The organism is Labrys sp. F242 (assembly GCF_057813875.1).
Genome location: NZ_JBVASG010000001.1, coordinates 2,822,385 through 2,877,515, shown reverse-complemented (window position 1 = coordinate 2,877,515; position 55,131 = coordinate 2,822,385). Strand labels below are relative to the sequence as shown.

Below are 55,131 nucleotides of genomic sequence, written 5' to 3'. Positions count from 1 at the left end.
TCAGCGACCCCTTCGGCAAGGACCAGACCCACTGGCGCGAGACGGTGCGCGATGTCTGCACCGACGCCTCCTGCATCGAGCGCGCCTATGTGGCGCGCATCGGCCAGGTCAAGAAGGACTGGGCCTCGGCCCTGGGCGAGGGGCAGTAGGGGAGTTCAGAAGTAGGCCCCTCGTCATCCCCGGCCGAGCGCCTCGCGAGCGCAGCGAGAGAGCTAGGGTATCGTCACAAGCTTCGCTTGTGACTGGGATCCAGGGGCCATGGATCCACGCCTATCGACCCCTGGATCCCCTTCCCTCGGCCTACGGCCTCGCCGGGGATGACAGAGCAGCTATTCTTGAAGGGTACCCGTGCTCTCGTCTTTCCGGCAGTGGTCAGTTGCCGCCTCAGCTGACATGAAAGTCTGTGGCGACCAAAGGCAGGCCAAGGCTGGCGGCGACGGCGCGCGAGGCCAGGTTGTCCCAGGACGTGCTGTAGAAGGGCACGGCCCCCAGCGCCCGCACGGCCTGCGCCCAGCCGGCGACGACCGCGACGGCATGGCCATGGCGGCGGTGGTCGGAGTGGGTCTCGACCCCGGCGCAATGCACGGCATCGGAGATGCGCACGCTGGCGCAGATCGCCACGGCGCGATCGCCCTCGACCACAGCCAGGAAGGGCCGCCTGTGCGGTACGTCCGGCAGCCAGTCGGGGAAGAGCGGCCGCAGCAAGTCCGTATTGCCCTCATCGATGGCGATGGGTTGCCGTTGCGGCGGCGGGACGGCATCCGCTCGGTAGACCGGCCCGGCCCAGATCTGCGTCACCGGAGCCTGGTGGCCGAGCAGGTCGAGATAGGCTTCCTCCCGGGCCGGACGCTCCCTCGGCACCTCGCCCAGCGCCTCGTCGCGACAGAGCTCGCCGAGGCGAGCGACCAGGCCGTCCGGCATGTCGACGCGGCAGCGAAACAGCGGCCCGGCCGGCGTGCGCATCAGATGGAAGCGGGGCGCCGGGTGGGAGTCCCACTCATTGCTGTGCAGCAGGCGCCCGCGGCCATCGGTGGCATAGAGCGTGTCGAGACGGCGGCTCAGCAAGGCCCGCTGGGAATCTGTGTCGAGAGGCATGGACCGAGCCTATCGATGCGGTGCCGGGCAGGCAATCGCAGGGAGCGAACGTCCTGTATCCGCCGAAACTGAGGTCGCCGATCAAACGGTGCAACAGATTGCCGCTGCTCTAGATTGTCCCGGCTCCGGCTCGTGCTAGATGTCGGATCGTCCCTCCGGAATTGGAATCACCCGACATGAAGCTTCAGCTCGCCCTCGGTGCCGCTGCCCTGGCCCTGATGCTGCCCACCCAGGCCCTGGCCGAATGCGACATCACCGATGCCCTGCTCAAGCAGGCCTATCCCGACGCGCAGCAAGGCGACAACGGCCTGCTGGTGAAGGGCGGTGGCAATGATCGTTCGATCAACCCGGACGACGTGGTCTGCAAGGCCTGGCCCTATCGCCCCGAACTGATGCTGGCGGCGGTGCCGCTGATCGAGGCCAAGCCGCCGGTCGAGGGCGAGAACAAGGGCGATGTCGAGATCATCATCGCCGATGTCGCCACCGGCAATCCCGTGGCGCGGCGGCTGGAGAAGGGCATGGCGTTCTCGGATGCCATCCAGTTCGGCTCGATGAGCCTCGACACGGCCCGCTACGATGTCGGCGACGGGCTGCGTGCCTTCGGCCTGCGCACCTCGCAATCAGGCAGTTCGCGCGTCAATCCCTATAACGAGCAGGCGCTCTGGATGTACACCTTCGACAAGGGACGCATCGAGCGCGTGCTGGACGGGCTGATCGTCGAGCGCAGCAATGGCGAGAACAATGGCGATTGCGAGGGCGAGTCGACCTTGGTGACGCGCACCGTCAAGCTCGGTCCCAAGGTCGAGCTGGGCTATCGCGACCTCACGGTCGAGCAGAGCGTCACCCATGAAACCTCCAAGAAGGTCGGTGGCGAATGCAGTTTCGACAAGCAGCCCGGCAAGGCGGCGCGGTTTGAGCTGATCTACGACAATGGCCATTACCGCCCGGCCGCCGGCGTCAAGCCGCGCAGCGAGGGCGGCGATATCGAGAAGGACCTGTTCTCCACCATCGAGATCGGGGCACAGCCGTGATCGCACGCCGTCTTGCCTGGCTGCCATCGCCTGTCTCCTGCCGGCCGTCGTCATGCCCGTCGATGACGCTGGGCTGAGGCAAAGAACGCGACGCCAGTCATCCCTTCGCCCCGCTTGCGGGGAGAAGGTAAGGATGAGGGGCAGCGTGAGCTCGCAAATTGTTCGCGGAGCTGAGAACGGGGCGAGGGGCGCTTATGTTGGCCTTATCGGCATCCAATCATCTCGCCCAGCCCTTGTCCTAGAGCAAAGCGCGTTCGAGACCGAACGCTTGTTTGCTCTAACTCCTTGTTTCGACGCGTCTTTGCGATTCTTGACGATTCCATCAAATCACAAAACGCTTTAGCAGCTATGCCGCCTGCCTGGCATTTGTCTCAGGAACCGCTCTCGGCCATGAAGCGGCGGTAGCCGCTGGACCGCAGTTCGCAGGCCGGGCAAGTGCCGCAGCCATAGCCCCAATCGTGCCGATGGCTGCGATCGCCATTGTAGCAGGTGTGGGTCTGTTCGCGGACGAGGTCCACCAGCCGGTCGCCGCCGAGCTCCCGCGCCAGCGCCCAGGTCTGCGCCTTGTCGATCCACATCAGGGGCGTGTGGATGATGAAACGGCTTTCCATGCCGAGATTGAGCGCCAACTGCATGGCCTTCATGGTGTCGTCGCGGCAGTCCGGATAGCCGGAGAAATCGGTCTCGCACACGCCGGTGACGAGATGGCGGGCGCCGCGCCGATAGGCGAGGGTGGCGGCGAAGGTCAGGAAGAGCAGATTGCGCCCGGGCACGAAGCTGTTGGGCAGGCCGTTCTCCTGCATGGCGATCTCGACGTCGCGCGTCAGGGAGGTTTCGCTGATGCGGCCGAGTATGCCGAGGTCGACCAGATGGTCTTCGTCCAGCCGCGCGGCCCAGGCGGGGAAGGCTTCGCGAAAGGCGGCAAGAACCACCGGGCGCATCGCCAGCTCGATGCTATGGCGCTGGCCATAATCGAAGCCGACCGTCTCCACGCTGTCGAAACGCTCGAGCGCCCAGGCCAGGCAGGTGGTGGAATCCTGGCCGGCCGAGAACAGGACCAGGGCTTTGTCAGACATGGTTTTCTCCATCCCGAACCTCTTCACGACAGCCATTCATGCCCTTGGAATGGCGGGGTTTTTCAGCCTTCTTCAACCGCGGTGGCGAGGCGCGGGCCGAGATGGGCGTGGCCGCGCCGGCGGGCGAGCGTCTCCTGGCGATGGCGTTCGCGCGAGGAGGCTTTCTGTGTCTCGGTGAGGGTTGCGGCGCAATAGGGGCAGCTCACCCCTTCCTCGTAGTCGGGCGATTGCCGGTTCGCTGCCGAGAGGGGCGACAGGCAGCCATGGCAGAGGGTGAAATCTTCTTGCCTGAGGCCATGGCCGACGGCGACGCGCTTGTCGAAGACGAAGCAGGCGCCCTCCCACAGGCTCTGCGCAGGCGGGATCTCCTCCAGATAGCGCAGCACGCCGCCCTTGAGATGATAGACCTCCTCGAAGCCCTCGCGCAGCATCAGGCTGGTCGCCTTCTCGCAGCGTATGCCGCCGGTGCAGAACATCGCCACTTTCTTGTGCCTGGCGGGGTCGAGATTGTCCCTGACAAAAGCAGGGAAGTCGCCGAAGCTCTCCGTCCGGGGATCGATGGCGCCCTTGAAGCTGCCGATACGCACCTCGAAATCGTTGCGCGTGTCGATGACCAGTACCTCGGGATCGGAAATCAGGGCGTTCCAGTCCCCGGGCTCGACATAGGTGCCGACACGCTCCAGCGGGTCGACGCTCTTGTCACCGATGGTGACGATCTCCTCCTTAAGCCGCACCTTCATGCGCAGGAAGGGCATGTCCTCGGCGAAGGAGGTCTTGTGCTCGATGGCGGGTAGGCCGGTGATCGCGCGCAGGCGCGGATGGAAGGCCGCCATCGCCTCGGGCGTGCCGGCCACCGTGCCGTTGATGCCCTCATGCGCCAGCAGGATGATGCCCTTGATGCCGAGCGAGCAGGCGAGCTTGGCCAGCGGCTCGCGCAGATCGGCGAACCCCGGCAGACGGGCGAAATGATAGAAGGCGGCAATTTCGATGGTCGGCATCGCCGCTCTTTAGCGCCAATGGAGGCGGGGGTAAACCTTGCCGGCACCGCCGGCTGGGCGCCGGGGGTGCCGGAGGTCTATTGCGCCGCCTGCCGCGAAGCGACGATGGTGTCGGCCTGCCGCCCCGAGAGCTCGGCCAGATGGTCGAATCTGGATCGGAAAGTGCCGACGCCCGCGGTTGCCGAACGCAGTTCGATGATCAGGTCGGTGATCTCGGCTTCCGGGATCAGCGCCTGTACCACGTCCCAGCCTTCCCAGCCGTCGCGGGCATCGAAGCCGAGGATCTGGCCGCGCCGGGAGGAGACGATGGCGTTGGCCTTGGCCGTGGCATCCGAGGGCACCGAGATCTCCACCGCCAGCACCGGTTCCAGCAGCACGGGGCTGCATTGCGGCATCGCCTCGCTCATGCCGATGCGCGCCGCGGTCTGGAAGGCCATGTCGGAGGAATCCACCGTGTGGTAGGAGCCGTCGGTGAGGGCCACGCCGACATCGACGACCAGGAAGCCGAGCGGGCCGCGCTTGAGATAGTGCTTCACGCCTTCCTCGACCGAAGGGATGTAATTGCGTGGCACCACGCCGCCGGTGATCTTGTCGATGAAGGCAAAACCTTCGCCTCGCGGCAGCGGCATCACGTCGAGCACCACGTCGCCGAACTGGCCATGCCCGCCCGATTGCTTCTTGTGGCGTCCGCGCACGCCCGTCACCGATTTGCGAATGGTCTCGCGATAGCCGATCTGCGGCTGGTTCGAGTCGACGGCGACGCCGAATTTCGAGGCGAGCTTCTCCACCGCCACGCGCAGATGCATCTCGCCCTGACCGCGCAGTATGGTGTCGCCGAGTTCGGCATTCTGCTCCATGGCGAGCGCCTGGTCCTCGTCGGTGAGGCGTTGCAGGGCGGCCGAGAGCTTGACGTCATCCTTGCGGTCGCGAGCCCGGACGGCGAGCGACATCACCGGTTGGGGGGCCTCGATCTCGGCCGGCCGGGGCACGGCCTTGCCGACAGCCAGCATGTCGCCGGTATGGGCGGCATCGACCTTGCCGAGCGCCACGGTATCCCCGATCTGCGCCTGCGTCGTCTTCTGGGTGGTCTGGCCCAGCAGCCGGGCACAGCCGGCGATACGGCCGGTCTCGCCGGAGGATGTCGTCACCGTCATGCCTTCCTGGAAGGCGCCGCTGAGCACGCGCGTCAATGAGAGCTTGCCGGCATGGGCGGTATGGAAGGTTTTCATGACATAGCCGAGAGGCTCCGATCCCGGCGTTATGCCGAGCCGTGCGGCGGTCTCATGAATGCAGGGCGCCTCATGGCGCAGCGCCTTCATCAGCCGCAGCATGCCGTTGCCATTGACCGCCGAGCCCATCAGAACCGGCACGGCCAGGCCGTCGCGCAACTCGTGGGCGAGATCGTCGAAGACCCGGTCGCGGGGGGGCTCGACCTCTTCGAGAAGCTGCTCCATCAGGGCATCGTCATGATCAGACAGTCGCTCCAGCATGGAATAGCGCGCATCCTTGCTTTCGTCGCGTTCGTCGGGCGGGATCTCCACCACCTGGGAGGCCGCGTGTTCCTGGTAGATGAAGGCCCGTTCGAGCGCGAGGTCGACATAGCCGACTGCAACGCCGTTCTTCCAGATCGGGATCTGGCGCAGCAGCAGCGGCAGACGGGAAGCCGGCTGCAGCAAAGGCAGGGCGTCGCGCACGCTCTGATGCGAATTGTCGATCTTGTTGAGGAAGAGAAAGCGCGGGATCTTCTGGTCTTCGAGTTCGCGCAGGATCAATTGGAGGGCCGGGACCTTCTTCTCATCGGCCTCGCAGACCACAACCGCCGCGTCGATCGCCGGCAGCACGGGCCGCATCTCGGCCAGGAACTCGATCGAGCCGGGGCAGTCGATGAAGGTATAGGTCTCGCCCATGAAGTCCACGGAGGCGATATTGGCCTCGACGCTCATGGTGTGGGCGCGCGCCTCGGCGCTGGCATCACCGATGGTGGAGCCGGCCGCCACGGTGCCCTGGCGCTGCAGGGCGCCCATGCGTGCGAGGATGGCTTCCAGAAGGGTCGTCTTGCCGCTTTGGAACGGGCCGACCAGGGCGATACAGCGCGGCCCGCTGGATCGTCTGCCGTTTGGAGTGTTCTGCGTCATTGTCGCGTCCCTCCTGTTCTGGCCGCCGCTCTTTTGGGCGGCTGACCAAAGCGTCGCGCCGATTGGAGGTCGTGGCAAGGGAAAAGTGACATGCGCTGCCGAAGGCGGCGGTGCCTATGCCGCCCGGCGGACCATTCTCTGTTTTTCATTTGAGCGAGATTGGGAGTGTCGGCCTCCCGGCTGACATCTTGGAACGAGGGCTTGTCGGCCAGTAAGATGTCAGCCGGGAGGCTCACACTCCGCATATCGGGCGGCGCTCCCTCATGAACAGACGACCGTCATCCCGGAAGGCGGAAATCGGCTCGCCAGCCAAGCTCGTCGGAAGCCTTGACGGTCGACAGTTCAGCGCTTGCTTCTGCGACATTATAGGCGCCGGGCCGGCCACGATCGATCGCGAGCAGCGCCGCCTGCGCCGCGGCGTCGACATGCACGGACATCGCCCGGCTGGGGATGTCGCTGCCGGTGCCGGGCCCATAGAGATAACCGTAGCGCAGAACCACGCCTTCGATCGGCGCCTGGAGCACGGCATCCTCCAGGGCGATCACCCCATGCACGCTGACCGCGCCCGGGCCCTCGGCCCCGTGATTGAGGGGATCGGTTTCGATGTGCGGCAGCGGGCCGGGTGCATAGACCCAGGCAATGCTCTGGGCGATGATCCGCCGGGCTCCGGCCGCGAGAGCGGCAGCAACCAGATTGGCGCTGCCTTCGCGGCGAATGCGGGCATTGCGCGGCACGAATTCCGCCATGCGGGCCGGATCGAGGGCCGGGGGGAGATCGGTAAGCTGGTGGATGACGATTTCGGGTCTGGCGGCTGTCACGGCGGCGATCAGGGCGTCGCGGTCGAAGACGTCGACCACGACCGGTTCGGCGCCGAGTTTCCGCAAAATATCGGCTTTGGCAGGCGTGCGCGTCGTGCCGACGACCCGGTGACCGGCACGAAGGAGCAGGCGCGTGAGCGGCGCCCCGACGGCACCGGTGGCACCGGCCAGGAAAATGGTTCGAGGCAAAACGGTTGGGTGCGAAGCGGTTCGGGACATGGCTAACCTCGTTTCAGAGCGACTGGCTTCTGAAATAGCCTTGGCATGAGGTCAGCGAAAAGTGCCAAGAATTGCGTGAATGGCTGTACCAAAATGAAAATGCGCCGGATGGCGGGGGGACCATCCGGCGCGTTAGGCGACCAGTTCAATTCGCTTGCGGGGGGACTAGGCGAAGAACCCAATGGTCGCTGTTACTACTGTTGCAGTCGCGAGAAGTCCGACGAGCCAGAGCGCCAAGGTCAGTTGACGTTCTGCTTCAGCCGCCGAAACGCGCATGGCGCGGGTGTCGGCCTTGAGCATATGTGCGGTTGCCTGATTGACGGCCATCGTGATCTCCTCGAAACGCTCGACTGGAAAACATCTAACGTCCTGTCGTCTAAAACTTCGTCCGGCGAAACGAAGTGCGAAAACGCACGCGGCACTCAACTCGGTTACTTCCAACCACGCATCACGCCACCAAGAACTCGGGTGGCCATGAAGCGCATCGGCTACAGTCAAAGCATCGCTGCCGATCACGGCAGGCTTTTGCGCGTTCTCGGGCGGCGGTGAGGAAGTTTCACGGCTTTGTTGTGTCGATGTTGCCCGGAGCCGGGCGCGTTCATGGCTGAGCGCGCCTGCTCCATAGCTCTTTGGTTTGACACGCCTTTGCGGTTCTCGCCGTCACCGTCAAATCCCAGGATGGTTTAGGAATGAACCCGCGCAGCCTCTCCGGCAAGTTGTGCATTGGACGTAATCTTTGCGCTTGAACGGAGGCTGGCCCGCGCCTAAGCAGAAGCGCGCCCTTCGGGGCGGGCAGGGGGCCGCCCGTGAGGCCGCCTCGCGTTCCCTACACCCGCTTCATCCACGGCTTACAGGAGTTTCCAGCCATGGCTTTTCTCGCCGACGCCCTCTCGCGCATCAAGCCTTCCGCGACCATCGCGGTGAGCCAGAAAGCGCGCGAACTGAAAGCGGCGGGACGCGACATCATCGGCCTTGGCGCCGGCGAGCCCGACATGGACACGCCCGACAACATCAAGAAGGCCGCGGTCGACGCCATGATGCGTGGGGAAACGAAATATCCGCCCGTCTCCGGCATTCCGCAGTTGCGCGAAGCTATCGCCGCCAAATTCAAGCGTGAGAACGGCCTCGACTACAAGCCCTCGCAGACCATCGTCGGCACCGGCGGCAAGCAGATCCTGTTCAACGGCCTGATGGCCACGCTGAACACAGGCGACGAGGTCGTCATTCCCACGCCCTATTGGGTCTCCTATCCGGAGATGGTGGCCCTGTGCGGCGGTACGCCGGTCTTCGCCGAAACCACGCTGGCCACCAATTTCAAGCTGTCGCCCGAGGCGCTGGAAAAGGCGATCACGCCGAAGACGAAATGGTTCATCTTCAACTCGCCCTCCAATCCGTCAGGCGCCGCCTATAGCCGTGACGAATTGAAGGCGTTGACCGACGTGCTACTGCGCCATCCCCATGTCTGGGTGATGACCGACGACATGTATGAGCATCTCGTCTATGGCGACTTCGCCTATTACACGCCGGCCCAGGTCGAGCCCAAGCTCTATGACCGCACCCTCACCATCAACGGCGTCTCCAAGGCCTATTCGATGACCGGCTGGCGCATCGGCTATGCCGCCGGCCCCGAGGCGCTGATCAAGGCGATGGACATGATCCAGGGCCAGCAGACTTCGGGCGCCTGCACCATCGCGCAATGGGCGGCGGTGGAAGCGCTCAACGGCACGCAGGACTTCATCCCCGAGCGCCGCAAGATCTTCGAGGGCCGCCGCGACCTGATCGTAGGCATGCTCAACCAGGCCAAGGGTATCCAGTGCCCAACGCCGGAAGGCGCCTTCTACGTCTACCCCTCCTGCGCCGGCACCATTGGCAAGAAGGCGCCCAGCGGCAAGGTGATCGAGACGGATGAGGACTTCGTTTCGGAACTGCTGCAGGCCGAAGGGGTTGCGGTAGTGCATGGCTCGGCTTTCGGCCTCGGCCCGAATTTCCGCATCTCCTACGCAACCTCGACCGAGGCGCTGGAAGAGGCCGGCCGCCGCATCCAGCGCTTCTGCAACACGCTGGTCTGATCTTCCGGCATCAAGATATAATCAGGCCTGCCTCCTCAGGGGGCGGGCTTTTTTATTGGGCGGAGGGCATGACGACGCTGCGATAGTAGCTCACTGCTCGCTCTTCTCCGTAATCCGGGTCAGGCAGCAGCCCTCCTTTCCCGGGGACCAAAGCTCGATCTCATAGTCGAAGCCCGCTGCTTCCAGGGTCGCCTCGGTCCTTGATGGCGTCATACATTAATTTGTTGGTCGGTCTGTTGATCACTACCCTTTCCTCCCAGCTTTCGGCCGGCGCAGGCTTCTCCTATTCCGTGACGGTTTCTGCATCTGCCTTCCGCCACGATTGTGAGCCGCGCTTCCTGGTTTGGCACGATCGCACTTTCGGGTCCGGATTTTCCGTATGCCCGTCTACGGCAATGATCATGCTTGGCGAACAGGAAGGTGCCCTCGAGATTGACCATCAGGCAATGCCGCCAATCCGCGACCTCGATATCCTCGATTGGAGCCGTGGGGCCGGCGATGCCGGCATTGGCGCACAAGACATCGAGCCCATCCCAGGAGGCGCGGATCCGCGCGAACAAGGCTGTGCGGCGGCCTCATCGCAGACGTCGAGCTGCTCGCGTTCCCAGACAGGCAGGCAGGAGGCCAGGGCGTCTGCGTCGATGTCGACGGCCCAGACATGCGTGCCCGCCTTATGAAACGTCTCGGCCATGGTCCGGCCGCTGCCGCTGTCTCCCGCCGTGATCAGAACGCGCTTGTCCATGGTGCTGCCCCCTTGGTTCGCCCGCCGGGCTAAGAGGAGGCTACGCTTGCGGGTGCCCGGCGCAGGGGCGGGAAGCGACGGAAAGCGTGCCTGCTACGACCTGAATCCGGGCTCCGACTGTCTCAGGGGCTATCGCCGCCTACGACCGCTGCTCAATGGTACAGGTCCCTTCAGCGCTGCCGAATTCCGGCCGCGAGCCACAGGCCGAACACCAGGACCGCCACCAGCACGGCGTGGAACATCTTGTCGCCGCTCGTCTGCGGTCCGATGCCGATGGCGATCATCACGGCGCCGACCAGCGTACCGAGAAGGGCAATGCCTTGGGCTGCGAGGGCGGTGAGGCGCACGAGGGACGGACGAGCCAAGGCGGTGACGAGACCCAACGCCAGCACCACGGCGATGATCCCCTCCGCAGTGGCGGCCCTCGAATGGAGCTCTCCAATGGGCAGGAGGCCGCCGTGTACCATGGAAGCGCCGGCAAAAAGTGCGATGTCGAGGGCGAGCAGGGTTGCGATCCGCACCGTCACGCCACTCGTTCCCCGTCTGCGGCCGCTCCCAGACCGAGGAGGCGCACAGCGGCGGACAGGGCTTCGGCGGGTTCGGTTTTCCCCTGAGGCGAACGCCAGGCGACGAAGCCGTCCGGCCGCACCAGCACCGCTCCATCGGGATCGAGGCCATAGGCGGTCGGCCAGCGGCCGTCGATGTCGACGATATCACTGTCCGGGCCGATGATCTCACAAGCGAGCGGCAGGGCGAACTGCTGGCGAGCCTCCTCCACGGCCTGGCGCCAGACAGCCTTGCTGGCCAGCAGCACGAAATCGCCGCCGAAGAGATCGAGGCTGGACAGGCGCCGCCCGTCGCATTCGAGCCAAAGATGCGGGGCGCGGGTGCCGGGCCGCCCCGCCAGCATCGTATGCGCCTCGAAGGGACCATCCGATGCAGGACCTGCGGGCAGAAAGGCACCGGCGTCGAAGCGCTGGCCGAATACGACGTCATAATCCGGCACGAGCGGTGCCGCCGGTGGCAAGCGCTTGGAGGGATCCTTGAACCAGCTTTGCAGGCGCGCGAGGGCCTGGGCCAGCGTCGCCTGCACAACAGGTCGGCGCTCGACGTCATAGCTGTCGAGCAGGCTCGGCCCCGCCTCGCCCTTCAGCACCATGGCCAGCTTCCAGGCAAGGTTGTGGGCGTCGTGAATGCCGGTATTGCCGCCGAAGGCACCGGTCGGCGGCATCAGATGGGCGGCGTCTCCGATGAGGAAGGTTCGGCCCTGGCGAAAGCGATCAGCAATGGACGCGGCAACGTCCCATGCCCTGACGTCGATCGGCTCTGCCTTGATGTCGGAGCGGCCGGCGGCGCGGATCGCGAGGTCGCGGCAGCGGACCGCGTCGAAGTCCTCCAAGCGCTCGCCCTTCTGCGGATAATATTGCAACGCCAGCAGCCAGCGACCGCCGGCCCGCGGCGTGACAGCGCCGTTGAGATCGGTGATGAAACAGGAAGTGAAGCGCCGCTCCTGCAGGATCGGCGGCAGGTCGGTATCGAAGATGATGCTGATCCAATGCTGCAGCGAGCCGGGGCCGCTGCAGCCGATGCCGAGCCGCTCGCGCATGCCACCATTGGCGCCGTCGGCCGCAATCGCATAGTCGGCGTACACGGCCTCCTCTTCCCCGCTGGCGAGGTTGCGGATGCGGGCGCGCACCCCTCGGGCGTCCTCGTCGAAACCTTCGAGTTGGCTGTTGAAGCGGATGTCTGCACCATGGTGTTCCGCATGGCGGCGCAGGATCGGTTCCAGCACGTGCTGGTCGCAGGTGGCAGGCTGGGTGGGGCTGAACGGATGGGCGTCCGGCCAGCCAAGTTCGCTCCAATGGATATCGGGGTCGGCGAGGTTTTTCGCCCGCGCAATGCCGCCACCTTGCTGATCGCCGGTCCGCTCGGCGCGAATTTCGGCCTCCAGGCCGATACTGCGAAAGATTTCCATGCTGCGCGGCGAGATGCCGGTGAATTTGTACTGGATCGAGGTGCCGGGGTGCCGCTCCACCACGAGGCAGCGTACGCCCCGACAGGCCAGCAGCGCGGCCGCGGTCAGACCGGTGAGGCCGCCGCCGACGATGAGCACCGACGTTCTGATTTCCGGTGTGGTTCCCATGGCTATCGTCTCCTTTTGATGTTATTTTGATTGACTAAAATATTTTAATAGTCAAATATTTTTATCGAACGAATTTTCGTGCCTTGGAGAATGCCCGCATGACGCCGTCGGATCGCAACCCTGAATCCGCGTCCGCGGCCTGGCGGCTGATGTTCGATTTTCTGATGCGCTCTTCGCCACAGCGGCTGGAGAGCCTGCACAGCCGCGGCCTGACCCCCAACGACTCACGGGTTTTATTCACGCTGGACCAGGAAGAGGCGCGTCCGATCGGCACGCTGGCGCGGCAATGGGGTTCCGATCCCTCGACGGCAACCTGGCTGGTTGATCGGTTGGAGCGGGCAGGCCTTGCCGAGCGCTCGCCGGCGCCTGGTGACCGCCGGGTGAAGCTGGTGCGGCTCACCGAAAAGGGAGAGGCGACCCGCAAGGCACTGATGGAGGAATATTATCGCACGCCGCTCGAGGTCGCGGCTCTTTCCGCCGGCGATCTGGAGGACCTGATCCGGATCTTCTCCAAATTGAACCAAAGCGGGGAATGATCAGGCCTCATTGCGGCGCTTGAAGTCCGGGCAACAGTAAAAAACAGCAACGACAAAAGAAAAAGGGCAGCCCGAAGGCCGCCCCAATTCGCTCGTCTTCTCTTTATTGCTCGCTTAGCGGGATGCGAGACGCTCCATCTTCACCTTGGCGGTGCCGGAGGACACCATGCCGACGGCGCGGGCCGCGCCGAGGGACAGATCGAGGACACGGCCCTTGGCGAAGGGACCCCGGTCGGTGATGCGCACCACGACCTTCTTGCCGTTGCGCAGGTTCGTCACCTGCAGCTTGGTTCCGAAGGGCAGGGAGCGATGCGCGGCAGTCAGGCCGCCCGGATTGAAACGTTCGCCATTGGCCGTGCGGCGACCGCTAAATTCCTTGCCGTAGTAGGAGGCCACACCGACGGAGTCAGCATAGCTAGTTCCCGTCATCGTTAGTAGAGTAATTGCTGCGGCAAAAAATGTAGCGTTCGTCGTTTTAGACGTCATTCAGTCAAGCTCTCAAATGTTGGGGATGTGCGGGGTTATAAGGTGAATTGTGTTCTCAATATGATTGACAAAAAAGCACCGATAAGCTCAGGGACTTAGCTTTATTGCCAGAGCTGTGAGACATTAGTCTCGACTGAATTTCGAGATGAAATTCGCTTCTGATTTGAGCCGTGATGGCGCGCGCCGGCAGGGACGTGCTAAGAGCGCCGTCATGGCTCTGATTTGGACCCTCACGGACGGCAAGGCGGGCGATGCTCTGCAGTGCCTCGGCGTCGCCGAGGCGGTGCTGGCGCAGGCCGGCGGTAGCATCGTGGAACACAAGGTATCACCGCGGCGCCTGTTCGCTCTTGCCATGCCCTGGGGACCGCCTGATCCCCTCGATCTCAAGGGACTGACGCCTCCCTGGCCGGATCTGGCCATCGCCTCCGGCCGGCGTGCCGTGCGCTATCTCGCCTGGCTGAAGCGGCGCTCGCCATCGACGCTCACCGTGTTCTTGAAGGATCCGCGCACGGGAACCGGTGCGGCTGACATCATCTGGGTGCCGGCGCATGACCGCCTGCGGGGTGCCAATGTGCTGGCGACGCTGACCTCGCCGCATCGGCAGGCACCGGCCGTGTTGGCGGCGGCACGCGCGGATGTACGCGCCGAACTGTTCGCCTTGCCGCAACCGCGCGTCGCCGTGCTGGCGGGCGGCCCCTCCAAGGACGTGGCCTTTGGCAGCGATGATGTCGACGGCTTCGTCTCGGCGCTGTCACGTCTGGCCGAAAGCGGGGCGGGGCTGATGGTCACGCCCTCGCGCCGGACGCCGCCCGCCATGGCGCAGGCGATCGCGCAAGCCCTCACGGGCAAGCCGGCCTGGATCTGGGACGGGAAGGGGGCCAATCCCTATGCGGAGATGCTGGCGTTGGCCGATGCTTTCGTGGTTACCGCCGATTCAGCCAACATGCTCAGTGAGGCGGCGGCGACCGGAAAGACCATCCATGTCTATCTGCCAAAAGGCGTTCCGGCCAAGATCATGCGGCTTGTCGATGGCCTGATTGCGCACGGGGCTGTGGTGAAGTTCGATGGGCATCTTGAAAACCACCCCTATGAACCCCTAGATTCAACCCCTTTGATTGCTCAAGAAATCCTCGCGCGCCTTCGCGCTGCATCCTGATTGGAACCCCGGTATGGCTACCCGTCACTCCAAGCTCATCATCCTCGGCTCGGGCCCGGCGGGTTATACCGCAGCGATTTACGCTGCGCGCGCCAATTTGTCGCCCCTGCTGATCTCCGGCATCCAGCCCGGCGGCCAGCTCACCATCACCACCGATGTCGAGAACTATCCCGGCTTTTCCTCGGTGATCCAGGGCCCCTGGCTGATGGAGGAGATGCGCAAGCAGGCCGAGCACATGGGCACGGGCATGGTTTCCGACCATATCTCCAAGGTCGACCTGTCGCAGCGTCCTTTCCGCCTGGAAGGGGATACGGGTGACGTCTATTTCGCCGATGCCCTGATCATCGCCACCGGCGCCCAGGCCAAATGGCTGGAAATGCCGTCGGAGGAGAAATTCCGCGGCTTCGGTGTCTCGGCTTGCGCGACCTGCGACGGTTTCTTCTTCCGCAACCGCAACGTCATCGTGGTCGGTGGCGGCAACACCGCGGTGGAAGAGGCGCTCTACCTCGCCAATATCGCGGCCAAGGTGACGGTGGTGCATCGGCGTGACCATTTCCGTGCCGAGAAGATCCTGCAGGACCGGCTGTTCAAGCATCCCAATATCGAGGTGGTCTGGAACAGCGCGCTCGACGAGATCGGCGGCAACGAGATCCCCCTGGGTGTCACCCACGTCAATCTGCGCAATGTCGAAACCGGCGTCGTGACCAAACACGATACGGACGGCGTCTTCATCGCTATCGGCCACAAGCCCGCCTCCGAGCTCTTTGCAGGACAACTTACCTTCAAGAATGGCGGCTATATCCAAACCGTTGTTGGTACGACGGCGACCAGCGTGCCGGGCGTCTATGCTGCGGGTGACGTTGCCGACGACGTCTATCGTCAGGCCGTCACCGCGGCCGGCATGGGCTGCATGGCGGCGCTCGAGGCGGAAAAATGGCTTGCTGCCGAGGAAGTCCACAGGGAAGCAGCGGAATAAATCGATTTCCGCCCTAAATTCGCCACCCGTTTCAAACTTCTAGGCAATCATCATATACTCTGCGCAAATCAGATCTTCGCGCGTCGCCAAATATGACGTTGAACCAAATACGACGTTGAATTCGGGCGGCGTTGAACCGAAGCAAAGCAAGGGTCGAAGCGCAGAATCTGGAGCGGGGCTGAACTGGGTGCTTCATGGATTGGGATAAGCTCAAGGTCTTTCACGCGGCTGCGGAGGCCGGCAGCTTCACGCATGCGGGCGACGTGCTCGGATTGTCGCAGTCGGCGGTCAGCCGGCAGGTCTCCGCTTTGGAGGGGGACCTGCGCACGCCGCTGTTCCATCGCCATGCGCGCGGGCTGATCCTGACCGAACAGGGTGAGATGCTGTTCCGCACCACCCAGGATGTCATGCTCAAGCTGGAAGCAGCGATGGGCGCCCTCAGCGACAGCCGGGAAAAGCCGAATGGCGAATTGCGCCTGACCACCACGGTCGGTCTCGGCACCTATTGGCTGACGCCGCGCATCGGGGAGTTTCTCGACCTCTATCCCGATATGCGTCTCAAGCTTCTGCTGACCGAGCAGGAACTCGATCTGGGCATGCGTGAAGCCGATGTCGCGCTGCGCATGCGCCAGCCCGAGCAGGGGGATCTCATCCAGCGCCGGCTTTTCACGGTGCATTTCCATGCCTATGCCGCGCCTGAATACATCAAGCGCTTCGGCCAGCCGCGCAGCATCGAGGATATCGACCGTCATCGCATCATCAGCTTCGGCGGTACGGCTGGCAGCTTTCTGCAGGCCATCAACTGGCTGAACACGGTGGGTCGTGATCCCAAGGATCCGCGCGAGCCGGTATTCGAGGTCAATAATCTGGGTGGCGTCAAGACCGCGGTGGAGAAGGGGGTCGGTCTCGCCGTGCTGCCCGATTATCTCGTCGGTCGCGAGTCGACGCTGGTCCAGGTGCTGACCGATGCGGAAATGCCGCAGCTCGAGACCTATTTCGTCTATCCCGAGGAGATGAAGAATCTGGCTCGTATCCAGGTTCTCAGGGATTTCCTGGTCAGCAAGGCCCAGCGCTGGGCCTTCTAGGCTCAAAGCCACTCATTCGAGCATCGTCGAGTTTGCACGATCTTTGTCCAGGGCAATCGGGTGAAGGCGTTTTGTCATCCTCAGCCCCGACTTGCTTTGCAAGTCGGGGCGGGGACGTGTTGCAGCGCGAAGCGCTGAAGTGCAGATCCGGGATCGCATGACGGAAAAAGCGCTCCTATCGGCTTGCGATCCCCGGACCTAACTATTGTTTGGTCTGACTGCGCCGCGTCATGAATGACGCAACGCGCGCGGGATGACCGCATGGGCGTTCATCCGATTGCCCTAATCTTTGTCATTGCCGGGCTTGACCCGATGCTTGGTTCCACGCCCGGCTTTTTGAATAGCGGGGTCAAATCCGGCTATGCCACATCGGAACGTTGCTCACTTAAGTGAATTTCGTGGCTGCTAAACCAGGTACGTCGGCCATCTTGCCTGTTTTTGCAGCAAGGGTGCATTGCGCGGCCGCCTGATCAAGGATTAGGCGAAGAGGGTGCGCATTTCAGTGGCAATTGCATCTATGCGCAGCACGCAGGGCCGGCATGTGAAAGAATGCATTGCAGCAGGGGGCCGGCAAATATAATCTCAGCCTTGTCAGACGTTCGGGCCATCATCCTCCCGGTGGCGACCTGGAGCATCTGACGTTCCCCTCTGGATGGTGACTTTTGGACTTTGTCCAAGCTACGGCCGGGTTCGTCCCGGCCGTCTTTTTTTGTCCAAAGCGCAAGACGGTAGCTTTCTACAGCCTGTTTCATCAGCACATTGCTACATGACAACTTTGTAACAACGCTGACAGGGAAAGTTTTTATTTCCTTCATTATTGGCGCGTGCCCTGATTGCAGGGCGTGATTCTGGATCGGGACGTGTCCAACCCCCTCAATGTCGATGGAAGAATGCTGCTTAGCCGGCATCTATGTACCGCTGGACGGTTCTGTCAGGATTGAACCCCGGCGAGCGCGGGAGCAGCAGGATTATGTTTTGGGCAGCTCGCCCCGGGATGCCCGGCGCGATTTGGCCGCAGGACAACCCACTCACAGGGAACGATAGTTATGGGCATGTGGTTCGTTGTAACCATCTGAATCGCTTGGTTTCTGGGGGAGGCGCAGCATGGACCGATTCACCGGTGGTTGCCTGTGCGGCAATGTCCGACTCGTGGCATCGGGACGCCCATATCGGGTCGGCCTTTGTCACTGTCTCGACTGCCGCAAACATCATGGGGCGCTTTTCTATGCTGCCGCCGTGTTCCCTCAGGAGGCGGTGATGATCGGTGGCGAGACCCGTGACTATGCGGGGCGGTTTTTCTGTCCTCGCTGCGGCTCGTCTGTTTTCGCCCGCAGTGGGGACGAAATCGAAGTGCATCTGGGGAGCCTCGATGCTCCTGACCAGTTGATGCCGACCTATGAAAGCTGGACCGTCCGTCGCGAGTCGTGGTTGCCGTCGTTTCCGCTCACGAAACGATATGAGCATGATCGTGAAGCCACGGGCCGCTTCGAGGACGAGGGCTAAAGCATTTTCCAGAAAAGTTGACAGACTTTTCGATTAAGAAAACGCGCCAAAGCAAAGAATTAGAGAAGAATGACGATTCGGAGAAAAGCCATTCTTCTCTAGAAAAATTGCGATTTCCGCGAATCGCGATTTTTCATGCCGGAAGACCGGCCTTTCGGCAGCCGTCGACGAAATGCTCGAGTGTCGTGGCGTCACGGAAGGGCTCCGTCTCGGCCCAATGGCGGATTGTGAAATGCGGGTTGCCGACGAGAAACAGTTCGACTTCCGCGCGGGCTTCGTCGAGCCGGCCCAGTTGGGCAAGGCTTGCCGCGAGGAAACGGCGCGAACTTGTACGATAGGTCTCGTCCCGGCGCAGGGTCTCGATCGCAGCTTCGTAGTCGCCGGCGGCATATTGCGCCTGGCCGAGCGTCAGATAGTACCAGCTCGCCGGAAACGGGTTCAGCCTGAAAGCCTTGCGGATATGCTCGAGGCCTTCCTCGACCCGCCCGGCCAGGACCGAGATGTCGGATAAAACAGCCCAGATGTCGGCCTCGTTCGGGTCGAGTTCGATTGCCTTGGCGAATTGAGCATCCGCCTCGGCGAAGCGGCGCTCATAGGCAAGCAGGTAAGCCAGGACCCACCGGCACCCGGCATCGTTTGGACCGAGCTCTACGGCCTTGCGTGCCAGCTCCAATGCAATGCCGCGGGACGCTTCGGTTGGCCCGCCCGAATGCACCCATCCCATCCAATGGTTCATGGCAAGCCAGCGGTACGGCTCCGCATAATCAGGATCGAGCGAAACCGCGCGCATGAGCATCAGATGCGCTTCCTGAGCCGTCTGCGGCGAATCATCCATCAATTTGCGCGCCCGCACGCACAGATCGTAGGCCTCGAGATTTCTGGGTGGATTGCGTGGCAGCGGCGCGCGCAGCCGGCCGAGCAAAGCTTCCACGATCTTGCCGGTGACCTCGTCCTGGACGGCAAAGATGTCTTCCAGGCCGCGGTCGAAGCGCTCGGCCCACAGATGGTCACCGCTTACGGCGTCGACCAACTGCGCGTTGATGCGCACGCGTCCGGCAGCGCGTCTTGCGCTGCCCTCCAGCAGGTAGCGCACGCCCAAATCCTGCGCGATGCCGCGTACGTCCATCGCCTTTCCCTTATAGGCAAAGGCCGAGTTGCGGGCGATGACGAACAGGCCCGAGATCCCCGACAGGTCGGTGATCAGGTCCTCGGTCAGCCCGTCGGTGAAGGATTCCTGCTCGGGATCGTTGCTGACATTCACGAAGGGCAGCACGGCTATCGATGGTTTGCCGGGCAAAGGCAGGGGCTTTCGCTGCTCTCGACCAAGCTGTTCGACGGCGCCGGTGAACCGGTAGCCGACGCGAGGAACCGTGACGATCCATTCGCCACCATCGGCGGCCGGGCCGAGGAGCTTGCGCAGTTGCGCGATCTGGACGGTGAGATTGCCTTCCTCGACCGCCATGCCCGGCCAGGCCGCATCCATCAACGCGGCCTTGCGCAGGATCTCGCGGGGGTTTTCGACGAGGGCCGCGAGCAACTTCAACCCGCGATAGCCAACGGCAACGGGAGCCTCGTCCCGAAGGAGCGTTCCCGCGCCGGAATCGAGCACGAACGGACCAAAGGCAAAGCGCGATCCCTGCATGGGGCGCAATCTATAGCCCTTTTGGAAGTTTTGAGAACTATTTGGGAAAGCTTAAGTACGACGCCGTTCGTATCCCGCAGAATTCAACCTCATTCAGGTCGAGGGTCCCCAGACCCGAACCCTATGGAGGTTGTCATGAACGATATTCCCACCCTTGGTTCGGCGCCGCATCAGGCGGCATGGTCAGGACCGTGTGACATGCCGCGCCGGCGCTTCAGCCTGGCGATGCTGCCGAGAATGATCGCGGCCTGGCGCAAGCGGATCTATTTTCGCAGGGACCTGGAGGAAATGGCGAAAGCCAATCCCCATTTGATCGACGATATCGGCATGAAGAAGTGGCAAGTCGAGACAGAGATCGCCAAGCACTTCTGGGAACGATAGGGGAATGTTCCGGCAACGCCCCCAGCCTGTCGAGGGGCATCTGGGAGCCCGGCTTTGGCCGACTGAAATCCCGCTCAGATGATAAGCGGCTTGACAGGCGAGCCTTCGCTCGGCCACTTCCTCGCCATGGCCGAGATCAAGACCCTTTTCGTTACCAAGCTCTACCGTGCCGAACTCGGCGAGGCGCAGGCGCCGCTCGCCGAGATCGACGCAACCTGCCGCTCCCTTGCCGAAGACGACGAGGCCGGTCAGGCCTGGTGCCACAAGCACGGCTATCCAGGCTATACCTCCTACGCTTCCCTGAACGACCTGCCCTGGCGCTTTCCGGCGATCAAGCAACTTGTGAAGGCGCTCGATGGCCATGTCGCTGTCTTTGCCAAGGAGCTCGAATTCGATCTTGGCCGCGACAAGCTCAAGCTCGACGACATCTGGGTCAATGTGCTGCCGGAGGGCGGTGTGCACACCTCGCATATCCACCCGCGCTCGGTGATCTCGGGCACCTATTATGTGGCCACGCCCAAGGGCTCCAGCGCGCTCAAGCTGGAGGATCCGCGGCTCGGCCTGATGATGGCGGCACCCCCGCGCAAGGCCAAGGCTGGCGGGGAACAGCGGCCCTTCGTCTATGAGGCGCCCCAGGCCGGCACGGTGCTGCTGTGGGAGAGCTGGCTGCGCCACGAGGTGCCGATCAACCAGGCGGACGAGGAGCGAATCAGCGTCAGCTTCAATTATCGTTGGCGCTGAGGCGGGCCCGACTCAATAGGTAGCGCGGCCGCCAGAGGCATCGAAGACCGCGCCGGTGGCAAAGGAGCATTCTTCGCTCGCGAGCCAGGCGATCATGGAAGTGACTTCATCGACCTTGCCGAATCGGCCCATCGGGATCTTGGACAGCATGTAGTCGATATGGGCCTGCGCCACCTGCTTGAGAATGGGCGTATCGATCGTGGCCGGCGCGATGACATTGGCGGTGACGCCGCTCTTCGCCAGTTCCTTGCCCAGCGCCTTGGTGAAGCCGATCACCGCGGCTTTCGAGGCCGAATAGGCCGAAGCGGTGGGATTGCCTTCCTTACCCGCAATCGAGGCCAGATTGACGATGCGGCCATAGCCGCGCTTCTTCATCATCGCCGCGATGAAACGGTTGGCATAGAACAAGCCGTTCACATTGATCTCGAAGATGCGCTTCCATTCGTCGATCGGATAGTCGATCACAGGTGCGTTGCGCCCGGCGACACCGGCCGAGCAGATGAGCGCATCGATCTGGCCGAGATGGCGTTCGGAGGTCTTGGCGGCGGCCTCCACCGCCTCCGGATTGGTGACGTCGACCACCAGGCCAAAAGTGCCCGAGCCGATCTGCGCTTTCGCCGCGTCGATACGGGTGGCGTCGACGTCCCAGATCATGATCCGACCGCCCTCGGCGGCAATGCGCCTGGCGCTGGCGAGGCCGATGCCGGACGCCCCGCCGGTGATGACGGCGCTTCGGCCTTTGAAACGATCGGCGAAGAGGGCCATGGCAGCGCTTTCTCCCGATGGTGACGGCAGGATGACATCCTATTGCACCGCCGCCGCCCTGCAAGCCGGAAATCCTCCCATTTCTCGCGCCGGTTCATTTCCTCAAAGATTGCCTCCGACCCGCACGACCTGGCTGTCGCGGGCGATGCTGACGGGGGTAACGATGCCCTGATGCTGGATCAGAGTCCAACAGGCCGCGGCATTCCCCGCCGCGCCCCTGCAATCGGGATGACTGGCCCAGCGCGTGGCGAAGAGCGCCTTTACCGCAGGGTTGCGCACGGACAGATTACCGAAACGCTCGACGCGCCCAAGGCTGATGCCGACGCTCCTGAAGGCGTCGTAAGGCAATTCGCTGCAATAGATGGCGTCCGGATCGAGGCGAAAATAGAGATCATAGGGCCGGCCGAGATAGGTCCGCGCCGCTGCGACGGCGGCATCCGCCTTGGCTGGAACGAGCTGGCGCAGCCTGTAAACGGCGAAGCGGCCCTTCGCGCCGCGGGCAAGGAAAGCCTTGAGCGGTGTTTGACGAACGACATCGGCCGCCTCGATCACCACCGGTCCTGCGGGCGTGAGGGAGATGATGCCCATATGCGTGTAGGTGCTGCCCGAGGCCAGGCGGATCGCCTCGCTCTGCGGGCTTTTCGATTGCTGGAAGACAAGGTCGCCCTGACGCAAGGGGGGGAGGTTTTCTGCCAGAGCCTGGCCTGCCGTCAGCGCAAGGGCGATCGAGAGAAGGGTTGTTGCGCGCATCGGCCCTCCGGCATTGTGGCGCGAAGGGTAGGCAACGGAATGCTGCCTGTCGAGCCTGCATGGTATGGAAAATCCGTGCATGTTCGTGATGCTGCCACGCGAACGCAGACCGCTCCTCTGTTCGAAACGCCGCTTCTTGGGGAGCAAGATTGACCTTCCCTTGCGTCTTCGCGTCGGGCTATGAAACCTATATGGCTTCGCGGGAGGTTCCATGCTGTCGAAACGCGATTTCGTGACGCTCGCCATCGCAGGGGGGGCATCAGCCGCCACGGGTATCGCCAGCCGTACCGGCTCTTCGCAAATCCTCGTCTTCGTCATCGGCGCCGTGGCTCTTGCCGGGCTGGCCTCGCTGATCGGCGAGGCCACCGACCATCTCGGGCGCTATCTCAGCCCGGCCGCCACTGGCATCGTGCAATCGGCGGTCGGCAATCTGCCGGAATTGTGCGTGTGCATCTTCGCGCTGCGGGCCGGGCTGATCGAGGTGGTGCAGGCTTCGCTGATCGGCTCGATCCTCGGCAACAGCCTGCTGGTGCTCGGCATCGCCTTCATCGCCGGCAGCGCCCGCCACAAGGTGCTGGTCTTCGATGCGGCGGGGCCGCGTATGATCGCGGCGCTGCTGCTTCTGGCCGTTTCCGCGCTGATGCTGCCGACGCTGGCTTCGGTGATGCATCTGCCGGCGGGCGCCCATGAAGACAAGCTGGCGTTGGTTTGTGCCGGTGTCCTGCTCCTGGTCTTCCTGGTTTCCGTCAAGGTCATGCTCGGCGGCAGCGAGCGCACTGTGCCGGCCGAGGCGCATGGCCAGCAGGAGGCCGGCTGGCCGCTCTGGCTGGCATTGACCATCCTGGCTCTTGCCGGCGTCGCCGCCCTGTTCGTGTCCGACTGGTTCGTCGAGGCGCTGAACCCGGCCATCGAGACGCTCGGCATTTCCCAGGCCTTCGCTGGCCTTGTCATCGTGGCGATCGTTGGCAATGCGGTGGAGAATGTCGTGGGCATCCAGTTCGCCCTGCGCAACCAGGCCGAACTCGCCATAAGCGTGATCCTGAACTCCTCGCTGCAGGTGGCGCTCGCCCTGATTCCCGTGCTGGTCTTCGTCAGCTACGCCATGGGCGGGACGCCCTTCACCCTGGTGATCCCGCCGATGCTGGCCGTGGCCCTGATGCTGTCGGCCATCATCGGCGTGGTCGTCACGGCGGACGGCCGGGCCGACATGGCGGATGGCGCTGCCCTTATCGGGCTCTACGTCATCATCGCCGCGATCTTCTGGTGGGGGTAGGGCGCTTGGCAGCGCCCTCCCGGCTCAGGCGAACCACGCCTTTTCGGCGACCCGCTGGTCGCACATGTCGAAACGGGCGTGGGGCGCCACGCCCGCCACCTTCTTGGCGTAGCCGTCGAGATAATCGCTGACGGCAAAACAGATCGTGCCGCCGTCATCGTGGATCATTGTCTGGGCCTCGGCATACATCGCCTTTCGCTTGGCCTCGTCCTCCTCCACGCGTGCGGCGATCACCAGCTTGTCGAAATCGGGACGCCGCCAATGGGTGTCGTTCCAGGCAGCGTTCGACAGGAAGGTCTGCGAAAGCTGAATGTCGATAGCGGGGCGATCGGCCCAGTAGACGGCGCAGAAAGGTTCCTTCAGCCAGATGTTCGCCCAATAGCCGTCGGACGAGACGCGCGTGACCGTGAGCTCGATGCCGGCCTGCTTCATAGCCTCCTGATAGAGCACCCCCGAGTCGGTGGCGCCGCTGAAGGCGCCCTCGGATACCTTGAGCTCCAGCTTGGGGCTGCCGGCCTTCTTATAGTGGAAGGCGGCCTTCTCGGGATCGTAGGATGTCTGCGCCAGGTCCTTGGCGAAGTATTTGTTCGTCGGGCTGATGGTGATGTCGTTACCGACCGTGGCATAGCCCTGATAGACGGTATCGACGATCTTCTTGCGGTCGATGCCATATTTGAGGGCCCAGCGCAGGTCCGCATTGGCAAACGGCTCGGTGTCACACAGCGCCACGAAGCAATAGCGATTGCCGGTGCCCTTGGTCTGCACCACGCTCACATCGGGCGAACTGGTCACCAGGTCCATGGTCTTGGGATCGAGCCGGTTGATGGCATCGACCTGGCCCGAGATAAGCGCCTGCAGGCGCGACGCTGAATCGCCGATATATTGCAGTTCGACGGCGTCGAAATTGCCGCAGCCCTCCTTCCAGTAATGGCCGCTGTTCTTGGTGACCACGCGCACGCCGGGCTCGAACACTTCAAGCTTGTAGGCACCCGTGCCATCCGGCTTGGAGAAATCCTTGAATTCGTTGGGAATGCCGAGGATGTGGAAATCGGTGAGATTGTAGGGCAGGTTGAGATTGCCCTCGCCCAGGGTGATCTGGATCTGGCTGGGCGAGAGCTTCTTGATTTCGGTTATACCAGACAGCACATCCTTGGCGGCGGATTTGGTGTCGCCGCGATGCAGGTTGATCGAATAGATGATGTCGTCGGCATCCAGCGTCTTGCCGGAATGGAAGGTGACGCCCTTGCGCACATTGAAGATCCATTCCTTGGCGCCGGGCTTGTATTCCCAGCTCTCCAGCAATTCGCCGACCGCGTTGCCATTCTTGTCGACTTCGATCAGTCCGTTCCAGATCTGGTAGCTGTAACTGACAGGGATGGAATCGGCGACGGCGCGCGGATCGAGGGTGTCCGATGCCGAGCCGCCCTCCATGCCAAGCCGCAGCGTGCCGCCCTTCTTAGGCGTCTCGGCGGCCAGGGCCGGCCCTCCGAAAGGTCCGATCAGGCTGTAGCCGAGGCCGAGCGCGGCGGCTCCTTTCATCAGTTCGCGGCGATCCACGATCAAGCCTTGCGCTCCCGACTTGCCGATCCTGTCTGTCATGCCTGGCTTTCCCCTGTGATGGACGGATGGGCTTGGCCGCGGGCGGCATACCCTTCACCTGACCATCGTGTTGCCTTGGGTCCGTTACGAATGACCCATAAGCGACGCTGCCTTTGGAGGGGGCGACGATATCGCGTCTTTGCTGGCTCCGAGGGAGAGACGAGAACCGAGGGGCTTTCGGCCGGGCCTGGCGCGGTGTAGGCTGAAAGCCCGAGGTGCCCGGCGAACCATGCCCGGCTGACCCTCGCGCGAAGGCTGATGCCACGCGCCCAAAGTGCGGATCGAAAGCCCTATCCCCATTTTCTGGCCCACTCGTGCCGCCGCCTGGCGTTGCGAGTTCCATCCGAACCCTTGTTATCATTATCGAGAGGAGATCGAGCCTTGTCTCAGATCGATCGTTTCGTCGTCGTCACCGGGGGCCCGGGGGCAGGCAAGACCAGCCTGATTTCGGCCCTGGCGGCCGAGGGGCTGCGTGCCATGCCCGAAGCGGGCCGCGCCATCATCCAGGATCAGGTCGCCATTGACGGCAATGCCCTGCCATGGGCCGACCGCGCGGCTTTCGCCGAGCTGATGCTGGCGTGGGATCTGCGCTCTTATCGTGAGGCGCGGGGGCTCGACGGCCTGGTGCTGTTCGATCGCGGCATTCCCGACGTGATCGGTTATCTCCAGCTTTGCGGCCTGACGGTGCCGGAGCCGACCCGGAAGGCCGCCGCGCTCCGGCGCTATCGTGCGCAAGTCTTCATCGCGCCGCCCTGGCCGGCGATCTATGCCGGCGATGCCGAGCGCAAGCAGAGCCTGGAGGAGGCGCAGGCGACACATGAGGCCATGCTGCGGGTCTATGCCAGCCTCGGCTACGAGTTGGTGTCGCTGCCGCTCCTGCCCGTCGCCGAACGGGCGGCATTCATGTTGCGAGAACTGGGGCAGGGCGCATGAGGCGCTGGTTCAGAAGGTCAGCCATGCTTTGTTCGATCTGGCGAAGCCGGGACGGAAGCTGCTATAGCCTGACCATTGCACGCCGTCCGGTCGGTGAAACAAGCATATTCAGGATAATATTCCGGAACGAGGAAACTCCCCGTGTCAGCTTTGCCCCGTGAGGCCGATAGGCCTGGCGACGTCGATTCCGCCTATTCCTGGCTGCGTCTGGTTCTCACTCTCATCCTTGGTACGGTGGCTTGTGTCGGCAACTGGTCAGTGGTGGTCGTGCTGCCGACTCTGCAAGTGGAGTTCGACACGCTGCGGGGCGGTGCCTCCTTGCCCTATACCTGCACCATGCTGGGCTTTGCCGTTGGCGGGGTCGTCATGGGCCGCCTGGCCGATAGGGCCGGCATCGTCGTGCCGATCCTGATCGGGGCGGTGCTGCTCTGCGCTGGCTATGTGCTGGCCGCCTTTACCTCCAATATCTGGCAGTTCGCTGCCCTCTCGATTGTGATCGGCCTGGGTTCGGCTGCCGGTTTCGCGCCGCTGATCTCAGACCTTTCGCATTGGTTTCGCAAGCGCCGGGCGCTGGCGGTGACGTTTGCAGCTTCGGGCAGCTATCTTGCGGGCGCCGTCTGGCCGCTGGTGATCGAGCACTTCCAATCCGATTATGGCTGGCGTGCCACCCATATCGGCATCGGCCTGTTCGCGCCTGTTGCAATGGTGCCGCTCGCTTTGGCGTTGACCCGCCGGCCCGCGACCACCACTTATGCGGCTGCCGAGGCCGCGACGGAGGCCGCCCGCGGAGAACTCGGTCTTTCGGCGAATGCCCTGCAGGCGATCCTGGTGGTGGCCGGCTTTGCCTGCTGCATGGCGATGTCGATGCCGCAGGTTCACATCGTCGCCTATTGCGGGGATCTCGGCTATGGCGTGGCCATCGGGACCCAGATCATCGCGCTCATGCTGGGCCTGGGCGTCGTCAGCCGCCTTGCTTCCGGCGTGGTGGCCGATCGCATCGGCGCCGGGCCGATGCTGCTGATCGGCTCCGCCATGCAAGGGGCGGCGCTGCTGCTCTATCTCTTCTTCAACAGCCTCTCTTCGCTCTGGGTGATCTCGGGCCTGTTCGGCCTGTTCCAGGGCGGCATCGTGCCGATGTATGCGGTGATCATCCGCCAATTCCTGCCGCCGCGCGAGGCCGGTGCCCGCATCAGCCTGGTGCTGATGGCAACCGTGCTCGGCATGGCCTGCGGGGGGCTCGCTTCGGGCTTCATCTATGACGCCACCCAGTCCTACCGGCTCGCCTTCCTGCACGGCTTCCTGTGGAATGTGGTGAACCTCGTCCTGGTGGGCTGGCTGATCCTCTGGCCGAAACGGCGCCAGCGCAGCAAGGCGGCAATGGCGCGCTGAGCAGCCTTTGCCGGCCGCTCAGTCGTTCATGGCGATATCCGTCAGCAGGAAGCCCGCGGCTGTCCTGGTGAACACGAAGATGTTGTCACCGCAGCCGATGGAAAAGGTGTGGTTGCCGTCTCCATCGCGATCATGGACCGGCTTTTCGCGCTGCAGGCAGGCTCTGGTCTTGGCGGTGAAATCAGGCTTGTAGACCTTGGCACGAAACTGCGCGGCATCGGCGATGGCGGCGTCATTCTGAAATGGCAGTTTCGCCATGCCGGCGATGGCTGCTGCATCATTGGCCTTCAGCGCAGCCCGGAATTTCGCGATGAAGCCGTTGAATTCCTTCTGTGCGGCGGCAGATGCCGCCGCGCTTTTCGGCTCCTGGGCGGAGGCCGGGATGATGGACAGCAAGGCGGCTGCCAGCGCGACACACGATACCAGTTTCATCATCACGCTTCCCCTCCGCCGGCTGTTTTGAAGCCTACACCCGCGCCGCGAACCGTCAATCCCTCGCGCCTTCCCCTGTGTGTACGACGGACCAAGTCCCGTGTAGTTCACTCGTGAGTTTTCGAGTCTGCGGAACCTTTGTCGTTGCCGGGTCAAGCCCGGTTATGACAAATCGGAGTGTCTCCTCCTCAAATGAATTGCATTGAGACTAAGCCGCCGACTTCAGGCGGTCGATCACGCCGTCGAGGCGGGCGGCGAGCGCGGCGCTTACCGGGGTCATCGGCAGCCGCAATTCCCCGCTGTCGATCAGGCCCGTGCGCCAGAGCCAGTACTTGAGCGCAGCGGGATTGGGTTCGGCAAAGAGCAGCGGCACAAGCTCGGCAAGGGAGCGCCAGGCGATGTCGGCGGCCGGTTCATCGCCGAGAGCGAAGGCGTCTCGGATGGCGATGAAGCTGGCGGTCTCGAGATGGGCGGAGGCGAGGATGGCACCATCCGCGCCGGCAGCCAGGGCAGCGTGGTAGAAGGCATCCTCGCCCGTCAGCACGGAAAAGCCGGGTGGCCGGAGCCGGATCAACTCGGCCGATTGGGCGGGATCGGCGCAGCAATCCTTGGCGCCGACGATGTTGGGCCGTTCGGCGAGCCTGAGCATCGCCTCGTTGCCCAGATTTACGCCGGTGCGGTAGGGAATGTTGTAGATCAGGATCGAGTGCTGGGTGCTATCCGCCAGCGCATTGAAATGGGCAATCAGCCCGGCTTGGGACGGCCTGCTGTAATAGGGGCAGGCAATAAGGCAGCCCTCGATCGGCCAGTCTCCCAGGCGGGGGAGGCGCTTGGCGAGCTTGCGTGTATCGCTGCCCGAAAGGCCGAGATAGAGCGGCAGTCGGCGGCCTTGCCGGGTAAGCTCGTCGGCGCTGACCTCGACAAGCTGCCGCGTTTCATCCTCGTCCAGTGTCAGGCTTTCGCCCGTGGTGCCGGCGAGAACGAGGCCATCCAGTCCGAGCGTGCCGTAATGGCGGATGAGACGTCTCAGCGAGGCCTCGTCGAGCGCGCCGTCGCGGAAGGGCGTGATCAAGGGCAACCACAAGCCCTGCGGGGAGGCCAGCGATCGGGCGGAAGAAGAGGGGATTTCCATGGATCATCTCCGATTTGCCGGAGACGGCAGCAAAAAAGAACCCCGTCGAACCGGCGGGGTACATTTTCGATCTTGGTTCGCTGCTTATGGCGCGCGCGACGATCACCTGCCCCCGATGAGGAGGTGCTGTTTCGAAGCGGAAAAGGTGATGTAAGCGCAGGCCATGTTTTAAACTGACAGGGGGGCCAGTGCCTTGTCAAGCGGGTCACTCCCGTCGTGTATGGGCATCATTCCCGGGAGCGCGGATGTTCTTGCCCGTTCTTGGAAGTGCTGTGTCTGTTGGAAAGATGCGGATCGTCCGACACTCACTCGAGTATCGTCCGACACTCACTCGAGTGTCGCGGGGACGTCCGCGCTCTTTGAGGCGGCATTTCATCGGGACGCAAAAAAACATGGAAGAACAGGAAGTTGACAATGGAATTTGATGTAATCGGCGACATCCACGGCCATGCCGATGCATTGCACAGGCTGCTGGCGAAGCTCGGCTACGGCGAGGCGCGCGGGGTCTATCGGCATGCCGACCGCAAGACGATCTTCCTGGGCGATTTCATCGATCGCGGGCCGGAACAGGTCGAGGTCCTGCGTGTCGTCCGCGCCATGGCCGGAGCGGGGACCGGCCGAGCGATCATGGGCAACCACGAGTTCAATGCTCTCGGCTGGGCCACGCCGGACGGCGCCGGTGGCTTCCTCCGGCCCCACACCGAAAAGAACGAGAAGCAGCATGCCGCCTTTCTCGCGCAGATCGGACAGGGATCACCGGCCCATCGCGAGGCATTGACCTGGTTTGCGTCCCTGCCGGTGTGGCTTGATCTTGGCGGCCTGCGGATCGTGCACGCCTGCTGGCATGGAGCCTCGCAGGCCTGCCTGGCCGAGACCTGTCTCGATGCAGCCGGATGCTTTCATGACGAGGGCCTGCGCAAGGCCTATCGCGGGGGCACGCCGGAACATCTCGCCGCCGATATCCTGCTCAAGGGGCCGGAGGTGCGGCTGCCCGGCGGGCACTCTTTCCGCGACAAGGACGGCCACACCCGGCACGAGGCTCGCCTGCGCTGGTGGGATCGGGCGGCGACGACTTTCCGGCTCGCGGCCCTGGGGCTGGATGAACGAAGAAGCGAACTGCCGGACGATCCCATACAGTCCGATTATCACTATCAAGAATCCGTGCCGGTGATGTTCGGCCATTACTGGATGTCGGGCCGGCCGCAATTGTTGTCGCCAACGGCGTCGTGCCTTGATTTCAGCGTTGCCAAGGGCGGTGTGCTGACCGCCTATCGCTGGTCCGGCGAAGCGGTTCTCTCCAACGACAAGCTTGTTTGGGTGGCGGCCTGAAGGCTCACGCGAAACGTCGCACCCCGCGAAGCGGCTTTGACATCAAACTGTCATAATGAGAAGGAGAGCGCTGAAAGCGCAGGCAAAATCGACGCTGCGCTTTGCCGGCCCCTCCTTTGCGTATCACCGGTCAGCGGCCCCTTTGCCGTCTGTCGGGCGCTTGATGTCCTGAAGTCGCTCCCCCATGGAATTGCAACTCCCCGTCTTCCTGGCCGTGCTGACCGCGGCGGCCCTGCACGCCGGGTGGAACGCGCTGGTCAAGATCAAGCTCGACCCCTTCCTGGCGATGACGCTGATCGCGGTGTCCTGCGGGGTCATCGCCTTGCCGGCGCTGGCGATCACCGGGCTGCCCAACAAGGAAGCCTGGATGTGGGTGGCCCTGTCGACGGTTCTGCACCTTGGCTATTACCTCTTCCTGGCCGAGGCCTATCGTCGTGCCGACATGAGCCAGGTCTATCCAATTGCCCGCGGAGCCGCGCCGCTGGCCACGACGGCGATTTCCCTGGTTTTCATTCATGATCCGATGACCCTGGGCAACGTCGCCGGCATTGCCGTGCTTGGGTTGGGGGTCCTGCTGATTTCGCTCAAGGGGCAGCGCGGCTCACTGGTCCCGAACCGGACAGCCGTGATCTATGCCCTGCTCACCGCCGTCACCATCTCGCTCTACACCATCGTCGACGGCATCGGCGCACGTGCTGCGGGGAGCCCCAATTCCTATGCGGCCGCACTCTTCACGCTCGATGCCTATCCGATGCTGGCGATATGCCTTTGGCGCAAGGGGTGGACGGGCGTGCGTCCCGCCTTGAAATTCCTGGTGCCGGGATTCGCAGGCGGGGCGATGTCGCTCGCCGCCTATTGGATCGTGATCTGGGCGATGACGGTGGCGCCGATCGCCCTGGTTGCCGCCACGCGCGAGACCAGCGTGCTGTTCGGCGGCCTGATCGCCATGGTCTTCCTGAAAGAGCCCCTTACACCGGTGCGCGGGTTGTCTGCCCTGCTGATCCTGGGGGGCCTCGTGCTGATGCGGCTGGGGTAGGGAGGCGGAGCGGCTGGGACGTCCGCGGTCCCAGCCTTGGCGTTATCGGAGCGGAGAAGGTGAGGCCTTCTCCGCCCGTACCCTCACAGCAATCCGTTCGTCTTCAAAATGGCGTCGGCATTGTCCTTGGTGATGGTCTGCGTATCCAGCACCAGCTTCTTCTCGACCGTCCCGCCGCCCAGCATCTTCAAAGCCTGACGCAGGCCCTCGGCGCCGGGCGTCGGATAGAGGAAGGTGGCGGCGAGTACGCCATCATGCACATATTTGACGCCCTCATTGGGCAGGCCGTCGACACCGACGAACAGGATGTTCTTTTCCCGGCCGGCATCCTTGGCGGCGAGATAGGCGCCATAGGCCATGGGATCGTTGTGGCCATAGACCAGGTTGATGTCCTCGAAATTGCGCAGGGCCGTCGACATCACTTCATAGGCCTTGGCCTGCTTCCAATCGGCCGATTGCTGGTTGAGCAGGTGCTTGATGCCGCTCTCCTTGTCCGCCTTCTCATGATAGCCGTTGGAGCGGTCATGGCTCGCCTGCGTGCCGAGGCCGCCCCAGATTTCGACCACATTGCCCTTGGCCTTGCCGGCCCCGCCCAGGGTCTTGACCACGAAGTCGCCGACCGCCCGGCCGATCACCACATTGTCGCCGCCGATCCATTGGGTGTATTTCTCGGAATTGACGTTGCGGTCGAGCACGAAGACCGGGATCTTGGCGTCCATGGCCTTTTCGACCACGGCGGTCAGGCCGGCCGATTCCTTCGGGCTGATCAGGATGGCGTCGACCTCCTGGGTGATGAAGCTCTCGGTGTCTGACACCTGCTTCTCGGTCTTGTCCTCGGCATCGGCCATCAGGAGCTTGACGTTCGCATGCTTCTCGGCCTCGGCCTTCAGATCCTTGTTGAATTGGACGCGCCAGGGTTCGAGCGTCGTCGCCTGCGAAAAGCCGATCGTATATTTCTTGTCGTCGGCGAGGGCGCGCGGCGTCCAGCCGGCAGGGATCAGCATGGCGCCGCCGCTGGCGAGCGCGGCGTGGATGAAGCTTCGGCGATTGATCATGGGGTTTCCTCCAGCTTGTTATAGGTCTTCTCATCCTGTGCCTCGGCTCGCGGGCTCGTGCGGAGCGACGCGAAGATCTGGCCAAGATTGCGTTCCTGCAGCAGTACGGTGAGGATGATGATCAGCCCCTTCATCACCAATTGGACGTTGGTGGAGATGTTGTGAAGCTGCAGGATATTGGTGAGCAGTCCGAAGATGAGTACGCCGACCAGCGTGCCGGCCAGGCTCCCGCGCCCGCCCATCAGGCTGGTGCCGCCGATCACCACGGCGGCGATGGCGTCGAGTTCGAGGCCGACACCGGCATCAGGCTTGCCCTGGCGGTATTGCGCCACATAGAGCACGCCGGCGATGCAGGCGAGCATGCCTGAGAAAGCATAGGTTGCGATCTTCACCGGTGTGACGGCGATGCCGGAGAGGCGCGTCGCCTCCTCATTGCCGCCGATGGCATAGACATAGCGGCCGAAGGCGGTGAATTTCAGCACCACCATGAACAGGGTGAGCGCGGCGAGGAAGAACAGACCTGGCACCGGCAGCACGCCCCAGAGCACGGCGCGCAGGAGATCGATGTCGGTGGTGGCGTTGGTGCCGGAATAGACGGCGACCACGGCGCTGTCCTGGCCGGCGACCAGGCGTGCAAGGCCAAGCATCGTCACCATCATGGCCAAGGTGACGATGAAGGGCTGCAGGCGGCCGCCGACGATGATGGCGCCATTGAGCGCGCCGACCGCGAGCCCGATGCAAGAGACGGCAATCAGTACGCCGGGCATGCCTAACTGGCTGCCGGCCTGGGAGGCGAGCCAGAGTGTCAAAAGCCCTGCGACGACGATGCCTGCGCCGAGGGGCAACCAGATTGCCGAGAGGGTGGATCTACGGCGGCTTCGATGGATTGGCGCCGCCGTTGTGGCGGATCTGCCCGCGCCGAGCTGAGCGGAGACGAAGGAGACGATCAGGGCGACGCCGACCATCGCGACCAGGAAGGTTACGGGCAGGGCGATGCCGGCTGCCACGGTGAGGCCCGGCTGCGTCAGCAGCAGCGCGGCCAGCACGGTGCCCAAGGCCAGGATCGAGCCGACGGAGAGGTCGATACCGCCGATCAGGATCACCATGGTCATGCCGACGGCGACCAGGCCGGTGATCGAAACCTGGCGCAGCACGTCCGAGAGATTGCCGGAGGTCAGGAAGATGTTACGCCCCTTGGAAGTGACCGGCGAAAAGGCGACGCCGATCAGGAAGAGGGCGGCGAGGCCCCAATACAGCTTGGTCCGCGACAGAAGTCTCAGAAAGGTCATTGACGGCTCGTTGACGGCTCATTGGGGGCAGGTAGGAAAGGTGAAATTCCGGCGGATACGGCAGAGAGCTCGGGTAGGGCGGCGGACCGCCTCGGCGAAGCAAGGGTCATGATCGCCTCCTCGCTGGCCTCCCGGCGCTCGAGGATGCCGGCCTGGCGCCCTTCCTGCATGACGAGGACGCGATCGGAGAGCAGCAGCAATTCGGGCAGTTCGGAGCTGACGACGAGGATGGCCATGCCCTGCCCGGCGAGGCGGAAGATCAGGTCGTAGATCTCCTTCTTGGCGCCGATGTCGATGCCGCGCGTCGGCTCGTCGAGCAGCAGGATGCGCGGGCCGATGGCAAGCCATTTGCCGATCACCACCTTCTGCTGATTGCCGCCGGAGAGCTGGCCGACGATCTGTTCGTCCGAACGGCAGCGCACGGAAAGGCTATCGATCGCCGCGCGGGCAAGCCGGGTTTCCAGGCCGTCATCGCGTAGGCCAAGGCGTCGCTGCAGCGGCTGGGAGGGCAGGGAGACATTGTCGCGAATGGTCGATTGCAAGAGGAGCCCGGTTGCCTTGCGGTCCTCCGTCACCAGAGCTAGGCCGTGCCGGATGGCCTGGCGCGGATTGTCGATCCGGACCTCTTCGCCGTCGACCACGATGCGGCCCTCGCGCCGTCCACTGCTCGCGCCGAAGATGGTTTCCAGAATTTCGGTGCGGCCGGAACCGAGCAGGCCGGCAATGCCGAGGATCTCGCCGCGATGCAGGCTGAAGGAAACGCCGCGCAACACGCGTTTCCAACCGCCGCGCGCCTGGGGCAGGCTCAGGCCGAGACCGTGCACCGCGAGGGCTTCGGTGGCGCGATCGGGCGTATGGGGCGGCGTGGCAAGGCTGAGGTCGCGCCCGACCATGCTGGCGATGATGCGTTCGGGCGTCAGCTCCGTCATGGGGGCCGTCAGCACGCGCCGCCCGTCGCGCATCACCGTGACGTGGTCGGCGAGCAGGGAGACTTCGTCCATACGGTGGCTGATATAGACGATGCCCACGCCCGAGGCGGCGAGCTTGCGGATGATCCCGAACAGGCGCTCGCACTCGCTTGGCGACAGAGCCGAAGTCGGCTCGTCCATGATCAGGACCCGCGCCTCCAGCGAGAGGGCCTTGGCGATCTCGACCAGTTGCTGCTCGCCGACCCGCAGCGACCCCACGCGTACTTCGGGATCGAGGGCGACGCCGAAGCCCGTCAGCAGGTCGGCGGCGGCGCGGGCAAGAGCGCGCCGGTCAACGAACAGGCCGGCAATGCGAGGTTCGCGGCCGAGAAAGATGTTCTCGGCCACGCTCATTTCGGGAATGAGATTGAGCTCCTGATGGATGATGGCGATGCCGGCAGCCTGGGCGTCTCGTACCGAGGCAAAGCGCAGGCCACGGCCCTGGCTGAACAGGCTGCCGTCGAACTCCGTCAGGATACCGCTGACGATCTTCATCAGGGTGGACTTGCCGGCGCCGTTCTCACCGACGAGCGCATGCACCTCTCCGGCCGCGACCGAGAAGTCGACATCGTACAGGACGGGGACGCCTGCGAACCGTTTCGAGATGCCTCGCGCCTCCAGCGCAGCATCACTCGGTTCGAGCCGGGTGGCGAGCATTGTGCGTTTCCAAAAGTGCTTTGTTTCGGACACTCTTGTTACATCGGTGTCTTTTATTTATAGAGGACACTAACATGCGTTGCTGGGGGCGGCAAGGGCACAAAGCGTCGTGTAGGCATTGGGCCGGCTGTCTCAGCTCTCGCTTGATTGTGCAGCCATGAATCGCGTCTAAGCGGACCTCGCAGGGACGCCCGAACGCCCAGCGATGACGAAATGCGATTGCAATCCTGAGGAACGGCGATGCCGCGCCCGCGCAATGTCTCGATGAAGGCCACCAATCTGGCCCTCGACATCATGGCGAAGCTGCAGCCCGGCGCGCAGCTGCCGCCGGAGGCCGTGCTGGCGCGCGAGGTCGGCGTGAGCCGTACGGCGATGCGCTCAGCCCTCGAAGGCCTGGAACAGGCGGGGCTGGTCCGGCGCGACGGCCGGCTCACCCTGCTGCACCGGCTGCCGGCGGCCTCGGATTATTTCGGCCTGGCTGAAACCGAGAGTCGCTCGGACCTGGTGGAACGGCGTTTCCTCGAAATGGCCGTCGCGGGCGACCTGATGCCCGGACGCAATTTCTCGGAGGCCGAACTCGCACGGACCTTCGGCGCGAGCACGGTGAGCGTACGCGAATTCCTGATCGGCTTTTCGCGTTACGGCCTGGTGGAGAAGGCGCCACGCGGAGGCTGGCGGCTCTGCGCTTTCGATGCCTCCTTCGCCCGGGAGCTCGCGGCAACGCGGCGCACTTTCGAGATCGAGGCGATCGGCTTGTTTGGCGGGCGTGGCGATGACGATCCGGTCTGGCGCGAGATCGGCCGACTGGTCGAAGCCCATGAGGCGATGAGCCGGGGCGGCGAGGAGGTTATCCGCCAGTTTCCGCAGCTCGATCGTCGCTTCCACCGCTTCCTGGTGGACCAGCTCGACAATCGCTTCGTCACCAGCTTCTACGACGTGGTCTCCTTCGTCTTTCACTATCACTATCAGTGGCGCAAGGACGACGAGATCGAGCGCTACCGTACGGCATTGGCCGAGCATCTGAGCATCCTGCTCGCGTTGAGATCCGGCGTGATCGAAGAGGCGCAGAAGCGGCTCGAAGAACATTTGCGCACATCGGTGCGCACGCTGCTGGAGTCGGCGATCGGGGCGGGGAAATAGCGAGCAGAATAAGCCTTGAATGCGGAGGGCAGTTGCCCGCCCTCCGCCGTGACGCTCTCAGTCGAGCAGACGGTTGATCACGCCGGCCCCCACCGTGCGGTTGCCCTCGCGGATGGCGAAGCGCGTATTGGCTTCGAGCGCGATGGCTTCGTTGAGGGCAATGGTGAGCACGACGGTGTCGCCGGGCATCACCATCTCGACGTTCGGCGGCAGTTCGATACCGCCGGTGACGTTGGCCGTGCGGAAGAAGAACTGCGGCCGGTAATGGCCGAAGAAGGGCGTATGACGCCCGCCTTCCTCCTTGGTGAGAACATGAACCTCGGCCTCGAAGCGGGCATGCGGCTCCACTGTTCCCGGCTTGGCCAGAACCTGGCCGCGCCGGACCTCCTTGAGCTCGACGCCGCGCAACAGGCAGCCGATATTCTCCCCGGCGAGACCCTGGTCCAGGATCTTCTGGAAGGTCTCGATGGAGGTGACCACCGTCTTGCGACGGGCACCGAAGCCGACGAGTTCGACCTCGTCGCCGAGCTTGACCGCACCGCGCGCGATCAGGCCGGTGATCACCGTGCCCCGGCCGGAGATGGTGCGCACGCTCTCGATGGGCATCAGGAAGGGCCGGTTCTCGGCGCGCTCGGGCAGTTCGATCGTGCTGTCCAGCGCCTCGAAGAGCCGGAGGATCGCCTCATCCGCCAGCTCACCCTTGAGTCCGTTCAGGGCCTGCAGGGCGGAACCCCGGATGAAGGGCACCTTGTCGCCCTCGTAGTTCTGCCGCGTCAGGAGCTCGCGGATCTCGAGCTCGACCAGGTCGATCAGTTCGTGATCCTCCACCGCATCGCACTTGTTGAGGAACACCACGATGCGGGGCACGCCGATCTGCCGCGCGAGCAGGATGTGCTCGCGCGTCTGCGGCATCGGGCCGTCCAGGGCCGAGACCACCAGGATCGCGCCGTCCATCTGCGCCGCGCCGGTGATCATGTTCTTCACATAATCGGCATGGCCGGGGCAGTCGACATGGGCGTAGTGGCGGTTCTCAGTCGAGAACTCCACATGCCCGGAGGCGATGGTGAGGATCTTCGAGGCATCGCGCGTGCCTTGGGCAGCGGAAGCGCGGGCCACGTCCTGATACGAGACGAAAGCTCCCCAGCCTCGGTCTGCCGAGACCTTGGTGAGCGCCGCGGTCAGCGTCGTCTTGCCATGGTCGACGTGGCCGATGGTGCCCACATTGCAATGGGGCTTCAACCGGGTGAACTTTTCCTTGGTCATGCTACACCTGTGGTGCTTGCCGGCCCTCGCTTGGGGAGGTTGCACGGCTCTGGGCACCACGAGAGCCAAAAAAGTGCCCGGAACCGCTTTTGCGTCCGGGCTGGCTCGATCTCAGGTGATTTCGGTCCGGCCTAGGGCAAAGCGCGTGCGGCCGAGGAATCGATGTTCCTCGGGATCATCAGCGATATCGACGATGACGTCCGCATGGGTCCGGTGCCTTGTGGCGGGTGACGAATTGGGATGGCGCAGATAGGCGCTTGGCGAAGGAAATGCAAGGGGAAAGGCCCGCGCCTTCCTTCATCCCCTTAGGAGAAGCTAGAGTAGTAGCGTGCCAAAAAAGGGCGCCGATTTTTGGTAGAAAACGATGCGATAATAAGATCTTACAGCATCGGACCTGATTCCTGGATCAGGTCCGATGCTGTAGCTTCATTGCTAGAGCGAATAAGCGTTCAAGTGGGAACGCTTATTCGCTCTAACTCTTTGTTTCGACGCGTCTTTGCGATTCCGTCTAATTGCAAAACGCTTTAGCGGCCACGCCTTTTGTCGGTCTTGTCACCCTGCCAGGGCTTTTCGTCTTGCCGGGGCTTTTCGTCTTGCCAGGGCTTGGTGGTATTCTTCGCGCTACCTTTGGGCGGGCCCTTGCGGTGCGGCTTGGGCTCGGGAGCCGATTCCTCGCCACCCCGATCGCGATAGGGCTGGATGCGGATGTTCTCTTCGTCGGGCTTGCGCACGTTGACGGCAAAATGCTCGGCGGCTTCCTTGGAGATCTCGACCACGGTCTCGTTGTCGAGAATCTTGATGTTGCCGATATCGCGGCGCTTGACGCCGCCGCGGCGGCACAGCATCGGCAGCAGCCATTTCGGGTCGGCATTGTTGCGGCGGCCGATGCTCAGGCGGTAGAGCACCATATCGTCGCCGGCGGACGGCACCTCGTCACGCTCGAAGCGCGCAGCACGCTCGGGACGTTCGAAACGCGGTGCCCGATCGGACTTGTCGAAGCGCGGGGCGCGTTCGCCCTTCTCGAAGCGGGCTGGCCTATCGTCCCTGTCGAACCTGGGCCTGTCGTCCCGGGCAGGCCTGTCGTCCCGGTCGAAGCGGGAGGGCTTGCGACCATCTCGGCGCTCGAAATTGTCTCGACGCCCGAAGCCGTCGCCGGGATCGCTGACTTCCTCCGGCTCGGGCAGGCGCGAACGGTAGACGCGGGCGAGGGCGGCGGCGATATCCTCGGCGCTGCGATTCTCGAGCAGCAATTTGGCGATGGCCAGATCTTCCTCGCCGGGGGCTTCGGTCAGCAAGGGGTCCTCCAGCATGCGCTGCTGGTCGAGCACGCGGATTTCCTCGGCAGTCGGCGGGCCCATCCACTGGGCCTTCACGCCAGCCTGGTTGAGCATGATTTCGGCCTTGCGGCGGCGCGACGTCGGCACCAGCAGAGCGCTGATGCCCTTGCGGCCGGCCCGGCCGGTGCGGCCTGAGCGGTGCTGCATCTTCTCGGCATCGGTGGGCAGGTCGGCATGGATGACCAGGCCGAGATTGGGCAGGTCGATGCCGCGCGCGGCCACGTCGGTGGCGACGCAGATCTGGGCATGGCCGTCGCGCAGGGCTTGCAGCGCCTGGTTGCGCTCGTGCTGGCCAAGTTCGCCCGAAAGCAGCACGGCCGAAAAGCCGCGTTCGCGCAGGGTGGCATGCAGATGGCGCACGGATTCGCGGGTATTGCAGAAGACGATCGTAGTGGGGGAGGCGACGAGGCGGAGCAGGTTGACGACGGCGTGCTCGGTCTCCTTGGGGGAGACGCGGATAGCGCGGTATTCGATGTCGGCGTGGCCTGATACGGCAGCCTTCACCTCGATGCGCAGCGCATCCTTCTGATAGGTGCGCGCGATGGCGACGATGCCCTTGGGCATGGTGGCCGAGAACAGCAGGGTACGCCGGTCATCGGAGGTGGATTTGAGGATGAATTCGAGATCCTCGCGGAAGCCGAGGTCGAGCATCTCGTCGGCTTCATCGAGCACTACGGCGCGCATGGCCGAGAGATCGATGCCCTTGCGCTCGATGTGGTCGCGCAGGCGGCCGGGCGTGCCGACGACGATATGGGCACCATCGGCGAGCAAGCGGCGCTCGCGGCGCGGATCCATGCCGCCGACGCAGGAAACCACGCGTCCGCCGGCCTTCTGGTAGAGCCAGAGCAATTCGCGTTCGACCTGAATGGCGAGTTCGCGGGTCGGCGCGATGATGAGGGCGAGAGGGGCATCGGCCTGTTCGAAGCGCTCGTCGTCGCCGAGCAGGTCGCGCGCAATGGCCAGTCCGTAAGCCACCGTCTTGCCCGAACCGGTCTGGGCGGAGACGAGCAGGTCGCGGTCGGCGGCCTCGTCGGCCAGCACGGCCGATTGCACGGGGGTCAGTTCTTCATAATTGCGATCGGTCAGAGCCTGGCGAAGGGCCGGGTTCAGAGAAGGAAGGGTCACGGGGAAAGCCTGTCGATGAGGAAAACCGGTCATGTGAAATGCCGGGTCGGGGGCGGCGCGCCCACGGGTATTAAGTCCGCGCGCCAGCGTCCACTTCTGCAGGATTTCACTGATGAAGCAGCCCAATACAACAAAGCGCGGACAATTGCGAGGGCGATCGCGCGATACTGCTGCGCGTTTCCGGCATGACGGCGAGCACGTGGCTAGCGGAGACGAGGTCGTTGGGCTTTACCAGCGGGCCTCTGGCCGACAGTGCAGCTTGGATTGATTACCGGCTGCACCAAACCTGGCAAGAGCCCCCGTTGTCGCCCGAATCCACATTGCCAAATAGACAGGCGCTCATGCAAACATCGGGGAGAAATGGCGGGAGAGGAATGGCCAACCGATGGAAGAGTCTGCGACGGAGCGTGAACCCTTCTCCCGCTATTACGCTCGCTATCTGGTCGCCAAACGGGGCTACAGGCTGGGAGCCTTGCCGCAATCGGAAGAATTACTGCAGCATTGCGATTACGTCCTGACCAGATCGGCCGGCAACCGCATCTCGATCGTGGGGATCGTCAATTGCGACAGCGCCGAGGGCAAGATTTTCACTATGCCGGCGCAAGGCCTCTCTGCTCTCGCGCAGCATATCGTCGGCGCGCTGCCGGCTTCCGCAAAACTCGCCATCACGATCTACGAGATTGGCTCCCGCGCGATCGGCAGAACCGATAAGTCCCGTCTGTCCGGCCATAAGAGCGGTGGCAGACGCCATGCCACCAGAGCGATCGCCGTCGACGTTTCCAAGCGCCGCGCCTGGCCCTTGCCCTTGTTCGGACGCAGGTTCAGCCTTGCCGGGCAGATGCAGAAGCTGCTTCGTGCGCCCCGGTTGTCCGCAGCGGAATTGGTGACTCCGGAGCGGGCGGTCAAGTTGGGAAGGCCAATCTTCGTATGGGTGCTGATGGCTCTCCTGCTGGCGGTTTTCATTGCTGAGCAGGTCTTTGCCTTCGGCAAGACTGGCAAGCCGGCCGTGCCGACCATCGAAACTCTGCAGGTCCTGGGGGGCCTGAGCTATCCGCTGGTGGTCGGGGAGGGAGAATGGTGGCGCCTGTTCACGGCGCCGCTGCTGCATGCCGACCTCTCCCATATCGGCTTCAATGGCCTGGTGCTGCTTCTGATTGGCAATTCGCTTGAAACCTTGATCGGCTGGCGCTGGACGGCAGCGGCTTTCTCCGTGTCGGCGGTCGCCGGTTCCCTGATGTCGCTGGCGGCCAATCCCGTCAACATGGTGAGCGTCGGCGCGTCGGGAGGCATTACCGGACTGCTTGCCACCGCTCTCGTGATATCCTTCAGAATTCCCGCAGGCGCCATCCGTGCCCGGCTGATCAGCCAGGCCCTCTACGGTCTGGTACCGGCATTGCTGCCCTTCCTGAACGCCGCGGTCAGCGGTGGAAAGGTCGATTACGGCGCCCATTTCGGGGGCGCCATCGGCGGTGTAACCATGGGTTTCCTTTTGCTGGGCCTGTGGCCCAGTCGCCTGCCACGGCCCCGATTGAACAATCTGGCTGCGCTCGTCGCTATTGTGTTCTTTTCCGTCGCCGCGGGGGCGTGCCTGCCGATCCAGGACCATTATCGGCGCCGGATGCAGCTCGTACCTGATCTGTCGGCCGCGGCGACTCCATCGGATGCATCCGTCGAAAGCCTCCTGCGCGCTTATCCGCAGGATCCGCGCCTGCACTTCCTGCGGGCCCAGACCTTGCTGCGCAAGAATGACATCCAGGGCGCCGAGGCAGACTTGCGTGCAGCGCTGGCGGACCGGCCGCTTGTTGCGGAAGTCGGTGGATCCGATTTCGAAAACAGGGTTCGGGCCGTCCTTGCCGCCGTTCTGAAGAGCAAGGGAGATCGGGGCGGAGCGGCGACCATGGCTGGGCCTGCATGTGCTGCCGAAAAGAGCGGCCCAATCGCCGATTATCTCAACAAGTTCGCCCTGTGCCGGTAATCCGTTTCTGCACTTTTGCGGCTATGGAAAGTGCTGGGAATTTCGCGTGACGCCTGGCGATGGCGGTCCTGTCGAGGCTTATGGTGTCGGACGGTCACATGCTCTTGTGCATTGCAACAATATTATTGACAAATCTGTCCGAAACAGTGTTTCTGGGGCCATGGCAAGACCGAGAGAATTCGATCGTGACGAGGCGCTGAAGCGCGCCACCGCCGTGTTCTGGGCCAAGGGCTTTGAAGCGGCGTCGACCGACAATCTGCTTGTGGCGATGAAGATCGGCCGCCAGAGCCTCTATGACACGTTCGGCGACAAGCGTCGCCTCTATCTGGAGGCGCTGGGTCGCTATCAGGCGGTCAATCTCGCCAATCAGCTCGCGCAGCTCGACGCGGAAGCATCGCCTCTCGCCGGCATTCGCAGGATGCTGCTGGCTGTGGCGGAAGCCGACCCTTCCTTTCGGGCGCTCGGCTGCATGAATGTCGGCGCGATCGTCGAATTCGGACGGAACGACGAAGAAATCGCTGCCATGCTTACCGAGAACGAGGCTGCGCTCGACGCGGCGCTGGAGGGCAGCCTGCGCAAGGCCAAGGCGGAAGGCGAGATCGGCACGACCACCGATATCAAGGGGGCCGTGCGCTTTATCCAGGCGACGCTGCGTGGCCTCAAGGTCAGCGGCAAGGCCGGCGCCGATACACAAAGCCTGCGCCAGACCGTCGAATTCGCGCTCGCTGCACTGACCAAGGATACACGCCGAAGCTGAGGCAGCGTTCACAGGCCGGCGAGCCGATGAACAAGGCCAAAGGCGGCGATCCCGACCAGCAACAATCCCGCACCGCGCCCGGCCCAGATGGTGAGGGCGGGACTTGAGGTCAGCGCCTCGCGTCCGCGTGCGGCCATCAGGGCCAGCCCGCCATAGATGGCAAGCTGCACCAGTACCGTCATCAGGCCCATCACCACAGCCTGAGGCCAGAGCGACCCGAAGCTCGGGTTGAGGAATTGCGGGTAGACCGCCAGTACGAACAGCCAAGCCTTCGGATTGAGCAGGCAGGTGGCCAGCCCCTGACCGAAAATGCGTGCGAGCGCGGCTGTATGGCCGAATTCAACCTTGCCGACGGTGATGGAGCTGCGCAGCAGCCGGATGCCGATCCAGATCATATAGGCCGAGCCCGCCAGGATCATGCCGGTGGCAAGGGCCGGGACGAGCCGGCTGAGGGCGGCGACCGCGACCGTGCCGAACAGGGTATGGCAGACGCCGCCCGCCATGATGCCAGAGGTCGCGGCAAGGCCCGCACGCCGGCCGCCTGTCAGCGCATTGGCGAGCACGAAGAGCATGTCCATGCCCGGCACGATGATGATGCCGGTGAGCAGGATGAGGAAGAGCCAGAGATTTTCAGTATAAGTCATGTCAGTTGCCAGCCAGTGGCGAGGCATGTTCGGTGACATCCTTGCCGCTTTTTCAAAGGGTTGGCTGCCTCTATAGAGAGAGGCAACTGACAGGGATGTGTCAGTTGTGAAGGGGGCGCGATGCGCAAGGCGGCACGTTTGTTCGAGATCATCCAGATTCTCAGGCTGGCGCGAAAACCTGTTACGGCTGCCGCGATCGCCGAGGCTCTCGAAGTCACCGTCCGTTCGATCTATCGCGACATCGCCGCGCTACAGGCCATGCGGGTGCCGATCGAGGGAGAACGGGGTATCGGCTATGTCTTGCGCTCCGGCTTCGACCTGCCACCCCTGATGTTTTCGATCGAGGAGACCGAGGCTCTGATGCTCGGCCTGGCCCTGATCGAACGCGCCGGCGATCCTGAACTGACGCAGGCCTCGCGGGGAGCCGGCGCGAAACTGGCGGGCGCGGTGCCCGGGCCTCTGCGCCAGTTGTTCTCCTCCCGTACGCTGCATGCCTGGGGCGACATCGCGCCGACGCCCGAGCGCATCGACCTCGGCCTGGTGCGTCGGGCCATCCGCGACGAGGAGAAGCTCGATCTCGATTATCGCGACGATCAGGGACGGCACACGCAGCGGACGATCCGGCCGCTTGCGCTGATCTATTATTCGCAGGCCTTCGTTCTGGTGGCCTGGTGTGAGCTGCGCCAGGCGATCCGCAATTTCCGCGCCGATCGCGCCTTGTCCTGTACGCCGACGGGAGACTATTTCCGCCATGAGGGCGACAGACTGCGCGAATTATGGATTTCCGGTTGGCAGATCAACCAGGGGCAGGCGGGATAAGGGCGCAGTTTCCCACGAGCGCAGACATCGGCGCTCTTGGGTCAGAGGTTTCGGGTTGCCGGACTCGGCGTGGTATGGTCGGTTGGCGACCGAGAACAAATCGGGAGAATTCGCATGACTGGCCAAATCCGCGTCGGCATCGGCGGCTGGACCTTCGAGCCGTGGCGCGGCAGCTTCTACCCCGCCGACCTGACCCAGAAGCGGGAGCTCGAATATGCCAGCCGCCAGGTGACGGCGATCGAGATCAACGGCACCTATTACGGCTCCCAGAAGCCGGAAAGCTTCGCCAAATGGCATGCGGAGACACCGGATGATTTCGTCTTCGCGATGAAGGCGAACCGCTTTGCCACCAACAAGAAGGTGCTGTCGGAAGCCGGAAAATCGATCGACATGTTCATCGGCAGCGGCATCGTCGAATTGAAGAAGAAGCTCGGGCCGATCAACTGGCAGTTCATGCCGACCAAGAAGTTCGATCCGGCCGATTTCGAGGGCTTCCTGAAGCTCCTGCCCAAGAGCCATGAAGGCCATGCCCTGCGCCATGTCGTCGAGGTCCGGCACGACAGCTTCAAGGTGCCTGAGTTCATCGAGTTGGTGCGGGCCTATGATGTCGGCATCGTCCTGACCGACAAGGCCGATTTCCCGCATATCCACGATGTCACCGCTCCCTTTGTCTACGCGCGCCTACAAGCGGCGAAGGAGGACGAGGAGCTCGGTTATCCCACTGCTGCGCTGGACAAATGGGCCGAGAGGGCCAAGTTGTGGGCTGGCGGCGGTGAGCCTGCTGACCTCGACAAGGCATCGGACAAGAAGGCGCCGCAGGCGGGCAGCCGGGATGTCTTCGTCTTCATGATCAACGGTTTCAAGCCCAAGGCTCCCACGGCGGCCAAGGCCTTGATCGAACGCTTGTAAGCGCCGCCATCGGAGACCAGGGAAGAGATCGCTAACCCTGCCGTTGGGTCACATAGCCGCCCAGATTGTGGGCCAGAACAAAGCAATGATGGATCTGTTCAGTTTCGACGAGCCCAACCGCCTCGACATTGCCGAGGGCGCCGTGCTGCTCGTCGGCCGTGCCCTTGGCCGGGAGGAGGCATTGCTCGCCGCCCTTGATACCGTGGTGGCGGCCGCTCCCTTCCGCCATATGGTCACGCCCGGCGGCTTCACCATGTCGGTGGCGATGAGCAATTGCGGCCAGCTCGGCTGGGTAACCGACAGGCGTGGCTATCGCTACAGTGTGGAAGACCCCGAAACGGGCCAGCCCTGGCCGGAGATGCCGGCCGCCTTCGCCACCCTCGCGCGTGAGGCGGCGGCGGAGGCGGGCTTTGCCGGGTTCGAACCGGATGCCTGCCTGATCAACCGCTATGAGCCCGGTGCCAAGATGTCGTTGCATCAGGACAAGGACGAGCGCGATTTCGGCAACCCCATCGTATCAGTCTCGCTCGGCCTGCCCGCCGTTTTTCAGTTCGGCGGCCTGTCACGCAGCGACAAGCCGCGCAAGCTGCCGCTGCAGCATGGCGACGTGATGGTATGGGGCGGCCCGTCGCGCCTGGCCTATCACGGCATCTTGCCGCTGAAGGAAGGGCAGCATCCTCGCCTGGGACGCAATCGCATCAATCTGACTTTCCGTAAGACCTGACCAACGACGGTAAATCGCCACCATGTCACGCTGGCCCGGGTGATCGAGAGATTACCCCTGCATCGGCCCAATCGGCGAAGCTCCTCGCCACCCAGTCGATGAAGACACGAACCCGCGGCGAGAGTTGGCGATTCTGTGGGTACAGCAGGGAGACGGGCGTCGGTGTCGGCGGATGGGCCGGCAGCACTTCGATCAGCCTGCCGTCTGCGAAATAGGGCAGGAGATGGTAGCGCGGCACCTGGATGAGCCCCAACCCCGCCAGCGCTCCTCCGAACAGGGCTTCCGAGCCCGTGACCGTCAGTGCGGTGGGCAGGTTGACATGGCGTATGGCGTCACCCACCTGAAATTCGAGCGGTATCACGCTGCCTGTCGCCGAGGATAGGAAGCCGACCATGCGATGGCCGTCGAGGTCATCCGGCGTGCTCGGCACGCCGTGGCGGGCGAGATAGGCGGGACTTGCGCAGGTGGCCTCGGCGAGCATGGCGATCCGGCGGGCCACCATCGAACTGTCCTGGAGATCGCCGGCGCGGATCACGCAGTCGATGCCTTCGCGCACGAGATCGACCAGGCGGTCTCCCTCGCCGATATGGAGCCGCAGGCCCGGGTAGCGTTCCAGGAAGACGGCGAGGCCAGGCAGCAGGAAATGCCGGGCGAGCGTGCCATGAATATCGATCCGCAACAATCCGTGGGGCTTGGCGTCGCCGAAGGCGGCCTCGGCATCCTCGATGTCGGCCAGGATGGCAAGGCAGCGACGATAATAGGCTTCGCCGTCCAGCGTCGGGCTGACGACGCGGGTGGTACGTTGGAGGAGGCGGACGCCGAGGCGTGCTTCCAATTGGCGGATCGCTTCGGTCACGGTCGAACGCGGCAAACCCAGGTCCTGTGCCGCCTGCGTAAAGCTGCGGCGCTCGACGATCCGGGTGAAGAGCCTGATGGCGTCGAAACGATCCATTGTTCGCAAATTCCGAATAGTCATATCAGATTTTGCATGATTATCCGAGATGGCAGAAGTTGGATAGTGCCGTCCAGCGATCAACCTCACATCAAGGAGAGTAAAATGACTATGAATGGCAGCAAGGTTGCCCTCGTCACCGGCGCCTCGCGCGGGATCGGGGCCGCCATCGCCCGTCGCCTCGCGCAGGACGGCTTCTCGGTCGTCATCAACTATGCCGGCAATACCGAGCGGGCCGAGGCGCTGGTGCGTGAGATCGAGGGCACAGGTGGGCGGGCGCTCGCCCTGCAGGCCGATGTCAGCGACCCCGTGGCCGTGGCTGATATGTTCGAGGCGGTGCAGACGGCTTTCGGCGGCCTCGACGTCCTCGTCAACAATGCCGGAATTATCGCATTGTCTCCGCTCGCCGAGACGGAAGACGACGGTTTCGACCGTCTGGTGGCCGTCAATCTCAAGGGCAGCTTCAACACCATGCGCGAGGCGGCGAGGCGATTGCGCCAGGGCGGGAGGATCGTCAATTTCTCGTCCAGTGTCGTCGGCCTGCGCCAGCCGAACTATGGCGTCTATGCCGCCACCAAGGCTGGCATCGAAGCACTGACCAGCGTCCTGGCCAAGGAGCTTCGCGGCCGCTCCATCACCGTCAATGCCATCGCGCCTGGTCCAACGGCGACGGATCTCTTCTTCGACGGCAAGTCGAAGGATCTCGTCGAGCACTATGCCCGCATGGCGCCGTTGGAGCGACTCGGCACGCCGGACGACATTGCCGCGGCGGTCGCCTTCCTGGTCGGCCCGGACGGTGGCTGGATCAACGGGCAGACCTTGAGGGCCAATGGCGGGCTGATCTGAGGTCGCAGAGATGTGGCGCGCCCTGATGACGGCCAGGGAGGCCGCCACACTCGCAAGGGCCTATTGCTCCGCCGCCGCTTTGAGATTGGCGAGGCCCTGTTCGAAGTCCCTGCCGATCATATGGTCCATATTGATGAACAGCCCCATCAGCCTGGCGATGAAAGGTGCGGCGCCCTGCATCGACCAGGTGACGCACGTGGCATCGCCGGCCTGCGTGAAGGTGAAGGAGGCGCGGTTATTCGCCCGGAACGGGCGGATGAAATCGAGCTTCATGTCGATACCGCGCTCAGGTGCCGCCTCGACAATCTCCATGCGGCCCGCACCGGCCTTGCCATTGCCTTCCCAGGCATAGACGGCACCCTTGCCGGATTCGGCGCCGGAGAAACTGCGTTGCATGGCAGGATCGAGCTTTTCGTAGGGCGACCACCGGCTCCATTGGTGAAAATCGGCAAGCAGGAGATAGATCCGCCCGGGCGGCGCCTGGATTTCGAGCGAGCGTTTCACCTCGAAACTCGGCGGGCGCATAGCGGCGAGGATCAGGACGACTACCAGCACGACGATGAGGATGGCAAGCACATAGACCACGGTGGTTCCTCCGGCAGCGGGAAGCAGGCCTCACGCCTGCGCTGCGTTATCCTTCAACAGCCTATCCAGATGCTGGCGGATGTGATTGGCCTCGGCTGCGGTGGTGGCGAGGGCAATGGCTTGGTCGAAGGCCCGATGGGCCTCCTTGCCTCTGCCGAGCTTCAGCAGCAGCCCGCCTTTGAGGCCATGAAAGTAGAAATAGCCGGACAAGCGGGATTCCAGGGGTTCGATCATCGCGAGCGCGGCTTCCGGCCCCTGCGTCTTGGAGACGGCCACGGCCCGGTTGAGCGTAATCACGGGTGAGGGTTGGATCTCCTCCAGCAGCGCATAGAGCAAATCGATCTGGCGCCAATTGGTGTCTTCCGGTGTCGCTGCCCGGGCGTGCACGGCGGCGAGGGCCGCCTGCAACTGATAGCTGCCGGGGCGTCCGTGGCGGGTGGCCTTGTCGATCAGGGCAAGGCCCTCGGCGATCATCTGGCTGTTCCATAAGCGCCGATCCTGGTCCTCCAGCAGCACGATCTGGCGCTCGGCGTCGAAACGAGCCGGCGAGCGCGCGTGCTGGAGCAGCATCAGCGCCGCCAGTCCCATGATCTCGGGTTCCGTCTGGAACAGGCGCAGCAGCAGGCGGGCAAGACGGATGGCCTCGTCGCAGAGCTGGGCCCGGCTGCCGTCATCCTCTGCGCCGGCCGAGTAGCCCTCGTTGAAGATCAGATAGACCATGGCGGCCACGGCGCCGAGGCGTTCCGAGCGCTCCACGGCGCCCGGTGCCTCGAAGGGCACGTCGGCGCTGGCGATGCGCGCCTTGGCCCTGGTGATGCGCTGTTCCATCGCCGCTTCGCCGACCAGGAAGGCACGGGCGATCTGCTTGACGGTGAGGCCGCAAACGATGCGCAGGGCGAGCGCGATCTGCTGGGTGCCGGGCAGGTCCGGATGGCAGCATATGAAAAGCAGGCGCAGGATATCGTCACGGTAATGCTGGCCATCCAAACGCTCGGTCAGCTCCGCCTCGGCATCGCCGAGGTCAGAGATCTGATCCTCGTCCGGCAGGGCCTCCTGCTTTTTCTCGCGGCGTTTGGCGTCGATGCCGGAATTGCGGCCGGCAAAGATCAGCCAGGCGGTAGGATCGCGGGGCGGGCCGTTTTTCGGCCAGCTCTTCAGCGCGCGCAGGCAGGCTTCCTGATAGGCTTCCTCGGCCGTTTCGAGGTCACGGAAATAGCGCAGCAGCGCTCCCATGGCCTGCGGGCGGGCGGAAGTGAGCGCGCTGCTGATCCAGGCCGCATCGGTCATGTTGCATGCGCCTTCTGTTCGAGCACCCCGGGCTGGAAGATCGAAAGTGGACGGATCTCGTAGGAACCGATGCTGGGATTGGCCTTGGCGAGATCGCGGGCGATATCGAGCGCTTCCTCGAGATTGTCGCAGTCGACCACGTAGAAGCCCAGTAGTTGTTCCTTGGTCTCGGCGAAGGGGCCGTCGATCACCAGGGGTTCGCCACCCGTCTTGCGCAAGGTGGTGGCGGCGGTGGTTGGAAGCAGTCGCACCACCGGGCCGAGCTTGCCAGCTGCCGCGACCTTTTCGTGCACCTTGTGCAGACGTGCCATCACGGCATCGTCCTCCTCCTTGGTCCAGGCGCCGACGACGTCTTCGTAATTGTAGCAAAGGATCGTGTATTGCATTGTCTGCTTCCTCTTGAGCCAAGGACGAATGAGCCAAGAGGTATCCGACATGAGGAAGCAGGACAATTCATACTCTCTTGTCGGCAGCAACGGACGAGATTCTGCGGGCCCTTGCGGAAACGCACCGCTCGCAATCGAGGCGCAAGCTCAGATCGCAGCCTCGCTGCCGCAGGAAGCCAGGGCCGTGTCGTCGGGACCGAGAGAGAGCTGGAACGCGTCGTTTTCTGTCGAATCGATGCCATCGATCTTGCGTAGCGCCGCAATGGTGAAGTCGGTGAAGGCGCGCACCACCGGTCGCATATAACGCACCGAGGGGAAGGCCAGGAAAGCTTCCGTAGGCCGGACGACGTAGTCGGGCAGGATACGGACCAGACGCCCCTCGGCAAGCTCGCAATTCACCAGCAATTGCTGCACCGGCCCGGCCGCGTGCCCTTGTAGCAGCGTGGCGGTGATGACCTCGGCATCATTGGTGCGCAGGATGGGCTGAACAGGCAGGTCGAGCGTTTCGCCGTTGCGATGTTGCAATGTCAGGATGTCGCGCGGCGAAAGCAGTCTGGCACTGCTCACGATGCCGATGTCCGACAGCCGTTCCGGCGTGTCGATCGGCCCGGACCGGGCGAGGAAGCTCGGTGCCGCGACCAGGATACGCCGGATCAGGCCGAGACGGCGGATGATCAGTTCCTGGCCGGCAGGACGTCCATACCTCACCGCCAGATCGAAGTTTTCATAGACAAGGTCGATATCACGGTTCTCCAGGATGAGATCGACCGTAACGGCGGGATGGCGTTTCTGGAATGCCATGACGATTGGATGCAGGTGCCTGACGCCGATGCAGGAGGGTGCATGCAGCCGGAGCGGGCCTTCGATGGCCCCCATGTCACGCCGGACTCCTTCCAGGGCCGCGTCAATGGTGGCGAGCGCGCCTCGGCTGGCTTCGTACAGGGCCTGTCCCTGTGGTGTCGGGCGTACGATGCGCGAGGATCGTTCCAGCAGCCTGGCGCCGACATGCCGTTCGAGATTGCGCAGATGTTTGGTGACGGCGGGCTGGGAGACGGCAAGGTCACGCGCCGCGGCCGTTACCGAAGCGCGCTCGACGGTGCGGACGAAAGCGCGCAAGGCGACCGCGATGTCCATTCATGCCTCATGGTTATGGCTATCATAGCATCATAACATATGGACGTCAGCGGTGTCATCGGGCTCAATCGCCTCCGTGCCGTGTCGGTGGCGTTGCGGAAGGCGTGATGATGATAAGCAGGCGTAGTTTTATGGTTGGATTGCCTTTTTTGGTGGCCGGATGCGCGCAGGACCGCACACCGGATCTGAGCATGCGGGAAGTGCCTGTCGACCCGGATCAGGCCTTGCTCTATGGAGCCGTCGAGTCCGAGCCCTTTGCCGTGCCTGCTGTCGACCTGCGACGGGTGAAGCCGCAATATCTGCGCCGGGAGGTCGCCTACGAGACGCAGGAGCAACCCGGCACGATCGTGGTCGATCCGGCCGAGCGTCATGCCTATCTCGTGCTGGAGCATGGCAGAGCCCTGCGTTACGGCGTGGGTGTGGGCAAGGAAGAGGCTTTCAATTTCCAAGGCCGTGCAACCATCGCCCGCAAGGCCGAGTGGCCGCGTTGGACGCCGACGGCCAACATGATCCGGCGCCAGCCCGAACGCTATGCGAGATACGCCGCCGGATTGCCGGGCGGAACCGGCAATCCTCTCGGCCCACGCGCGCTTTATCTGTACAAGGACGGGCGCGACACGCTGTACCGGCTGCACGGCACCATCGAGCCCTGGACGATCGGCACCATGGTGTCGTCAGGCTGCGTGCGCCTGCTTAATCAGGATATCATCGACCTCCACCGGCGCGTGCCCGTCGGGACAACCGTGGTCGTGCTCCCGGCCAGCGCCTCGACGGCTTAGAGCCTGTCTCAAAATCCCAGGCTGAGCTGCTGGGGTTTGTCCGTCTTCTTGGCCGGCTTGTCGTCGATCAGGGGCTTGAGCATCTGAGCCAGCCGCTTGGCCAGCGCCGACGGGTCGGCCTGGGCGAGGGAGGAACTGGCGATCACGTCGCGCATCAGCGCGACGCCGGCGATCAAGGCAAGGAACAGGGTGGCGCGTTCCGGCCGGTCCTTGCCGGGTAGGCTGGCGGCAAGCGGGCGTTCGAATTGTTCAGTGACGACCTCACGCAGGATTTCGGCAGCCCTGGGATTGGAGGCCGAATGCAGCATCAGCCGGAACGGATCGACACCGGCGCTCTCGCCGGCAGGGTTGGCCACCATCGCCTGCGCCACGCGGTCGGCGAGGGAGGTGGCATCGCCTTCGAACAGGCTGGCATCGGCGCAGGCGATCTTGGCCGCCTCAGTGAACATCTCTTCCTTCGAACCGAAATAGCGGTTGACCAATATGGCGGTGACACCGGCTTCTCCCGCGATTTCTCGCAGGCCGACACCGTCATAGCCTGCGCGCGAGAAGGCGATCAGCGCCGATTGCAGAATAGCTTGCCGCGTCGCCGCGGCATTGCGCGGGCGCTTGGCTTGGGGGGCGGGGGTCGATTGGGAGGGAGGGGGTGTTTTCTTCCTGGCCATGCCCACGCCTGCAATGATTTCGGGGCCGCAGGAGTATACGTGCGTAGAGGCGGGCGCAAGTTTCTCTCTCCCGCGATCCACCGTTCATGTCGCGTGCTCGGCTGGAGGGGTGTTCTTGGCCAGGTGGTCGTCCATATAGAGCCAGGCGGCGGCAGCGCCCGCCAGCGAGACATTGACCGCCAGGCTGCCGTCTGCTGCCTGCAATTGCAGGGAGTGGTGCCGCCGCAGGGCCTGGGTCAAATATAACGTTGCGTCGGCGGGGAGGAGGGCCTCTGCCAGCCCACCTTCTTCCTCGGGATCGGAGAACGTCACTCGGCCGGCAACGTCGCCGATGGGCTTGCCGTCCGCCAGAAGGACGTAAGGGTGGCCGGCAAGGACACCGGTCGGATCGACCACCGAGAAACGGACCTCCACCGGTGCCGAGGCCTCGATGCGGCGTTGGATGCTAAGATAGCCCTTCGCATCCGGGTCGCCTGCGGCCAGGCCGACGGCCTGGCATTGGTGGCTCGTATCGCAGTTCACCTGCCAGTCCTTGAAGGTCTCGGCTAAGGCCGAGCCGGCGAGCAAGGTGGTCATGACCAAGGCGATTGAAAGGCGGCGCATGGAGGCTTTTCCGGTTGTGATGACACTGACGGCATCATGCCGGCCGAGGCTTGCGTCCGGGAACGGCAAGGTCCGGTCATTGTTGGCCTTTTTGCGGGCGGGCTCGACTGTAATGTGCGGATTTGTCCGGTGGAAGGCGGCGACTCGAGACGGCGGAATTCACACCAGCTTGTTGGTCGGGAAGATGCTCATATGACGGATTTATGCAACTCTGCCCAGATTATGACTTATTTGCTCAATTTTTACGCGACGAAATACAGGTAAATGAATAAAATTTAAAAGATAAATCGATTTCTATACCTAGGTTACGACGACGATGCGCGCTATAGTTTTCGCACTGCCTTCACGGAACCATATGCACCCTGCCGCGTTCAATCGAGCGGGGTCAAAACGATAGGGTGGAGCCATGAAAGAAAGCCATGCCGCTGTCTTCTCGGTCGAGGAGCTCGAATTCCTGTGTACTCAGGCTGACGACTACGGTTGGTACATATGGACGGAACAGACCCGTCCGATGATTGAGGCCTTGTGTGCCCGTCGGTTGATGGCGGCCAATGGTGATTTCAAGGTGGTACCCAGGGATGGGCAGCACCATGCCAATCTCGAAGGACATGCTCCTCGCGCGGCCGATTCGGTGTTGCGTTATTATGAGCTGATCGGGGCGGGACGCATCGCCTACCATATGGTGCAGCATCCGCGCCCGACCATGACGGCGACGCCGCTTACGGAAGTGCGCGGTAGCCATAGCCTTCACGGTTGATCGAAGGACGATGCATTTGGATCGAGCCGGTCGTCGTCCCGGCTCCCCGGATTTCAGCGTGTATTTGCAATTGCCGGCCATACCGCCGGATTGCAAAACACAGCATTATTCATACTTGTCTTGGCGCCTCGCGAGACCTGTGCGGTCTACGCGATATTTGCGGCCAGGCGTGGCAGGGCAGTGCCATCAGGCCCGAAAACATGGGCTGAATCGCGATCGATCCGCAGGCGGACCTCAGTGTGGGCACGCACGGGGTTTTTGCCGTCGGTTTGCACCACCAGTGTCTGTCCGTCCGCGATAGCTGTATGAAACACGGTCAGCCCGCCCAGATGTTCGACGATGCTCGTCGTCCCGGCGATGGCTTCGCCTGTGTCATCCGCTCCGTTCACCAGCGTGATGTGCTCGGGGCGGATGCCGAAGGTGACCTCGGAACCGACTTTCAGGCCACTGGCCGCAAAGGGCAGACGGATGCGCTTGTTCCCCGGCAGGGAAAGGCCCAAGCCTGTCGCGTCGGCTTCGACGATCCGGGCCGGCAGCGTGTTCATGCGCGGTGAGCCGATGAAGCCTGCCACGAACAGGTTGCGAGGGTGATTATAGAGCTCGAGCGGCGCGCCGATCTGCTCGATCCGCCCGCCATTCAGCACCACGATCTTGTCGGCCATGGTCATGGCCTCGACCTGGTCGTGGGTGACATAGATCATGGTGGCCTGAAGCTGCTCGTGCAGGCGCATCAGCTCGATGCGCATCTGCACGCGCAGGGCAGCGTCGAGATTGGATAGCGGCTCGTCGAACAGGAAAACCTTGGGATTGCGCACAATGGCGCGGCCGATGGCGACGCGCTGGCGCTGACCACCGGAAAGCTCCTTGGGCCGGCGATGCAGCAGCGGGCCGAGCTGGAGGGTTTCGGCAGCAGCCTGCACCTTGGCGGCGCGTTCGGCCCGGGGCACACCTTCGATGCGCAGGGCGAAGCCCATATTGTCCGCGATGGTCATGTGAGGATAGAGC

The 55,131-nt window shown here is 63.6% G+C and carries 54 protein-coding genes (2 of these 54 running past the window's edge); 24 read left to right on the top strand and 30 right to left on the bottom strand.

The genetic code is table 11. The annotated features are described in order from the left end of the window. Nucleotides 1-149 carry the 3' end of a lysozyme inhibitor LprI family protein gene (locus ACZYTC_RS13495; RefSeq protein ID WP_441773731.1) on the top strand. The gene continues 226 nt to the left of window position 1, outside the view, so only the last 149 of its 375 coding nucleotides appear in the window; its start codon lies beyond the left edge, outside the window; its stop codon occupies nucleotides 147-149. A gap of 235 nt (nucleotides 150-384) precedes the next feature. On the opposite strand, the gene ACZYTC_RS13490 is transcribed toward ACZYTC_RS13495, so the two are convergent. Beyond that, nucleotides 385-1,095 (bottom strand): GNAT family N-acetyltransferase, encoded by a 711-nt coding sequence (locus tag ACZYTC_RS13490; protein WP_441773732.1) that lies wholly within the window; start codon nucleotides 1,093-1,095, stop codon nucleotides 385-387. Between the two features lie 176 nt (nucleotides 1,096-1,271). Here ACZYTC_RS13490 and ACZYTC_RS13485 point away from each other — a divergent pair, with 176 nt between their 5' ends. After that, nucleotides 1,272-2,126 carry a PA3715 family protein gene (locus tag ACZYTC_RS13485; protein WP_488989795.1) on the top strand — a complete coding sequence of 285 codons (855 nt, stop codon included), beginning with the start codon at nucleotides 1,272-1,274 and terminating at the stop codon, nucleotides 2,124-2,126. A 371-nt stretch (nucleotides 2,127-2,497) separates the two neighbouring features. On the opposite strand, the gene queC is transcribed toward ACZYTC_RS13485, so the two are convergent. The 5 genes from queC to ACZYTC_RS13460 all read right to left on the bottom strand — a co-directional run bounded on the left by queC (nucleotide 2,498) and on the right by ACZYTC_RS13460 (nucleotide 7,699). Continuing rightward, on the bottom strand, nucleotides 2,498-3,202 hold the full coding sequence (gene queC / locus ACZYTC_RS13480) for a 7-cyano-7-deazaguanine synthase QueC (RefSeq protein ID WP_488989794.1): 705 nt from the start codon (nucleotides 3,200-3,202) through the stop codon (nucleotides 2,498-2,500). Nucleotides 3,203-3,264: 62 nt separating this feature from the next. Then, entirely contained in the window at nucleotides 3,265-4,200 is a 936-nt protein-coding gene (gene trhO / locus ACZYTC_RS13475; protein WP_441773735.1) for an oxygen-dependent tRNA uridine(34) hydroxylase TrhO, read from the bottom strand. 77 nt (nucleotides 4,201-4,277) lie between these two features. Continuing rightward, entirely contained in the window at nucleotides 4,278-6,335 is a 2,058-nt protein-coding gene (locus ACZYTC_RS13470) for an elongation factor G (protein WP_488989793.1), read from the bottom strand. Nucleotides 6,336-6,613: 278 nt separating this feature from the next. Further along, entirely contained in the window at nucleotides 6,614-7,372 is a 759-nt protein-coding gene (locus tag ACZYTC_RS13465) for an NAD-dependent epimerase/dehydratase family protein (RefSeq protein WP_434955586.1), read from the bottom strand. 165 nt (nucleotides 7,373-7,537) lie between these two features. After that, the gene (locus ACZYTC_RS13460; RefSeq protein ID WP_187829720.1) at nucleotides 7,538-7,699 is read right to left on the bottom strand and encodes a hypothetical protein; all 162 of its coding nucleotides are present in this window, start codon (nucleotides 7,697-7,699) and stop codon (nucleotides 7,538-7,540) included. A gap of 539 nt (nucleotides 7,700-8,238) precedes the next feature. On the opposite strand from ACZYTC_RS13460, the gene ACZYTC_RS13455 reads away from it, so the two are divergent. Then, nucleotides 8,239-9,441 carry a pyridoxal phosphate-dependent aminotransferase gene (locus ACZYTC_RS13455; protein ID WP_441773738.1) on the top strand — a complete coding sequence of 401 codons (1,203 nt, stop codon included), beginning with the start codon at nucleotides 8,239-8,241 and terminating at the stop codon, nucleotides 9,439-9,441. Nucleotides 9,442-9,650: 209 nt separating this feature from the next. Here ACZYTC_RS13455 and ACZYTC_RS13450 read toward each other — a convergent pair whose 3' ends face one another. The 3 genes from ACZYTC_RS13450 to ACZYTC_RS13440 all read right to left on the bottom strand — a co-directional run bounded on the left by ACZYTC_RS13450 (nucleotide 9,651) and on the right by ACZYTC_RS13440 (nucleotide 12,326). Continuing rightward, nucleotides 9,651-10,001 carry an SDR family oxidoreductase gene (locus ACZYTC_RS13450; RefSeq protein WP_488989792.1) on the bottom strand — a complete coding sequence of 117 codons (351 nt, stop codon included), beginning with the start codon at nucleotides 9,999-10,001 and terminating at the stop codon, nucleotides 9,651-9,653. A 352-nt stretch (nucleotides 10,002-10,353) separates the two neighbouring features. Continuing rightward, entirely contained in the window at nucleotides 10,354-10,710 is a 357-nt protein-coding gene (locus ACZYTC_RS13445; RefSeq protein ID WP_488989791.1) for a hypothetical protein, read from the bottom strand. After that, nucleotides 10,707-12,326, bottom strand: coding sequence for an FAD-dependent monooxygenase (locus tag ACZYTC_RS13440; RefSeq protein ID WP_488989790.1), 1,620 nt, complete (start codon nucleotides 12,324-12,326; stop codon nucleotides 10,707-10,709). The genes ACZYTC_RS13445 and ACZYTC_RS13440 overlap by 4 nt, the downstream gene beginning before the upstream one ends. Nucleotides 12,327-12,424: 98 nt before the next feature. Here ACZYTC_RS13440 and ACZYTC_RS13435 point away from each other — a divergent pair, with 98 nt between their 5' ends. Continuing rightward, nucleotides 12,425-12,862, top strand: a complete 438-nt coding sequence (locus tag ACZYTC_RS13435) for a MarR family winged helix-turn-helix transcriptional regulator (protein WP_434955592.1) — start codon at nucleotides 12,425-12,427, stop codon at nucleotides 12,860-12,862. 114 nt (nucleotides 12,863-12,976) lie between these two features. Here the strand turns inward: ACZYTC_RS13435 and ACZYTC_RS13430 are convergent, their stop codons facing one another. Next, nucleotides 12,977-13,348, bottom strand: coding sequence for a septal ring lytic transglycosylase RlpA family protein (locus tag ACZYTC_RS13430; RefSeq protein WP_434955593.1), 372 nt, complete (start codon nucleotides 13,346-13,348; stop codon nucleotides 12,977-12,979). Nucleotides 13,349-13,559: 211 nt separating this feature from the next. On the opposite strand from ACZYTC_RS13430, the gene ACZYTC_RS13425 reads away from it, so the two are divergent. The 4 genes from ACZYTC_RS13425 to ACZYTC_RS13410 all read left to right on the top strand — a co-directional run bounded on the left by ACZYTC_RS13425 (nucleotide 13,560) and on the right by ACZYTC_RS13410 (nucleotide 18,068). Further along, nucleotides 13,560-14,504, top strand: a complete 945-nt coding sequence (locus tag ACZYTC_RS13425; protein ID WP_441773742.1) for a mitochondrial fission ELM1 family protein — start codon at nucleotides 13,560-13,562, stop codon at nucleotides 14,502-14,504. A 13-nt stretch (nucleotides 14,505-14,517) separates the two neighbouring features. After that, a complete protein-coding gene (trxB, locus tag ACZYTC_RS13420) occupies nucleotides 14,518-15,480 on the top strand; it encodes a thioredoxin-disulfide reductase (protein ID WP_434955595.1) in 963 nt (320 codons plus the stop codon). A 194-nt stretch (nucleotides 15,481-15,674) separates the two neighbouring features. Beyond that, nucleotides 15,675-16,565 carry a LysR family transcriptional regulator gene (locus ACZYTC_RS13415; protein ID WP_434955596.1) on the top strand — a complete coding sequence of 297 codons (891 nt, stop codon included), beginning with the start codon at nucleotides 15,675-15,677 and terminating at the stop codon, nucleotides 16,563-16,565. 1,104 nt (nucleotides 16,566-17,669) lie between these two features. After that, nucleotides 17,670-18,068 carry a GFA family protein gene (locus ACZYTC_RS13410; RefSeq protein WP_441773743.1) on the top strand — a complete coding sequence of 133 codons (399 nt, stop codon included), beginning with the start codon at nucleotides 17,670-17,672 and terminating at the stop codon, nucleotides 18,066-18,068. 133 nt (nucleotides 18,069-18,201) lie between these two features. Here ACZYTC_RS13410 and ACZYTC_RS13405 read toward each other — a convergent pair whose 3' ends face one another. Next, nucleotides 18,202-19,710 (bottom strand): winged helix-turn-helix domain-containing tetratricopeptide repeat protein, encoded by a 1,509-nt coding sequence (locus ACZYTC_RS13405; RefSeq protein ID WP_488989789.1) that lies wholly within the window; start codon nucleotides 19,708-19,710, stop codon nucleotides 18,202-18,204. 135 nt (nucleotides 19,711-19,845) lie between these two features. Here ACZYTC_RS13405 and ACZYTC_RS13400 point away from each other — a divergent pair, with 135 nt between their 5' ends. Together ACZYTC_RS13400 and ACZYTC_RS13395 are read left to right on the top strand one after the other, a co-directional pair. Continuing rightward, a complete protein-coding gene (locus tag ACZYTC_RS13400; protein WP_434955599.1) occupies nucleotides 19,846-20,091 on the top strand; it encodes a DUF1127 domain-containing protein in 246 nt (81 codons plus the stop codon). Between the two features lie 90 nt (nucleotides 20,092-20,181). Next, nucleotides 20,182-20,832, top strand: a complete 651-nt coding sequence (locus ACZYTC_RS13395) for a TIGR02466 family protein (protein WP_434955600.1) — start codon at nucleotides 20,182-20,184, stop codon at nucleotides 20,830-20,832. A 12-nt stretch (nucleotides 20,833-20,844) separates the two neighbouring features. Here ACZYTC_RS13395 and ACZYTC_RS13390 read toward each other — a convergent pair whose 3' ends face one another. After that, a complete protein-coding gene (locus tag ACZYTC_RS13390; protein ID WP_434955601.1) occupies nucleotides 20,845-21,597 on the bottom strand; it encodes an SDR family NAD(P)-dependent oxidoreductase in 753 nt (250 codons plus the stop codon). Between the two features lie 102 nt (nucleotides 21,598-21,699). Next, nucleotides 21,700-22,347: a YiiX/YebB-like N1pC/P60 family cysteine hydrolase gene (locus tag ACZYTC_RS13385; RefSeq protein ID WP_454813286.1), complete on the bottom strand. Its 648-nt coding sequence runs from the start codon at nucleotides 22,345-22,347 to the stop codon at nucleotides 21,700-21,702. 211 nt (nucleotides 22,348-22,558) lie between these two features. Between ACZYTC_RS13385 and ACZYTC_RS13380 the strand changes: the two genes are divergently transcribed. Then, nucleotides 22,559-23,620 (top strand): calcium:cation antiporter, encoded by a 1,062-nt coding sequence (locus tag ACZYTC_RS13380; protein WP_434955603.1) that lies wholly within the window; start codon nucleotides 22,559-22,561, stop codon nucleotides 23,618-23,620. A gap of 24 nt (nucleotides 23,621-23,644) precedes the next feature. Here the strand turns inward: ACZYTC_RS13380 and ACZYTC_RS13375 are convergent, their stop codons facing one another. Continuing rightward, nucleotides 23,645-25,219 carry an ABC transporter substrate-binding protein gene (locus ACZYTC_RS13375; protein ID WP_488989788.1) on the bottom strand — a complete coding sequence of 525 codons (1,575 nt, stop codon included), beginning with the start codon at nucleotides 25,217-25,219 and terminating at the stop codon, nucleotides 23,645-23,647. Nucleotides 25,220-25,600: 381 nt separating this feature from the next. Here ACZYTC_RS13375 and ACZYTC_RS13370 point away from each other — a divergent pair, with 381 nt between their 5' ends. After that, on the top strand, nucleotides 25,601-26,152 hold the full coding sequence (locus ACZYTC_RS13370; protein WP_488989787.1) for an AAA family ATPase: 552 nt from the start codon (nucleotides 25,601-25,603) through the stop codon (nucleotides 26,150-26,152). 141 nt (nucleotides 26,153-26,293) lie between these two features. Continuing rightward, nucleotides 26,294-27,541 (top strand): MFS transporter, encoded by a 1,248-nt coding sequence (locus tag ACZYTC_RS13365; RefSeq protein WP_434955606.1) that lies wholly within the window; start codon nucleotides 26,294-26,296, stop codon nucleotides 27,539-27,541. A gap of 18 nt (nucleotides 27,542-27,559) precedes the next feature. Here ACZYTC_RS13365 and ACZYTC_RS13360 read toward each other — a convergent pair whose 3' ends face one another. Then, entirely contained in the window at nucleotides 27,560-27,976 is a 417-nt protein-coding gene (locus tag ACZYTC_RS13360; RefSeq protein WP_434959606.1) for a hypothetical protein, read from the bottom strand. Between the two features lie 205 nt (nucleotides 27,977-28,181). Next, nucleotides 28,182-29,105 (bottom strand): 4-hydroxy-tetrahydrodipicolinate synthase, encoded by a 924-nt coding sequence (gene dapA, locus ACZYTC_RS13355; protein ID WP_488989786.1) that lies wholly within the window; start codon nucleotides 29,103-29,105, stop codon nucleotides 28,182-28,184. 414 nt (nucleotides 29,106-29,519) lie between these two features. Here dapA and ACZYTC_RS13350 point away from each other — a divergent pair, with 414 nt between their 5' ends. Then, complete coding sequence (locus tag ACZYTC_RS13350; protein ID WP_488989785.1) at nucleotides 29,520-30,434, top strand: metallophosphoesterase; 915 nt, start codon at nucleotides 29,520-29,522, stop codon at nucleotides 30,432-30,434. A gap of 184 nt (nucleotides 30,435-30,618) precedes the next feature. Continuing rightward, a complete protein-coding gene (locus ACZYTC_RS13345) occupies nucleotides 30,619-31,470 on the top strand; it encodes an EamA family transporter (RefSeq protein ID WP_481274116.1) in 852 nt (283 codons plus the stop codon). 83 nt (nucleotides 31,471-31,553) lie between these two features. Here ACZYTC_RS13345 and ACZYTC_RS13340 read toward each other — a convergent pair whose 3' ends face one another. Genes ACZYTC_RS13340 through ACZYTC_RS13330 form a run of 3 tightly spaced genes read right to left on the bottom strand, consistent with a single transcriptional unit; the run spans nucleotide 31,554 to nucleotide 35,439 of the window. Next, the gene (locus ACZYTC_RS13340) at nucleotides 31,554-32,522 is read right to left on the bottom strand and encodes a substrate-binding domain-containing protein (protein ID WP_434959607.1); all 969 of its coding nucleotides are present in this window, start codon (nucleotides 32,520-32,522) and stop codon (nucleotides 31,554-31,556) included. Further along, nucleotides 32,522-33,814, bottom strand: a complete 1,293-nt coding sequence (locus tag ACZYTC_RS13335; protein WP_488989784.1) for an ABC transporter permease — start codon at nucleotides 33,812-33,814, stop codon at nucleotides 32,522-32,524. The genes ACZYTC_RS13340 and ACZYTC_RS13335 overlap by 1 nt, the downstream gene beginning before the upstream one ends. Then, entirely contained in the window at nucleotides 33,811-35,439 is a 1,629-nt protein-coding gene (locus ACZYTC_RS13330; RefSeq protein WP_488989783.1) for a sugar ABC transporter ATP-binding protein, read from the bottom strand. The genes ACZYTC_RS13335 and ACZYTC_RS13330 overlap by 4 nt, the downstream gene beginning before the upstream one ends. A gap of 240 nt (nucleotides 35,440-35,679) precedes the next feature. Here ACZYTC_RS13330 and ACZYTC_RS13325 point away from each other — a divergent pair, with 240 nt between their 5' ends. Then, nucleotides 35,680-36,579: a GntR family transcriptional regulator gene (locus ACZYTC_RS13325; protein ID WP_434955612.1), complete on the top strand. Its 900-nt coding sequence runs from the start codon at nucleotides 35,680-35,682 to the stop codon at nucleotides 36,577-36,579. 57 nt (nucleotides 36,580-36,636) lie between these two features. Here ACZYTC_RS13325 and tuf read toward each other — a convergent pair whose 3' ends face one another. Together tuf and ACZYTC_RS13315 are read right to left on the bottom strand one after the other, a co-directional pair. Then, a complete protein-coding gene (gene tuf, locus ACZYTC_RS13320) occupies nucleotides 36,637-37,842 on the bottom strand; it encodes an elongation factor Tu (protein WP_488989782.1) in 1,206 nt (401 codons plus the stop codon). A gap of 524 nt (nucleotides 37,843-38,366) precedes the next feature. After that, nucleotides 38,367-40,304, bottom strand: a complete 1,938-nt coding sequence (locus ACZYTC_RS13315; RefSeq protein WP_488989781.1) for a DEAD/DEAH box helicase — start codon at nucleotides 40,302-40,304, stop codon at nucleotides 38,367-38,369. 385 nt (nucleotides 40,305-40,689) lie between these two features. Between ACZYTC_RS13315 and ACZYTC_RS13310 the strand changes: the two genes are divergently transcribed. Both ACZYTC_RS13310 and ACZYTC_RS13305 read left to right on the top strand, forming a co-directional pair. Then, complete coding sequence (locus ACZYTC_RS13310) at nucleotides 40,690-42,279, top strand: rhomboid family intramembrane serine protease (protein ID WP_441773756.1); 1,590 nt, start codon at nucleotides 40,690-40,692, stop codon at nucleotides 42,277-42,279. Between the two features lie 160 nt (nucleotides 42,280-42,439). Continuing rightward, nucleotides 42,440-43,036, top strand: a complete 597-nt coding sequence (locus tag ACZYTC_RS13305) for a TetR/AcrR family transcriptional regulator (RefSeq protein ID WP_441773757.1) — start codon at nucleotides 42,440-42,442, stop codon at nucleotides 43,034-43,036. Nucleotides 43,037-43,044: 8 nt separating this feature from the next. Here the strand turns inward: ACZYTC_RS13305 and ACZYTC_RS13300 are convergent, their stop codons facing one another. Continuing rightward, the gene (locus tag ACZYTC_RS13300) at nucleotides 43,045-43,680 is read right to left on the bottom strand and encodes a LysE family translocator (RefSeq protein WP_441773758.1); all 636 of its coding nucleotides are present in this window, start codon (nucleotides 43,678-43,680) and stop codon (nucleotides 43,045-43,047) included. Nucleotides 43,681-43,800: 120 nt separating this feature from the next. On the opposite strand from ACZYTC_RS13300, the gene ACZYTC_RS13295 reads away from it, so the two are divergent. The 3 genes from ACZYTC_RS13295 (at nucleotide 43,801) to alkB (ending at nucleotide 46,132) form a co-directional block, all read left to right on the top strand. Beyond that, nucleotides 43,801-44,499, top strand: coding sequence for a helix-turn-helix transcriptional regulator (locus ACZYTC_RS13295; RefSeq protein ID WP_434955618.1), 699 nt, complete (start codon nucleotides 43,801-43,803; stop codon nucleotides 44,497-44,499). Between the two features lie 108 nt (nucleotides 44,500-44,607). After that, on the top strand, nucleotides 44,608-45,408 hold the full coding sequence (locus ACZYTC_RS13290; RefSeq protein WP_441773803.1) for a DUF72 domain-containing protein: 801 nt from the start codon (nucleotides 44,608-44,610) through the stop codon (nucleotides 45,406-45,408). 85 nt (nucleotides 45,409-45,493) lie between these two features. Next, a complete protein-coding gene (gene alkB / locus ACZYTC_RS13285) occupies nucleotides 45,494-46,132 on the top strand; it encodes a DNA oxidative demethylase AlkB (protein ID WP_441773760.1) in 639 nt (212 codons plus the stop codon). Nucleotides 46,133-46,157: 25 nt separating this feature from the next. Here the strand turns inward: alkB and ACZYTC_RS13280 are convergent, their stop codons facing one another. Next, nucleotides 46,158-47,084, bottom strand: a complete 927-nt coding sequence (locus ACZYTC_RS13280) for a LysR family transcriptional regulator (protein ID WP_488989780.1) — start codon at nucleotides 47,082-47,084, stop codon at nucleotides 46,158-46,160. 105 nt (nucleotides 47,085-47,189) lie between these two features. On the opposite strand from ACZYTC_RS13280, the gene ACZYTC_RS13275 reads away from it, so the two are divergent. Next, nucleotides 47,190-47,930, top strand: a complete 741-nt coding sequence (locus ACZYTC_RS13275; RefSeq protein ID WP_434955622.1) for an SDR family oxidoreductase — start codon at nucleotides 47,190-47,192, stop codon at nucleotides 47,928-47,930. Between the two features lie 60 nt (nucleotides 47,931-47,990). Here ACZYTC_RS13275 and ACZYTC_RS13270 read toward each other — a convergent pair whose 3' ends face one another. The 4 genes from ACZYTC_RS13270 to ACZYTC_RS13255 all read right to left on the bottom strand — a co-directional run bounded on the left by ACZYTC_RS13270 (nucleotide 47,991) and on the right by ACZYTC_RS13255 (nucleotide 51,322). Then, on the bottom strand, nucleotides 47,991-48,455 hold the full coding sequence (locus ACZYTC_RS13270) for an SRPBCC family protein (protein WP_488990009.1): 465 nt from the start codon (nucleotides 48,453-48,455) through the stop codon (nucleotides 47,991-47,993). Nucleotides 48,456-48,545: 90 nt separating this feature from the next. Continuing rightward, nucleotides 48,546-49,802, bottom strand: coding sequence for an RNA polymerase sigma factor (locus ACZYTC_RS13265; protein ID WP_488989779.1), 1,257 nt, complete (start codon nucleotides 49,800-49,802; stop codon nucleotides 48,546-48,548). After that, nucleotides 49,799-50,188 (bottom strand): YciI family protein, encoded by a 390-nt coding sequence (locus tag ACZYTC_RS13260; RefSeq protein WP_434955624.1) that lies wholly within the window; start codon nucleotides 50,186-50,188, stop codon nucleotides 49,799-49,801. Before ACZYTC_RS13260 ends, ACZYTC_RS13265 begins: the two co-directional genes overlap by 4 nt. Nucleotides 50,189-50,335: 147 nt before the next feature. Continuing rightward, complete coding sequence (locus ACZYTC_RS13255; RefSeq protein WP_434955625.1) at nucleotides 50,336-51,322, bottom strand: LysR family transcriptional regulator; 987 nt, start codon at nucleotides 51,320-51,322, stop codon at nucleotides 50,336-50,338. Nucleotides 51,323-51,513: 191 nt separating this feature from the next. On the opposite strand from ACZYTC_RS13255, the gene ACZYTC_RS13250 reads away from it, so the two are divergent. Next, nucleotides 51,514-52,101 carry a L,D-transpeptidase gene (locus ACZYTC_RS13250; protein WP_488989778.1) on the top strand — a complete coding sequence of 196 codons (588 nt, stop codon included), beginning with the start codon at nucleotides 51,514-51,516 and terminating at the stop codon, nucleotides 52,099-52,101. An 8-nt stretch (nucleotides 52,102-52,109) separates the two neighbouring features. On the opposite strand, the gene ACZYTC_RS13245 is transcribed toward ACZYTC_RS13250, so the two are convergent. Then, the gene (locus ACZYTC_RS13245) at nucleotides 52,110-52,766 is read right to left on the bottom strand and encodes a TetR/AcrR family transcriptional regulator (RefSeq protein ID WP_488989777.1); all 657 of its coding nucleotides are present in this window, start codon (nucleotides 52,764-52,766) and stop codon (nucleotides 52,110-52,112) included. A gap of 84 nt (nucleotides 52,767-52,850) precedes the next feature. Beyond that, entirely contained in the window at nucleotides 52,851-53,369 is a 519-nt protein-coding gene (locus ACZYTC_RS13240; protein ID WP_488989776.1) for a DUF1176 domain-containing protein, read from the bottom strand. 406 nt (nucleotides 53,370-53,775) lie between these two features. Between ACZYTC_RS13240 and ACZYTC_RS13235 the strand changes: the two genes are divergently transcribed. Further along, nucleotides 53,776-54,126 (top strand): hypothetical protein, encoded by a 351-nt coding sequence (locus ACZYTC_RS13235; protein ID WP_434955629.1) that lies wholly within the window; start codon nucleotides 53,776-53,778, stop codon nucleotides 54,124-54,126. A 146-nt stretch (nucleotides 54,127-54,272) separates the two neighbouring features. Here the strand turns inward: ACZYTC_RS13235 and ACZYTC_RS13230 are convergent, their stop codons facing one another. Next, nucleotides 54,273-55,131: the 3' portion of an ABC transporter ATP-binding protein gene (locus ACZYTC_RS13230; protein ID WP_434959609.1), read on the bottom strand. The gene runs 254 nt beyond the window's last position; the window shows 859 of its 1,113 coding nt (coding positions 255-1,113); its start codon lies beyond the right edge, outside the window; its stop codon occupies nucleotides 54,273-54,275.

Coding starts and splice junctions, on each gene's coding strand:
- ACZYTC_RS13490 (WP_441773732.1), bottom strand. CDS start 1,095: ATGCCTCTCGACACAGATTCCCAGCGGGCCTTGCTGAGCCGCCGTCTC.
- ACZYTC_RS13485 (WP_488989795.1), top strand. CDS start 1,272: ATGAAGCTTCAGCTCGCCCTCGGTGCCGCTGCCCTGGCCCTGATGCTG.
- queC (WP_488989794.1), bottom strand. CDS start 3,202: ATGTCTGACAAAGCCCTGGTCCTGTTCTCGGCCGGCCAGGATTCCACC.
- trhO (WP_441773735.1), bottom strand. CDS start 4,200: ATGCCGACCATCGAAATTGCCGCCTTCTATCATTTCGCCCGTCTGCCG.
- ACZYTC_RS13470 (WP_488989793.1), bottom strand. CDS start 6,335: ATGACGCAGAACACTCCAAACGGCAGACGATCCAGCGGGCCGCGCTGT.
- ACZYTC_RS13465 (WP_434955586.1), bottom strand. CDS start 7,372: ATGTCCCGAACCGCTTCGCACCCAACCGTTTTGCCTCGAACCATTTTC.
- ACZYTC_RS13460 (WP_187829720.1), bottom strand. CDS start 7,699: ATGGCCGTCAATCAGGCAACCGCACATATGCTCAAGGCCGACACCCGC.
- ACZYTC_RS13455 (WP_441773738.1), top strand. CDS start 8,239: ATGGCTTTTCTCGCCGACGCCCTCTCGCGCATCAAGCCTTCCGCGACC.
- ACZYTC_RS13440 (WP_488989790.1), bottom strand. CDS start 12,326: ATGGGAACCACACCGGAAATCAGAACGTCGGTGCTCATCGTCGGCGGC.
- ACZYTC_RS13435 (WP_434955592.1), top strand. CDS start 12,425: ATGACGCCGTCGGATCGCAACCCTGAATCCGCGTCCGCGGCCTGGCGG.
- ACZYTC_RS13430 (WP_434955593.1), bottom strand. CDS start 13,348: ATGACGTCTAAAACGACGAACGCTACATTTTTTGCCGCAGCAATTACT.
- ACZYTC_RS13425 (WP_441773742.1), top strand. CDS start 13,560: ATGGCTCTGATTTGGACCCTCACGGACGGCAAGGCGGGCGATGCTCTG.
- trxB (WP_434955595.1), top strand. CDS start 14,518: ATGGCTACCCGTCACTCCAAGCTCATCATCCTCGGCTCGGGCCCGGCG.
- ACZYTC_RS13415 (WP_434955596.1), top strand. CDS start 15,675: ATGGATTGGGATAAGCTCAAGGTCTTTCACGCGGCTGCGGAGGCCGGC.
- ACZYTC_RS13410 (WP_441773743.1), top strand. CDS start 17,670: ATGGACCGATTCACCGGTGGTTGCCTGTGCGGCAATGTCCGACTCGTG.
- ACZYTC_RS13405 (WP_488989789.1), bottom strand. CDS start 19,710: ATGCAGGGATCGCGCTTTGCCTTTGGTCCGTTCGTGCTCGATTCCGGC.
- ACZYTC_RS13400 (WP_434955599.1), top strand. CDS start 19,846: ATGAACGATATTCCCACCCTTGGTTCGGCGCCGCATCAGGCGGCATGG.
- ACZYTC_RS13390 (WP_434955601.1), bottom strand. CDS start 21,597: ATGGCCCTCTTCGCCGATCGTTTCAAAGGCCGAAGCGCCGTCATCACC.
- ACZYTC_RS13385 (WP_454813286.1), bottom strand. CDS start 22,347: ATGCGCGCAACAACCCTTCTCTCGATCGCCCTTGCGCTGACGGCAGGC.
- ACZYTC_RS13380 (WP_434955603.1), top strand. CDS start 22,559: ATGCTGTCGAAACGCGATTTCGTGACGCTCGCCATCGCAGGGGGGGCA.
- ACZYTC_RS13375 (WP_488989788.1), bottom strand. CDS start 25,219: ATGACAGACAGGATCGGCAAGTCGGGAGCGCAAGGCTTGATCGTGGAT.
- ACZYTC_RS13360 (WP_434959606.1), bottom strand. CDS start 27,976: ATGATGAAACTGGTATCGTGTGTCGCGCTGGCAGCCGCCTTGCTGTCC.
- dapA (WP_488989786.1), bottom strand. CDS start 29,105: ATGGAAATCCCCTCTTCTTCCGCCCGATCGCTGGCCTCCCCGCAGGGC.
- ACZYTC_RS13350 (WP_488989785.1), top strand. CDS start 29,520: ATGGAATTTGATGTAATCGGCGACATCCACGGCCATGCCGATGCATTG.
- ACZYTC_RS13345 (WP_481274116.1), top strand. CDS start 30,619: ATGGAATTGCAACTCCCCGTCTTCCTGGCCGTGCTGACCGCGGCGGCC.
- ACZYTC_RS13335 (WP_488989784.1), bottom strand. CDS start 33,814: ATGACCTTTCTGAGACTTCTGTCGCGGACCAAGCTGTATTGGGGCCTC.
- ACZYTC_RS13330 (WP_488989783.1), bottom strand. CDS start 35,439: ATGCTCGCCACCCGGCTCGAACCGAGTGATGCTGCGCTGGAGGCGCGA.
- ACZYTC_RS13325 (WP_434955612.1), top strand. CDS start 35,680: ATGCCGCGCCCGCGCAATGTCTCGATGAAGGCCACCAATCTGGCCCTC.
- tuf (WP_488989782.1), bottom strand. CDS start 37,842: ATGACCAAGGAAAAGTTCACCCGGTTGAAGCCCCATTGCAATGTGGGC.
- ACZYTC_RS13310 (WP_441773756.1), top strand. CDS start 40,690: ATGGAAGAGTCTGCGACGGAGCGTGAACCCTTCTCCCGCTATTACGCT.
- ACZYTC_RS13305 (WP_441773757.1), top strand. CDS start 42,440: ATGGCAAGACCGAGAGAATTCGATCGTGACGAGGCGCTGAAGCGCGCC.
- ACZYTC_RS13300 (WP_441773758.1), bottom strand. CDS start 43,680: ATGACTTATACTGAAAATCTCTGGCTCTTCCTCATCCTGCTCACCGGC.
- ACZYTC_RS13295 (WP_434955618.1), top strand. CDS start 43,801: ATGCGCAAGGCGGCACGTTTGTTCGAGATCATCCAGATTCTCAGGCTG.
- alkB (WP_441773760.1), top strand. CDS start 45,494: ATGATGGATCTGTTCAGTTTCGACGAGCCCAACCGCCTCGACATTGCC.
- ACZYTC_RS13280 (WP_488989780.1), bottom strand. CDS start 47,084: ATGGATCGTTTCGACGCCATCAGGCTCTTCACCCGGATCGTCGAGCGC.
- ACZYTC_RS13275 (WP_434955622.1), top strand. CDS start 47,190: ATGACTATGAATGGCAGCAAGGTTGCCCTCGTCACCGGCGCCTCGCGC.
- ACZYTC_RS13270 (WP_488990009.1), bottom strand. CDS start 48,455: ATGCGCCCGCCGAGTTTCGAGGTGAAACGCTCGCTCGAAATCCAGGCG.
- ACZYTC_RS13265 (WP_488989779.1), bottom strand. CDS start 49,802: ATGACCGATGCGGCCTGGATCAGCAGCGCGCTCACTTCCGCCCGCCCG.
- ACZYTC_RS13260 (WP_434955624.1), bottom strand. CDS start 50,188: ATGCAATACACGATCCTTTGCTACAATTACGAAGACGTCGTCGGCGCC.
- ACZYTC_RS13255 (WP_434955625.1), bottom strand. CDS start 51,322: ATGGACATCGCGGTCGCCTTGCGCGCTTTCGTCCGCACCGTCGAGCGC.
- ACZYTC_RS13250 (WP_488989778.1), top strand. CDS start 51,514: ATGCGGGAAGTGCCTGTCGACCCGGATCAGGCCTTGCTCTATGGAGCC.
- ACZYTC_RS13245 (WP_488989777.1), bottom strand. CDS start 52,766: ATGGCCAGGAAGAAAACACCCCCTCCCTCCCAATCGACCCCCGCCCCC.
- ACZYTC_RS13240 (WP_488989776.1), bottom strand. CDS start 53,369: ATGCGCCGCCTTTCAATCGCCTTGGTCATGACCACCTTGCTCGCCGGC.
- ACZYTC_RS13235 (WP_434955629.1), top strand. CDS start 53,776: ATGAAAGAAAGCCATGCCGCTGTCTTCTCGGTCGAGGAGCTCGAATTC.